This is a genomic window from Clostridium sp. HBUAS56017 (genome assembly GCF_007115085.1).
Classification (GTDB): Bacteria; Bacillota; Clostridia; order Clostridiales; family Clostridiaceae; genus Clostridium; species Clostridium cibarium.
On sequence record NZ_SULK01000001.1, the window covers coordinates 323,179 to 380,849 of the forward strand.

Annotated in this window: 51 protein-coding genes and 1 other RNA gene (1 of these 52 running past the window's edge); 5 read left to right on the forward strand and 47 right to left on the reverse strand. The window is 30.3% G+C overall.

The genetic code is table 11. The annotated features are described in order from the left end of the window. Positions 1-200 precede the first annotated feature (200 nt). From FAY47_RS01720 to FAY47_RS20585, 3 genes are all read right to left on the reverse strand, one after another. Positions 201-548, reverse strand: coding sequence for a hypothetical protein (locus tag FAY47_RS01720; RefSeq protein WP_143314668.1), 348 nt, complete (start codon positions 546-548; stop codon positions 201-203). Between the two features lie 130 nt (positions 549-678). After that, an RNA gene (gene rnpB / locus FAY47_RS01725) (RNase P RNA component class A) lies at positions 679-1,024 on the reverse strand. 49 nt (positions 1,025-1,073) lie between these two features. Beyond that, a complete protein-coding gene (locus tag FAY47_RS20585) occupies positions 1,074-1,337 on the reverse strand; it encodes a hypothetical protein (RefSeq protein ID WP_143314669.1) in 264 nt (87 codons plus the stop codon). A 119-nt stretch (positions 1,338-1,456) separates the two neighbouring features. Here FAY47_RS20585 and FAY47_RS01735 point away from each other — a divergent pair, with 119 nt between their 5' ends. Next, positions 1,457-2,797 (forward strand): DUF2334 domain-containing protein, encoded by a 1,341-nt coding sequence (locus FAY47_RS01735; RefSeq protein ID WP_143314670.1) that lies wholly within the window; start codon positions 1,457-1,459, stop codon positions 2,795-2,797. A 42-nt stretch (positions 2,798-2,839) separates the two neighbouring features. Here the strand turns inward: FAY47_RS01735 and FAY47_RS01740 are convergent, their stop codons facing one another. From FAY47_RS01740 to FAY47_RS01760, 5 genes are all read right to left on the reverse strand, one after another. Then, positions 2,840-3,634, reverse strand: coding sequence for a Nif3-like dinuclear metal center hexameric protein (locus tag FAY47_RS01740; RefSeq protein ID WP_143314671.1), 795 nt, complete (start codon positions 3,632-3,634; stop codon positions 2,840-2,842). Next, complete coding sequence (locus FAY47_RS01745) at positions 3,634-4,335, reverse strand: class I SAM-dependent methyltransferase (protein ID WP_143314672.1); 702 nt, start codon at positions 4,333-4,335, stop codon at positions 3,634-3,636. The genes FAY47_RS01740 and FAY47_RS01745 overlap by 1 nt, the downstream gene beginning before the upstream one ends. 60 nt (positions 4,336-4,395) lie before the next feature. Beyond that, positions 4,396-5,508 carry an RNA polymerase sigma factor RpoD gene (gene rpoD, locus FAY47_RS01750; protein WP_143314673.1) on the reverse strand — a complete coding sequence of 371 codons (1,113 nt, stop codon included), beginning with the start codon at positions 5,506-5,508 and terminating at the stop codon, positions 4,396-4,398. Between the two features lie 7 nt (positions 5,509-5,515). After that, positions 5,516-7,312, reverse strand: coding sequence for a DNA primase (gene dnaG / locus FAY47_RS01755; RefSeq protein WP_143314674.1), 1,797 nt, complete (start codon positions 7,310-7,312; stop codon positions 5,516-5,518). 142 nt (positions 7,313-7,454) lie between these two features. Further along, positions 7,455-8,483, reverse strand: coding sequence for a deoxyguanosinetriphosphate triphosphohydrolase (locus tag FAY47_RS01760; protein ID WP_143314675.1), 1,029 nt, complete (start codon positions 8,481-8,483; stop codon positions 7,455-7,457). A gap of 184 nt (positions 8,484-8,667) precedes the next feature. Here FAY47_RS01760 and FAY47_RS01765 point away from each other — a divergent pair, with 184 nt between their 5' ends. After that, positions 8,668-9,735 (forward strand): CotS family spore coat protein, encoded by a 1,068-nt coding sequence (locus FAY47_RS01765; protein WP_143314676.1) that lies wholly within the window; start codon positions 8,668-8,670, stop codon positions 9,733-9,735. 44 nt (positions 9,736-9,779) lie between these two features. On the opposite strand, the gene ppdK is transcribed toward FAY47_RS01765, so the two are convergent. From ppdK to gpr, 30 genes are all read right to left on the reverse strand, one after another. Next, a complete protein-coding gene (ppdK, locus tag FAY47_RS01770; protein ID WP_143314677.1) occupies positions 9,780-12,407 on the reverse strand; it encodes a pyruvate, phosphate dikinase in 2,628 nt (875 codons plus the stop codon). Positions 12,408-12,482: 75 nt separating this feature from the next. Next, positions 12,483-13,118: a helix-turn-helix transcriptional regulator gene (locus tag FAY47_RS01775; protein WP_143314678.1), complete on the reverse strand. Its 636-nt coding sequence runs from the start codon at positions 13,116-13,118 to the stop codon at positions 12,483-12,485. A 171-nt stretch (positions 13,119-13,289) separates the two neighbouring features. Next, complete coding sequence (locus FAY47_RS01780; RefSeq protein ID WP_143314679.1) at positions 13,290-13,916, reverse strand: DUF4342 domain-containing protein; 627 nt, start codon at positions 13,914-13,916, stop codon at positions 13,290-13,292. Positions 13,917-13,921: 5 nt separating this feature from the next. Then, positions 13,922-14,671, reverse strand: a complete 750-nt coding sequence (gene recO, locus FAY47_RS01785) for a DNA repair protein RecO (RefSeq protein WP_143314680.1) — start codon at positions 14,669-14,671, stop codon at positions 13,922-13,924. A 9-nt stretch (positions 14,672-14,680) separates the two neighbouring features. Continuing rightward, positions 14,681-15,571: a GTPase Era gene (gene era / locus FAY47_RS01790; protein ID WP_143314681.1), complete on the reverse strand. Its 891-nt coding sequence runs from the start codon at positions 15,569-15,571 to the stop codon at positions 14,681-14,683. A 9-nt stretch (positions 15,572-15,580) separates the two neighbouring features. Next, positions 15,581-15,982, reverse strand: coding sequence for a cytidine deaminase (locus FAY47_RS01795; protein WP_143314682.1), 402 nt, complete (start codon positions 15,980-15,982; stop codon positions 15,581-15,583). Positions 15,983-16,619: 637 nt separating this feature from the next. Further along, on the reverse strand, positions 16,620-17,774 hold the full coding sequence (locus tag FAY47_RS20140) for a CsxC family protein (RefSeq protein ID WP_185966685.1): 1,155 nt from the start codon (positions 17,772-17,774) through the stop codon (positions 16,620-16,622). A 333-nt stretch (positions 17,775-18,107) separates the two neighbouring features. Further along, positions 18,108-18,884, reverse strand: coding sequence for a CsxC family protein (locus tag FAY47_RS01805; protein ID WP_143314683.1), 777 nt, complete (start codon positions 18,882-18,884; stop codon positions 18,108-18,110). A gap of 425 nt (positions 18,885-19,309) precedes the next feature. Beyond that, positions 19,310-20,011, reverse strand: a complete 702-nt coding sequence (locus tag FAY47_RS01810) for a diacylglycerol kinase (protein ID WP_143314684.1) — start codon at positions 20,009-20,011, stop codon at positions 19,310-19,312. Positions 20,012-20,040: 29 nt separating this feature from the next. After that, a complete protein-coding gene (gene ybeY / locus FAY47_RS01815; protein ID WP_143314685.1) occupies positions 20,041-20,544 on the reverse strand; it encodes an rRNA maturation RNase YbeY in 504 nt (167 codons plus the stop codon). 32 nt (positions 20,545-20,576) lie between these two features. After that, a complete protein-coding gene (locus FAY47_RS01820) occupies positions 20,577-22,640 on the reverse strand; it encodes an HDIG domain-containing metalloprotein (RefSeq protein ID WP_143314686.1) in 2,064 nt (687 codons plus the stop codon). A 37-nt stretch (positions 22,641-22,677) separates the two neighbouring features. Further along, a complete protein-coding gene (gene yqfD / locus FAY47_RS01825) occupies positions 22,678-23,811 on the reverse strand; it encodes a sporulation protein YqfD (protein ID WP_347562777.1) in 1,134 nt (377 codons plus the stop codon). After that, entirely contained in the window at positions 23,808-24,095 is a 288-nt protein-coding gene (gene yqfC, locus FAY47_RS01830) for a sporulation protein YqfC (protein ID WP_143314687.1), read from the reverse strand. Before yqfC ends, yqfD begins: the two co-directional genes overlap by 4 nt. A gap of 87 nt (positions 24,096-24,182) precedes the next feature. Then, entirely contained in the window at positions 24,183-24,635 is a 453-nt protein-coding gene (locus FAY47_RS01835; protein ID WP_143314688.1) for a GatB/YqeY domain-containing protein, read from the reverse strand. A 31-nt stretch (positions 24,636-24,666) separates the two neighbouring features. Beyond that, the gene (gene rpsU, locus FAY47_RS01840) at positions 24,667-24,843 is read right to left on the reverse strand and encodes a 30S ribosomal protein S21 (RefSeq protein ID WP_008429643.1); all 177 of its coding nucleotides are present in this window, start codon (positions 24,841-24,843) and stop codon (positions 24,667-24,669) included. A gap of 125 nt (positions 24,844-24,968) precedes the next feature. Further along, positions 24,969-25,313, reverse strand: coding sequence for a histidine triad nucleotide-binding protein (locus FAY47_RS01845; protein ID WP_143314689.1), 345 nt, complete (start codon positions 25,311-25,313; stop codon positions 24,969-24,971). Between the two features lie 18 nt (positions 25,314-25,331). Next, positions 25,332-26,639 carry a tRNA (N(6)-L-threonylcarbamoyladenosine(37)-C(2))-methylthiotransferase MtaB gene (gene mtaB / locus FAY47_RS01850; RefSeq protein WP_143314690.1) on the reverse strand — a complete coding sequence of 436 codons (1,308 nt, stop codon included), beginning with the start codon at positions 26,637-26,639 and terminating at the stop codon, positions 25,332-25,334. Further along, positions 26,639-27,400, reverse strand: coding sequence for an RsmE family RNA methyltransferase (locus FAY47_RS01855; protein ID WP_143314691.1), 762 nt, complete (start codon positions 27,398-27,400; stop codon positions 26,639-26,641). The genes mtaB and FAY47_RS01855 overlap by 1 nt, the downstream gene beginning before the upstream one ends. 11 nt (positions 27,401-27,411) lie before the next feature. Further along, positions 27,412-28,353 (reverse strand): 50S ribosomal protein L11 methyltransferase, encoded by a 942-nt coding sequence (gene prmA, locus FAY47_RS01860; protein ID WP_143314770.1) that lies wholly within the window; start codon positions 28,351-28,353, stop codon positions 27,412-27,414. Positions 28,354-28,550: 197 nt separating this feature from the next. Beyond that, entirely contained in the window at positions 28,551-29,192 is a 642-nt protein-coding gene (locus FAY47_RS01865; RefSeq protein ID WP_143314692.1) for a pentapeptide repeat-containing protein, read from the reverse strand. Between the two features lie 139 nt (positions 29,193-29,331). Then, positions 29,332-30,456, reverse strand: a complete 1,125-nt coding sequence (gene dnaJ, locus FAY47_RS01870) for a molecular chaperone DnaJ (protein ID WP_143314693.1) — start codon at positions 30,454-30,456, stop codon at positions 29,332-29,334. A 126-nt stretch (positions 30,457-30,582) separates the two neighbouring features. Continuing rightward, positions 30,583-32,436 (reverse strand): molecular chaperone DnaK, encoded by a 1,854-nt coding sequence (dnaK, locus tag FAY47_RS01875; RefSeq protein ID WP_143314694.1) that lies wholly within the window; start codon positions 32,434-32,436, stop codon positions 30,583-30,585. Between the two features lie 65 nt (positions 32,437-32,501). Next, positions 32,502-33,131, reverse strand: a complete 630-nt coding sequence (grpE, locus tag FAY47_RS01880) for a nucleotide exchange factor GrpE (RefSeq protein ID WP_143314771.1) — start codon at positions 33,129-33,131, stop codon at positions 32,502-32,504. A 34-nt stretch (positions 33,132-33,165) separates the two neighbouring features. After that, a complete protein-coding gene (hrcA, locus tag FAY47_RS01885) occupies positions 33,166-34,197 on the reverse strand; it encodes a heat-inducible transcriptional repressor HrcA (RefSeq protein ID WP_143314695.1) in 1,032 nt (343 codons plus the stop codon). A 174-nt stretch (positions 34,198-34,371) separates the two neighbouring features. After that, complete coding sequence (gene hemW, locus FAY47_RS01890; protein ID WP_143314696.1) at positions 34,372-35,496, reverse strand: radical SAM family heme chaperone HemW; 1,125 nt, start codon at positions 35,494-35,496, stop codon at positions 34,372-34,374. A gap of 60 nt (positions 35,497-35,556) precedes the next feature. Then, the gene (locus tag FAY47_RS01895) at positions 35,557-35,997 is read right to left on the reverse strand and encodes a hypothetical protein (protein WP_143314697.1); all 441 of its coding nucleotides are present in this window, start codon (positions 35,995-35,997) and stop codon (positions 35,557-35,559) included. A gap of 112 nt (positions 35,998-36,109) precedes the next feature. Further along, positions 36,110-37,915: a translation elongation factor 4 gene (gene lepA, locus FAY47_RS01900; protein ID WP_143314698.1), complete on the reverse strand. Its 1,806-nt coding sequence runs from the start codon at positions 37,913-37,915 to the stop codon at positions 36,110-36,112. Between the two features lie 123 nt (positions 37,916-38,038). Beyond that, positions 38,039-38,398 (reverse strand): hypothetical protein, encoded by a 360-nt coding sequence (locus tag FAY47_RS01905; RefSeq protein ID WP_243129509.1) that lies wholly within the window; start codon positions 38,396-38,398, stop codon positions 38,039-38,041. Positions 38,399-38,612: 214 nt separating this feature from the next. Continuing rightward, positions 38,613-39,674 carry a stage II sporulation protein P gene (locus FAY47_RS01910; RefSeq protein WP_243129510.1) on the reverse strand — a complete coding sequence of 354 codons (1,062 nt, stop codon included), beginning with the start codon at positions 39,672-39,674 and terminating at the stop codon, positions 38,613-38,615. A gap of 81 nt (positions 39,675-39,755) precedes the next feature. Beyond that, entirely contained in the window at positions 39,756-40,730 is a 975-nt protein-coding gene (gpr, locus tag FAY47_RS01915) for a GPR endopeptidase (protein ID WP_143314699.1), read from the reverse strand. Between the two features lie 173 nt (positions 40,731-40,903). On the opposite strand from gpr, the gene rpsT reads away from it, so the two are divergent. Beyond that, positions 40,904-41,167: a 30S ribosomal protein S20 gene (rpsT, locus tag FAY47_RS01920; protein ID WP_143314700.1), complete on the forward strand. Its 264-nt coding sequence runs from the start codon at positions 40,904-40,906 to the stop codon at positions 41,165-41,167. 44 nt (positions 41,168-41,211) lie between these two features. Here rpsT and FAY47_RS01925 read toward each other — a convergent pair whose 3' ends face one another. The 7 genes from FAY47_RS01925 to spoVAC form a co-directional block, all read right to left on the reverse strand. Further along, on the reverse strand, positions 41,212-45,990 hold the full coding sequence (locus FAY47_RS01925; protein WP_185966686.1) for an alpha-amylase family glycosyl hydrolase: 4,779 nt from the start codon (positions 45,988-45,990) through the stop codon (positions 41,212-41,214). 181 nt (positions 45,991-46,171) lie between these two features. Next, positions 46,172-47,206, reverse strand: coding sequence for a DNA polymerase III subunit delta (gene holA / locus FAY47_RS01930; RefSeq protein ID WP_143314702.1), 1,035 nt, complete (start codon positions 47,204-47,206; stop codon positions 46,172-46,174). A gap of 28 nt (positions 47,207-47,234) precedes the next feature. Continuing rightward, entirely contained in the window at positions 47,235-48,938 is a 1,704-nt protein-coding gene (locus FAY47_RS01935; protein ID WP_143314703.1) for a ComEC/Rec2 family competence protein, read from the reverse strand. 22 nt (positions 48,939-48,960) lie between these two features. Then, a complete protein-coding gene (locus FAY47_RS01940) occupies positions 48,961-51,450 on the reverse strand; it encodes a cation-transporting P-type ATPase (RefSeq protein WP_143314704.1) in 2,490 nt (829 codons plus the stop codon). 125 nt (positions 51,451-51,575) lie between these two features. Continuing rightward, on the reverse strand, positions 51,576-51,932 hold the full coding sequence (gene spoVAE / locus FAY47_RS01945) for a stage V sporulation protein AE (protein ID WP_143314705.1): 357 nt from the start codon (positions 51,930-51,932) through the stop codon (positions 51,576-51,578). Positions 51,933-51,944: 12 nt separating this feature from the next. Then, complete coding sequence (gene spoVAD / locus FAY47_RS01950) at positions 51,945-52,967, reverse strand: stage V sporulation protein AD (RefSeq protein WP_143314706.1); 1,023 nt, start codon at positions 52,965-52,967, stop codon at positions 51,945-51,947. A gap of 11 nt (positions 52,968-52,978) precedes the next feature. Beyond that, positions 52,979-53,434, reverse strand: a complete 456-nt coding sequence (gene spoVAC, locus FAY47_RS01955; protein WP_143314707.1) for a stage V sporulation protein AC — start codon at positions 53,432-53,434, stop codon at positions 52,979-52,981. 176 nt (positions 53,435-53,610) lie between these two features. Between spoVAC and FAY47_RS01960 the strand changes: the two genes are divergently transcribed. Both FAY47_RS01960 and FAY47_RS01965 read left to right on the forward strand, forming a co-directional pair. Further along, positions 53,611-54,762 carry a 3D domain-containing protein gene (locus FAY47_RS01960; protein WP_243129511.1) on the forward strand — a complete coding sequence of 384 codons (1,152 nt, stop codon included), beginning with the start codon at positions 53,611-53,613 and terminating at the stop codon, positions 54,760-54,762. Positions 54,763-54,942: 180 nt separating this feature from the next. Continuing rightward, on the forward strand, positions 54,943-56,676 hold the full coding sequence (locus tag FAY47_RS01965) for a methyl-accepting chemotaxis protein (protein WP_143314708.1): 1,734 nt from the start codon (positions 54,943-54,945) through the stop codon (positions 56,674-56,676). 149 nt (positions 56,677-56,825) lie between these two features. Here FAY47_RS01965 and sigF read toward each other — a convergent pair whose 3' ends face one another. Together sigF and spoIIAB are read right to left on the reverse strand one after the other, a co-directional pair. After that, a complete protein-coding gene (sigF, locus tag FAY47_RS01970; protein WP_143314709.1) occupies positions 56,826-57,581 on the reverse strand; it encodes an RNA polymerase sporulation sigma factor SigF in 756 nt (251 codons plus the stop codon). A gap of 10 nt (positions 57,582-57,591) precedes the next feature. Beyond that, a protein-coding gene (spoIIAB, locus tag FAY47_RS01975; protein ID WP_143314710.1) for an anti-sigma F factor crosses the window boundary here: on the reverse strand, positions 57,592-57,671 show its end. 352 nt of this gene lie beyond the right edge of the window; 80 of the gene's 432 nt are visible here — the last part of the coding sequence; the start codon falls outside the window, past its right edge; the stop codon is at positions 57,592-57,594.

The following is a 57,671-nucleotide window of genomic DNA, read 5'->3' on the forward strand; positions in this document are numbered from 1 at the left end:
TTGTTTCAGGCTTAGTTGAATGGAGTTTTGACAAAATAAAATCTATGGTTGAAGGTTATGGCTTTTCTATGATTGAAAAACATCAAAGCAATGAGTGGATTACAGCTATATTTAACAGATAATAAAAGAAGTTTCACATTTAAGAAAACTCTTTAATTTTTAAGTAGCTTATGTTTCCATAAAAGAATGTCTTAAAATTTCTAAGACATTCTTTTCTTCTTTTTATTATTAACTTTTTTCCCACTACTTCTACTCTCAGCCTTTGCCCTTCTTTTTGCTATTTCCCTTTCACGTTCTTCTAACTTTCTTTTTTCTATCCTATCAGAAGTTTTTACAAGAGCAAGAGATGAAAAAAACCAAACAACTCCTAATATGACAGCAGCTACAGCTGAAGTTATAAAACTTTCTTTATTGGGAATGCCTTTATATGTTACATTGTAAGTATGTGAAGTTGAAAATACAAGAAAAGCAAATATAATACTAAAAACGACTCCATTTAATTTACTCACCCTAACGGCATTTATATACTTATCTATTAATTTAATCATATTCCATTCTCCCCTTTGAAAACTTATACATAATATTTATTATAGCATTTTATTCCAAATACAACAATTACTTATATACCATTTGGCAAATAAAAAAACACCAGGAATTAACCTAGTGTTCAAAACAAATTATACGAGATAAGCCGTAAGCGGGGTCCTGTATTAAGCAATCATCTATCTAGGTCTATCGTTACCAATAGACTCAAGCGACACACCCAGAGGCGGAGCGGGCAACTCCTTAAATGCCTCTCTATTCGGTCTTGCTCCAAGTGGGGTTTACATAGCCGTGAAGTCGCCATCACGCTGGTGAGCTCTTACCTCGCCTTTCCACCCTTACCTACATTAAGTAGGCGGTATATCTCTGTTGCACTATCCTTCAAGTCGCCTTGACTGGACGTTATCCAGCACCCTGCCCTGTGGAGCCCCGACTTTCCTCTCCTAGCTCAAAGGCTAGCAGCGATTGCCTGTCTTACTCGCAAGACTTATGATAACACATAACCAAATACATTACAACAACAAATTTTGTTAAGGTACAAATATAAATAATAGAACCAGCAAAACTATAACAATTAACCCATATAAACCCACCCCACATAGTAGCAATGTTGCCAACAAAGCAGCTAAAATTATACATTTAAATGGACTTATTATGGCAAAAATAGGCCATCTTAAGAATTTTTTAAATCCTTTATTAAATGAATTCTCACAATTATCTCTTAAATTACTAAAAGGATTTCTATACCTCTTACTAATATTAATCCCCCCATTTATATCGCTTATTAATTTCATACTACTATAATATTCATAGCTTTTATAAAATTGCTAATATTTGCCATATATTATTGCTTTATGTTTACTTTACATATATACTTAAAATAGTTATACAGCAGTAAACAGGGGGGATTTTCATGAAAAAAATTTTACTACTACTAACACTAATTTTAACCTTTTCATTATTTGGATGTAATTTATTTGGTAATAAATCGGAACCAACTTATCCTCAAGTGGATGATAGCGCAAAACTAGATTTCAGCAAACTACAAGATCTAGGTTTGCAAAAAGATGACATCAAGTTAAATATTAATGGAAAAACTATAGAATTATCCACTCCAATTTATTTAGATAAAAACAGATATTATTTTTGTCTAAATGATTTAGTCGACAAACTTTCTGGAAGCTTAGAAAGAGAAGAAAAAGAATTAAAAATTAATCTTCTTGATAAATCCTTTAATATAAACTTGTCACAAAACACCTTTTCATTAAATTCAAATAACTATAAACTAAAAAAAGAATTAATTTCTCAAGACAAATTCTATTACATTTGCTTTTCTGATATCTCAAATATATTAAATATGTATACAAGATGGGATATCCAAAGCAAAACTATATTCTGCAAAACTGATGGATATACTGAAGATAATATAATTCCATACAAAAGCAAAATAGACCAAGTTGGATTTTTAAGGTTAGAAGATATAGATTTAACAACTCTTCCTTATGACAAAGATTTTCTAGATAAAATAAGAATTATAGGAAACTATCTCTATAAGAAAAATATTCCGTATCATATAGCATGGATTCCGAGGTTCGTTTCTCCTCCTAACCATATTGATATCGACCCAATGACAAGAAATGACTTTCAAAATGCAGAAATGATATTTACTTTAGATTATTTTACAATGCATAATGGATTAATAGGATTGCATGGATATACTCATCAAGCAGGAAATGAAGAATCTGCCTTAGGTGTTGAATTTGGCCACAAACAACCTTCAACAGATAACTTTAGAGAGAAAATAAAAAAGGCAATAGATACTGCAAAGCATTTAGATATTCCAATAGATTTCTTTGAGACACCACACTATCAAATTACACCAGAACAAAACAAAATAGCTGAAGAGTACTTTAAAATTTTATATTATCCTTTTGAAGATAAAGGCCGTAACGGAATAGATCTTACTAAACCACAACTAAGTCCTTACAATAAATCTTCATATTATATATCAACACCACTTGATTATATTCATGATAATAAAATTGAAAATTCCATTAATGTTATAAAAAATGCAGATATAAAGAAAATGGGAAGCCTTTTCTTCCATCCTCGATTAGATTTTTCATATATAACTTTATCTAATGACAATGGAATTCCAAGCTATACTTACAAAGATGATTCAGTCTTGAAAAGAGTTATAACAGCTTTAGAAAACAAGGGATTTAAGATGTCCAAAGTAACAGATATAAAATAAAAATAAGCCATAAAGATAAAAAATATCTTTATGGCTTATTTTTTATAGAAAACTATATGGATCTTTACTAACTTTAGAAGATATAAATTTAACATCATTAAATTTACTTTTTAACTTTTTCATAACATCTAAAAAAACAATCCATTCTGTTGAAAAATGTCCCGGATCTAATATAGTAACACCAAGCTCTTTGTAATCTAAAGCAAAATGATAAGAAGTATCTCCTGTAACTATACAATCAGCTCCCAACGCTAGAGCTTTACCAAAGAAATCTTGCCCACTTCCATTTATTATAGCTATTCTTTTAATACTTTTATTTGCTATTACACCTCTCATATTTTCGATATTTAAGGATTCTTTAATCTTTTTAATAAAAACTTCTACTGAAAGCTCTTCATTTAATTCTATAAATCTTCCTATTCCTGAATCCTCATATCCCTTTATTGAACTCTTTTCAATTAACGTGCTATGGCTAAACCCTAACATCTTCACTATCTTTTCATTTATTCCACCTTTTGCAGAATCTAAATTTGTATGACTTGAATATAGTGAAATATCACTTTTAATCAACTCTATTACCTTCCATCCTTGTAGGTCTTCCCTCACAATTCTATTCGGTTTCTTAAAGAATAATGGATGGTGAGTAATGATTAAATCTATCTGATTTTCTTTAGCCTCATTAATGACTTCTTTTGTACAATCCAAAGCCAAAAGCACTTTTTTAACTAACTTTTCTTCTTCCCCAACCATAAGTCCTATATTATCATAACTTTCTTTTAAAAATGGAGGAGCTATAATTTCCATCTCTTTAATTATATCTCTAACTTTTGTAGTCATTATTCTGAAACCTCCAACTTAAATCTTTGAATATAATCTAATTTATCACTTATCTCATCTTTTCTCTTTTTAGCTGACTCACTATCATCTTTGATAAATCTTAGTATCTTTTCATACTTTTCTTTCTTACTCTCTAAATAAGAATTCATTAGTTTATGTTTCTCCCTTAATAAAATTGGAGAAATCTCATAAAAAATAGGGTTTAATTCTGTAAGCCCTACTGAATTAGATTTTTTAACCTTAAACAACTCATAATATATCCCTTCATCTAAGCACAAATCTTCTGCCAATATTTCATATCCATTAGTATACAAATATTCTCTAAGAACTTCTGGGTTTTGAGCTGGTTGAAGTATCATAAATTTATAAGATAATAGCTTGTTTTTATCTTTTTCAAGTATATCTCTAATTAAATTTCCACCCATTCCTGCAATAACCACAGAATCTACTTCTCCTTTTTTAACAGTCTCTAATCCTCCACCAAATCTAACCTCTACTTTATCTTCTACATTCTCTAAAACTACATTAAGCTTAGCTTTTTTTACCGGATCCTTATTTATATCTGATGCTATTGCCCTCTCACATAGACCCTTTTTAACTGCATAAATAGGAATATATCCATGATCAGTCCCAACATCTATAATACTATTGCACTTATCTATATAATCAGCTATAAACATAAGTCTCTTACTTAATTCCATAAACACATAACTCCCCTTAGTATTAAAAAACATCTGTCATAAAACAGATGTTTTTATATATTAATCTAAATAATCTTTAAGTTTTTTACTTCTTGATGGATGTCTAAGTTTTCTTAAAGCTTTAGCTTCAATCTGTCTTATTCTTTCCCTAGTAACATTAAACTCTTTACCTACTTCTTCTAGAGTTCTTGCTCTTCCATCATCAAGCCCAAATCTAAGCCTTAAAACTTTTTCTTCTCTTGGAGTTAATGTATCCAATACATTAATTAATTGTTCCTTAAGCATAGTAAAGGCCGCTGCTTCAGCTGGTGCTGGTGCTTCATCATCAGGAATAAAATCTCCTAAATGGCTGTCTTCTTCTTCCCCTATTGGAGTTTCTAATGATACAGGCTCTTGAGCAATTTTTTGTATTTCTCTAACCTTTTCAACTGGTAAATCCATAACCTTTGATATTTCTTCTGGGAAAGGATCTCTTCCTAACTCCTGTAGTAACTGTCTTTGCACTCTAATAAGCTTATTTATTGTTTCAACCATATGAACTGGAATTCTAATAGTTCTCGCTTGGTCAGCAATAGCCCTTGTTATCGCTTGCCTAATCCACCAAGTAGCATATGTTGAAAATTTAAACCCTTTTCTATAATCAAACTTCTCTACTGCTTTTATAAGTCCTAAATTTCCTTCTTGTATTAAATCTAGGAACAGCATTCCTCTACCCACATATCTCTTTGCTATACTTACCACAAGTCTAAGATTCGCTTCTGCCAACTTCTTCTTAGCCTTCAAATCTCCATCTTCAATTCTTTCAGCAAGTTCTATTTCTTCCTCAGATGTTAGTAGTGGAACCTTCCCTATTTCCTTTAAGTACATTCTTACAGGATCATCTATAGCAATTCCTTCTGGAACAGATAAATCTATTTCTTCTTCTTCTTCCTCTTCTGCTCCATTTAAATCTCCGATGACCTCTATTCCCATTGATTCTAGCACCTCGTAGATTTTTTCAATTTGTTCAGTACCTAGTTCTATGTTCTCTATTTCATCCATTATTTCTTTATATGTTAAAGTGCCGCTCTTTTTACCTTTTTCAATTAAACTTTTTACTACGGACATCTTTGCATTCTTATCTTTATTACCATTATCTTTACTTGATGCCTTTGTCTTTGTTTCTTCTGCCATTTAATTGTTACCTCCTTTCGCTATGACCATTAGAACACCTCCGTACCTTTAACTCCTCTGTTAACTTTTTAAGTTCAACAGCAAGTTTTATTGATTCTTCAATCATACCCTTTTGTTCCAATTTCTTTTGCTCTTTTTTAAGACTTTCAATCCTCTCTTGTAGCTTAAATGATTTCACTTTATTAATATAATCTTCTATTAATTTTTCTGTATCTTGAGCTTCTAAAACCTCAATTTCTTTAATTTTTACCCATTCTTTTGAAGATTCAATATCATCACAACTATTTTCGACATAGGATAAAAGATTTTCAACTTTTTCTTCTCTTCCTCTACATAAAAAAGAAAATATCTTTTTATGGGCTTCTAAATTAAAATCTTCTATAGATAGAGTTTTAATTATAACCTCATAATATTCATCCTTAAACATTAACTTAATCAAAGATTTCTCTGCTTTTATATAACCTGGCTCTACATATAATTTTGTTCCAATTTCTTCCTTTTTATTCATAAAAGGCTCTTCTTTTATGTTTTTAGCCATTCTTAACAAATCATACAAAGATTGTTCTTTTAATCCTGTATCCTCTGATATTTTTTTTATGTATACGTCTTTCTCAACCGGATTCAAGTCAGCTAAAATATCAGTAACTCTCTCCCCATAAATAATAAGTGATTGTTCATCCTTAAAATTAATTCCTTCTTCCGCCCTCTTTAGCCTATAATTTATTAAAGGAACAGCATTATCAATTAATTTTAAAAATGCAGCTTTACCATTGGATCTGATAAATTCATCTGGATCTTTTCCTTTAGGAATAATAAGAACTCTAACATCAAACCCAGCGTCTCTCAAAATTTCAAGTCCTCTAAGAGTTGCTGTTTGCCCTGCCACATCTGCGTCATAAGAAATAATAACCTTATCAGCATATCTTTTTAACAGTCTTGCTTGGTTTACCGTTAAAGCAGTTCCTAAGGATGCAACTACGTTTGTAATTCCATATTGATGAAGGGATATGCAATCCATATATCCTTCTACAATTACAAAATATCTATCTTCCATTTTACTTTTAATGGCAAGATTTAATCCATATAAATTAGTACCCTTCTGAAAAACTAAAGTTTCTGGTGAATTTAAATATTTAGGTTTTGAATCATCTAAAACTCTTCCGCCAAACCCAATTACTCTCCCTTTTATATCAAAGACGGGAAATATGACTCTATTCCTAAACCTATCATAAATTGTATTCTTTTTTTCATTTCTTATAACCAAACCAGCTTCAAGCATTAACTCATCCTTGATTCCAATTCGTTTTAAATGATAGATTAAATTACTCCAGCTATCCTTAGCGTATCCTAATCCAAATTTTCTTATTGTAGATTCCTGAATTCCTCTATTTAAAAAATATTCTTTTGCTTTTTTATTAGCCATTAAATTATTAAAGAAAAACCTACCTGTTTCAACATTTACTTTAAACAGGAAATCTTTTTTTCTTGAAATATTGCTAGGCTCTCCATTACCTAAATCTAGAGGAACATTAACCCTTTCAGCTAAGAGCTTTATTGCTTCAATAAAGTTTAAGTTTCTTTGTTTCATTACAAAAGTAATGACATTTCCAGCTTCTCCACAAGAAAAGCATTTATATATCTGCTTATCCTGCGATACAGAGAATGAAGGAGACTTATCATTATGAAACGGACAAAGTCCCATGTAATTTCTTCCTGTTCTCTTAAGCTTAACTGATTCAGAAACTATATCTACAATATCATTTTCTTGTTTAACTTTTTCAATAATATCTTCTGAAATACGCAAGGAGTATTCTCCCTCCTTACAAAAAAATTTTTCACCAATTTTATATTATTCGACATGCTAGTTTAAAATCCTTCTTCAAATTAAATGATTTTTATTTCTACTCTATTATTTTCTCACATTCAAGGGTAAATTATTCTATAATTTAATATATTACCAATTTTGGTACATATACTTTATTGAATAAATTCAAGCAATAATCATCACTCATTCCTGCTATGTAATCTGATACTCCACGTTCTCTACTTTCTACATTAGCAATATCAAAATAAAGTTTAGGCATCTGCTCTGGATATTTCATAAAATATTTTATTAATTGTTCTAAAACAAATTTTGCCTTCTTTCTTTCTTCTTTTAACTCATCACTTAAATAGACATTTTTGAACATAAAAGTTCTAAGTTCTCTCATTGCTTCCCCAATTTCTGAACTTAAACCAACTTCACGAATTCCATTATCTAAATTTTTTTTCGATGTTTTTATTAAATCCGATACTAAAGTATTTATTCTATCCGAATGAGAATGACCAAGCACATTACAAAGTTCCCTAGGTAAAATTTCTTCACTTAACAAACCAGCCCTTACAGAATCATCTATATCATGATTAATATATGCAATCTTATCACTATATTGAACTATTCTTCCCTCTAATGTTCTTGCACCTTTATTGTTACTACTAAGACCGCTGTGATTAAGTATTCCATCTATTACTTCTTCAGTAAGGTTAAGACCATTACCTTCCTTCTCTAATTTCGTTACAACTCTTACACTTTGTTCATTGTGTCTAAATCCTTGAGGCAAAAATTCATTTAAAACTTCTTCTCCATTATGTGCAAATGCAACATGCCCCAAATCATGCCCTAACGAAATAGCTTCTACAAGTGTTTCATTTAATCCAATTCCAACAGCTATAGTTCTTGCTACTTGGCTAACTTCTAACGTATGAGTTAATCTAGTTCTATAATGGTCTCCAAAGGTTTTTATATAAACTTGTGTTTTGTGTTTAAGCCTTCTGAAGGATTTTGAGTGAATTATTCTATCTCTATCAATCATATAACAGGTTCTAAAATTATCCACTTCTTCATCTATCTCTCTACCATTAGTCTGAGATGAAAAAGCAGCCTCTTTTATTAATGTCAACCTCTCAGAGCTTTCAATTTTTTCCCTTACGTTCATATATCATCACCTCTTTTTTATTATTCTATACTTATCTCCTAAATCCTTTATTTATTGCATGTAAATATTATTTGCATAAACATTAATTTTATATCTAAAAATATTAAAATTTTGAAAATCTCTATAGTATATTTAAGGAATTAAATTAATATCATAGTAATGAGTAATCTTTAAGGAGAATCAAATGAGTAGTATAGTGTGTAACCCAGACAAATCAGTCTTCTATGAAGAAAATATTTTAAAAAACATTTTACCATACTTTAATATCTTCGAAGCAAATGTTTCTATGGTAAAATTCAAAGATACTGATAAGCAAAGAGCAGTCTATAGAATAGATTTCAACTCCCATTCATACTGTCTAAAAAAAGTTTACTTTCCAGAGGAAGAACTTTTATACGTTTATTCTTCATTAGAATGGCTTTATAGAAATGACTTGAATGTTCCTAAACTTCTGCCCTCTTCTAATAATGGTAGATTTGCAGAGTATAATGATATGCTTTTCATACTTACTCCTTGGATTGAGGGTATAAAATGTAATTTTGATAAATTCAACGATGTAATTTCTTCTTCAATAGAACTAGCAAAACTACATAAATGTTCCCAGAACTTTACCCCTATTTACGGTAGCATAATCCGAACTGGATTTGATAATATATATATTTCAAATTCAAAACACTTTGAACAACTTCTACAAATCTCAAATTTGGCTTTTAAAATCCAAGACTCATTTTCGAAAAAATTTATTGATGATTTTGATGTTAACTTAGAATTATGTAAGATATCATTAGAACTCTCTTCAAATATAAATTCAAAAGATTTATCCATATCTTTATGTCACGGTGATTATGTAAATAAAAATATCATTTTTTCATCTGATAAAAAATTATGGATAATAGATTTTGACAAATGCAGATTAGACTATTGTGCTCATGATCTTTCTTACTTTATGAGAAGACTTTTAAAAAGAGAAAATACTAACTGGAACATCGACATAGCTATGTCAATTCTTAAAGCATATAACACTTATAAACCATTAACTAAGTCGGATCTAAAGTATATAATATCTTATATTGCATTTCCACAAAAGTATTGGAAAATATCTAGAGATTATTATAAAAACATAAATAAATGTAGCAAAACATCTTTCCAAACCTTAATTAATAAAGCAAGTGCTAGAAATGAAAATCAACTTAATTTTATTAATTATATTACTAATAGATTGTCTAAAAACAATTGGACTCTAGGAAATTAAATAAAAATTCCTGCAATATATGATTTATTGCAGGAATTTTTTATTTATCTCTTATTTTTTACTTGTGCTTGAGCTGCTGCAAGTCTTGCTAAAGGAACTCTAAATGGTGAGCATGATACATAATCGAGTCCAACATTATGACAGAATTCAACTGATGATGGATCCCCTCCATGTTCTCCACATATTCCTAAATGAATATTAGGTCTAGTTGCTCTTCCTTTTTCAGCTGCTAATTTAACTAACTCTCCAACACCTGTTTGATCTAACTTAGCAAATGGATCTTGTTCATAAATTTTCTTTTCATAATATGCTCCTAAGAATTTAGCCGCATCATCTCTTGAGAAGCCAAAAGTCATTTGAGTTAAGTCATTTGTTCCAAATGAGAAGAACTCAGCTTCCTTAGCAATTTCATCTGCTGTAAGTGCTGCTCTTGGTATTTCAATCATAGTACCAACATGATATTCTAAATTAACACCTTTTTCTTTCATTACTTCTTCAGCAGTTTTAACTACAACATCCTTAACATATTTTAATTCCTTAATCTCGCCTACTAATGGAATCATTATTTCAGGAATTACATTATATCCTTTTGAATTTCTAACTTCTATGGCAGCTTCTATTACAGCTCTGGTTTGCATTTCAGCTATCTCTGGATAAGATACAGCCAATCTACATCCTCTATGACCCATCATAGGATTAAATTCATGCAATCCTTCAACTGTAGCCTTTAAATCAGCAAATTCCAATCCCATCTCCTTAGCTAAAGCTTCTATATCTTCATCACTATGAGGTACAAACTCATGTAGAGGTGGATCTAAAAATCTAATTGTTGCTGGTTTTCCTTCTAAAGCTTCATAAATTTCTATAAAGTCTTGTCTTTGCATTGGAAGTATTTTATCTAACGCTTTTCTTCTTTCCTCTTCATTCTTGGAAACTATCATTTCCCTAACAGCCATTATTCTATCTTCAGCAAAGAACATATGCTCTGTTCTACATAATCCTATACCTTCAGCTCCAAATTCAACTGCTTGCTTTGTATCTCTTGGAGTATCTGCATTTGTTCTAACTTTTAACTTTCTAATTTCATCTGCCCACCCCATAAATGTAGCAAAGTGCCCTGATATTTCAGGTGAAACTGTTTTAACTTTTTCTACATACACGTTACCAGTTGAACCATCAATTGAAATATAATCATTTTCTCCGTAAGTCTTACCCCCTACAGTTAATGTTCTTTTAACCTCATCTACCTTAAGGTCTCCGCAACCTGCAACACAGCAAGTTCCCATTCCTCTAGCAACAACAGCAGCATGTGAAGTCATCCCACCTCTTACAGTTAAGATACCTTCTGCGGCTATCATCCCCTCAATGTCTTCAGGTGAAGTTTCAAGCCTTACTAAAACTACCTGTTCACCTTTTTCAGCTCTTTCTTTAGACTCCTCTGCTGTGAATGCTATTTTACCACAAGCAGCTCCTGGTGATGCAGGAAGTCCTTTTGCTGCTGGTACTGCTTTTTTAAGTTCTTCTTGATCAAAAGCAGGATGCAATAATGAGTCTAATTGCTTAGGTTCAACCTTTAGTATTGCTTCTTCCTTAGAAAGCATTTTTTCATCAACTAAATCTACAGCTATTTTTAAAGCAGCCTGAGCTGTTCTTTTACCATTTCTAGTTTGAAGGAAATATAGCTTACCTTCTTCTATAGTTATTTCCATGTCTTGCATATCTTTATAATGAGTCTCTAATGTATTTATAATATCAGTTAATTGTTTATATATAACTGGATCTTGCTCTTCTAATTGTGAAATTGGTTGTGGAGTTCTAATACCTGCAACAACATCTTCTCCTTGTGCATTCATTAAATATTCTCCATATATTTTCTTTTCTCCAGTTGCTGGATTTCTTGAGAATATAACTCCTGTTCCTGATGTTTCACCCTTATTACCAAATACCATCTGTTGTACATTTACAGCTGTTCCCCATTCTCCTGGTATATCATTAAGTCTTCTATACACTATTGCTCTTGGATTATCCCATGATCTAAATACAGCTGTAATAGATTCAACTAATTGAACCTTTGGATCTTGTGGGAATTCTTCTCCCTTTTCATTCTTATAAATCTTCTTAAACTCACCTACTAGCACCTTTAAATCTTCTGCTGTAAGTTCAGTATCAAATTCTACCCCTTTATTTTCCTTCATCGCATCTATTCTATTTTCAAACAACCTCTTTTCAATGCCCATAACAACATCTGAAAACATTTGAATGAATCTTCTGTATGAGTCATATGCAAATCTTGGGTTGTTTGTAAGTTTAGCCATAGCTTCCACAGCTTCATCATTTAGCCCTAGATTTAAAATTGTATCCATCATACCTGGCATTGATACTCTTGCTCCTGATCTTACTGATACAAGTAAAGGGTTTGTAGTACTACCAAATTCCTTTCCTGATAACTTTTCAAGTTCTTTAACACTTGTTGTTATTTGTTCCATAACATCAGATGATATCTTTTTACCATCTTCATAATACTTATTACATGCTTCTGTAGTAACAGTAAATCCTGTTGGAACTGGAATTCCTAGGTTAGTCATTTCTGCTAAATTTGCTCCCTTACCTCCTAGTAAATTTCTCATGCTTGCATTTCCTTCACTAAAAAGGTAAACGTACTTTCTCTCCATCTCAATACTCCTCCGTTCAATACAAATTAGATATATACTAACAGAACTATTGCGCTCCGGTAGTTGCACCTTATGTTACTCGCTCTTACCCATTTTCACGAATAACCTTGTGATATTGGTTTTTGAAACCTTCCCTATAATTTTATATTGATCCTTTTCCCCATCTAACTTCAGGGTTTCAACTATTGGTATACTGTCAATCTCATGTTCTATAATTTTTTTTGCCATCTCATATGCACTATCTTCTGAATTTCCACATATTATATTAGGCATTCTTGTCATAATTATTCCTACTGGAACTTTATGAATATCAGTACCACCAATTGAAATTTTCAAAAAATCTTTTCTAGATACAGCTCCTACTAAAAAACCATTATTCTCAACAAAAACAGTCCCGACATCATTTAAAAACAAGTATACGATTGCATCATAAACCATAGTGTTTTCGCTGATAATAGATGGTTTTGACATTATTTCAGATACCTTTATATCATTGATATAATCAAAAAGCATGCTGCTTTTAGGCTTGTCAGAATAAACATATCCTACTTTGGGCCTTGCATCTAATATTCCTATCATAGTAAGAATAGCTAAATCTGCTCTTAGCGCAGCTCTAGTAACCCCCAATTTTTCAGCTAAAGCTTCACTTGTGACAGGCTGTCCTTCCTTAACTAACTTTATTATCTCTTCTTGCCTATCTGACAATTTCATACAATCCCTCTTTTCAGAGAAAATTTGGGAATATAAAAACTAAATTGTTTTAATTTCTCACTACAGTATAATTATACCACTTTATACCTTTTTGACTATACCTAATTTTCAGAAAAATCAAACAAATTATTTCAATATTCCTAAATTAACTCACATTTATAACATTTTATCCTATTTTTCTTTATTTTCGTTATCTTTGTCATCTTCAAAATTAACTGTATAACTATAGACAGTTTCGTTTCCGTAATATTCCTTTTCCTCGTTTGAATTTTTCTTTGCAGAAACATCTTCCTTTACTTCATTGAACTTATTTTTAATAGCATCTGCAAATTCATTTGCCTTTTCCTTCACTTCATCTGCAGCTTTAGTTACATATTTATTTACTACTTCCACAGATCCATCAACTTTTGTAATTTCTATAGTGATTTTTGTAGCAACTGCAGCTATTACCCCGAAAGCTAATATAGATGGCATAATTATAGCTATTACACTTACAGCAATTCCTGCATTTACAGGAACATCTGCTAAAACATTGTCGTCTTTTTTGATTTTTATTCTAGCTACATTACCTTTTCTGATAAGTTCCTTTAACCATACTTTAAATTCTTCTATACTTTGTCCGTTATCATCTTCCATTTCTTCTGAAAAACTACCATCAGCTTTATTTTCATTTTCGATGTATATTATTGCATCTAATACATCGCCCTCACTAAACTCTAACGCTTCTTTAGCCTTAGCATAGCTAACTCCAGTTCTTTCTTTTACCTTATCAACATTTTCCAACGTAATTTTTTCCATATAAATCACTCCTTTAAATAATTTAACATTTCTAAACTTTTTGGTTTCTTGGAATAATTAGAAGAAATTATAAGAGTTGTTACCTTTTCAATTTCTTTTTTTATATCATTTGAAAGATTCAATTTATAAATCTTATCTGAAGGAGTATTCAATAGAAATCTTAAGGCATTATAGGCTCCCTTTGATATAAATAGTCCATGTTCTTTATTACACGCATCACATACTCCACCATAATAGGATAAACTAATATAATTAGTTGAAGAAATTTTCTTTTTACATATTGTACAATAATCTAAAGTTAATCCATAGCCAGTAGCTTTTAACAGTTTTAATTCAAAACATCTTATAAGCATTTCATAATCTATGGCATCTGTATTTAATAAATATAATATGGTTATAAACTCTTTAAAAAGCCATCCACTACTTTCTCCTTCTAACAATGCTATATCAATTAACTCACAAATATATGAAGAATATGTAAGTTTATCAAGATTGTCTAATAACCCTTGAAAAGAATTGATTATTTTACCTTCTTGCAAGTTATACAAACTTTTACCCTTAAAAACCAAATATTCTCCATAGCATAAAGGAAGAGTAGCTGCTAAATGCTTGCTCTTACTTTTTTTTGCTCCTTTTGCTATGATAGTTATTTTTCCCAAAGTATCGGTATACATCCAAACTAATTTGTCATTTTCCTTATAATCTTGTGTTTTTATAATAACACCTTTACATTTAAATAGTGACAGTAAAACCACCCCTATCTACTACTTATTTTTCTTATATCCAAGCTCTTTTAGAAGATTTTGATTATCTCTCCACTCTTTTCGAACTTTAACCCATATTTTAATATTTACTTTTGAATCTAAAAACCTCTCTAATTCATATCTTGCAGATTCACCAATTTTCCTTAAGCTTTGGCCATCTTTACCTATAATTATACCTTTATGCGAATCTTTTTCACAAATTAAATCTACTTCAATATGGTATGTTCCGTTTTCTTTTTGTTTCATTTGAATTACATCAACCGCTATTCCATGAGGAACCTCATCTCTTAAAGTCCTTAATGCCTTTTCTCTTACAAGTTCAGCAACAACAAATTTTTCTTGAACATCTGTAATCATATCTTCTGGGTAATATTGAGGCCCCTCTGGTAAATTCTCAACCATTAACTCTACTAGCTTATCAACATTTTTTCCCCTTAAAGCAGATATAGGAATTATTTCTTTAAAGTTAAATTCTTGTGAAAACTTAGCTAAAGACATAGCTACTTTTTCTTTTGTTGTTTCATCCACCTTATTTAACACTAAAAATACCGGCGCTTTTGAATTTTTTAAAGTCTCTAGTATAAATTTATCTCCTCTTCCTAATTCCTCATCTGGGTTAGTAATAAATATTACTAAATCAACTTCCTTCATTGATTCCTTTGCAGAATTCACCATATACTCTCCTAATTTATGTTTAGGCTTATGTATTCCTGGTGTATCTACAAAAACAATTTGATAATCTTTTGTAGTTAAAATTGTTTGAATATTATTTCTAGTAGTCTGTGGTTTATTAGAAACAATAGATAACTTTTCCCCCATTATATGATTCATTAAGGTTGATTTACCTACATTTGGTCTTCCTACTATAGTAACAAATCCTGATTTAAACATTATTCCTCCTTATTTATCCAAGTCTTCTTTTGTAAAAGTGCCTGGCATTATCTCCTCTAAAGTCTTTTCTAAAATTTCATTTTCATTTTTTATTATATATATTTTTGTATCCTTACTTTCTGCAAACTCTGAAATAACTTGCCTACATATTCCACATGGGTAAGTAAATGCATTTGGATCTCCTATTAGTGCAATAGCTTTTATAAGCCTATTTCCATGGGATATACCATTAAAAATAGCTGTTCTTTCTGCACAGTTAGTAGCACCAAATGATGCATTCTCTATATTACACCCTGTATATATTTTATCATCCTCAAACAAAACTGCTGCACCTACTTTAAAATTTGAGTAAGGACAATATGCATTTTCTCTAGCTTCTATAGCTTTTAATATCAATTCTTTATTAATCATAATAATTCCTCCAGCACTAATTGGATATATATTTATTAGCATACTCCCCATTAGATTAGCATATACTCATCATTTCTCGTTTATTCTAACATTTTTAAAGGACAATTTGTTAGATTTTATAAAAAAATATTAATATGAATAATCCAATATGATATATACCCGCAACAAATAAACATTTAAACTTCGTTTTTAAAAAGTTCTAAAAGCCTATGTAGTTTATATATTCATTAAAACCACACATACTCATAAATCATTGAATGTAACTTTTTCTCTCTAAACGAATCACTTCTCACGAAGCCTCTAAATATGCTATTCAATCTACATTATAGTTTTAATTATATTTTTCTTTCTCTAAATTTACAATGATAAATATGTAATTTCATATATAATACTCAATATTAAAACCGTCTTTTATTTCCACTATACTCCAAATTGAATTTACCAATGTAACTTTTCAAAAAAACTAATGAAACTAACTAATGTAATATATACTTAAATATAATTGCATTCTTATTACTCCACTCTACAAGCAATTAAAAATAAATTCCATAAAATACAATGAACAAAACTCCTATCCCTGTACAACCTAATTATAAAAATCAAACTAAAACTTGTTCATCATATTAAAGATAAAATTCTACTCTATTACTGTAACCCTTACCTGCTGGTTTTGTAATACTTTTAGTGTTAAATTCACCATTATTTTTTCTGTAATTTGAGTGAACATTCTTTCCATCGAAGTTTCCTGGCTTAAAATTGGATTTTTATGAATATCAACTTCAGTGAAAGTTGCATTTACTAATTCAACATAAGGCTTTTCATTAAATACCTCGGTAAATAAGAAACTCTGTTCACAAGGATCACGTCCAAACACTGGTTCTGCACAAACGTCACATACTTGAGGTTTATCTGTAAAAAACTCCAATTCACTTGTAGTTATGTTTTTGATAAAAATTGGTGGCCTAAGAAAAGTAATTCTAGTAGTGAAATTAAAAGGCACTTCAACTATACAATGTCTTGTATTTTCACAAGTATTTGCTGTTTCCGCTGTAGTACAAGTTTGAGCTTCATATTCTATATTTTTTCTTATAAACCCTGCTATAAATAATATTCCTGAATTAGGAGCTGCAATACTTGAGGAAAATGGAATAAGGCGAGATTGAGTTAAAAATAAATTCTTTTTAATTCGCTTAATCTCCATAACAGCTTGATGTAATGTGATAGTAGCTTCAACAGGAATGGTTATATTTGCTTCCGCCAATATAACCGGAAGCTTAACATATACACTTCCAGTTGAAATATTGGTTTCTTTAGATGGACCTTCTTTTACAGCATTATTATTGTCTTTCCCTGAGAACTCTTTATCATTCTCTTCTAAAAATTCTTCTTTACATGAATCTCCAATACTAATACGATTATTATTTTCTAAATTATCATATTGGAATGAAACATCTTTTTTATATTCCAAGTTACTTTCTTTGCTATAAACTTCCAAAGAATCATAATTATTATTTTTTACGTTATTGTCATTTATATTATTATATTCTATGCTACCAGCTTTTAAAGAATTAAAAAATTCACTTTTGGAAGTGTCAGTTTTATTACTATTTTTTTTATGATGTTCTTCATTATATTTTTTCTTATATGAATAATACTCATTCAGCCTTTTAAGATACTCTTCACGACATTTTTTCTTATATAAATAATATATAATCTGCCTTTTAAGATATTCTTCATACTGTTTTCTTTTACGTTGATTATACTTTTGTCTTGAATAGTACATTCTTCCCATAACATATCTCCTCCACTTAAGAATTTAATAAATTTAAGTATATAAATTTCAATAAATTTGATTCAAATAGTTCAAGATATTTTTTTACAATCTATAAGTATGGTTTTATTACTCAACAATCAATATATTGATTTAATGTTTATTCAGTTGTAAAATTATTTTTAAATTTTTGTACTACTATAAAATTCAGTTACAATATAGATTTAAATCAATATGCAATAGGAATTGATCAATATCTATCTTTCCATAAAAACAGACCTAATACCTCTCTTAGTAAGTCTTAGGTCTGTTTAATTCTTCGAAAATATTTTTAGATTTAAATTTTTTAGAATTCTATTCTATTGCTGTAATTCTTACCTGTTGGTTTTGTAATACTTTTAGTGTTAAATTTAATATTACTTTTTCTGTAAGTTTAGTAAACTTTTGTTCTGTAGGAGTTTTGCAGTTTAAAACTGGATTTGTGTGAATATCAACTTCAGTAATATCTGCTCTTACTAATTCAGTAAAAGGTTTTTCATTAAAAACTTCTCTAAACAAAGAACTCTGATCACAAGGATTACGTCCAATCACTGGATCTGAACAAACATCACAACTTTCAAGTTCATCTGTAAAAAATTCTAATTCTCTTGGAATAGTATTTTCAATAAAAATTGGTTGTCTAAGGAAAGTAATTCTAGTAGTAAAATTAAAAGGCACTTCAACTGTGCAGTGTCTTATATCTCCACAAACATTTGAACTTCCAACTGTAGTACAAGTTTGAGTTGCAAACTCAATATTCTTTCTTATAAAACCTGCTATAAATAATATTCCTGTACCAGGTCTATTATCTTGAGAAAATGGAATAATACGAGATTGAGTTAAAAATACATTCTTTTTAATTCGTTTAATTTCTAAAGCTACTTGGTCTAATGTGATTGTAGCCTCAACAGGAATGGTTATATTTGTCTCTGCCAATACAACTGGAATCTTAACGAATGTAGGTCCAGGTGTAATAACAGTAGGAGTTACAGAAATTTGTTCAGTTAGCGATTCTACTTGAGATTTAACCTTTGCACAAGAAGGATCTTTTACATATCCATAATCATTTGTATTTTCTTTATTATCGCTCATTATAATGTTCCTTTCATTTTCATCTAAATTGAATTCTATAATATATACTATTCAATTTTCCCCTTTTTTGTACAAAAACGGACAAAAATATTTTCCCTATATAATAAGTGTGCTTACAATTATCACGCTACATCTATTTACCTTATAACGCAAAAACTCCCCAACAACACTATATTAGTGTTGTTGGGGATATACTTGGTAGAGTCGATATACACCGACCCCTCCATTTAACTATCTAATTTCAGTAAATTTCTCATTTAATTAGGGTACAGTTCAGTTCTATAAAAAGAGCTCTTCATTTAATTAAAATTGTAAATCCATAAAAAATTCCACTATATAAGGTTATACAAGAATTTGCAAACAAGTAAAGCTCTTGAAATAATTTGTTATTATGCATATGCAAAATTTATTATTTATAATATAACTTAAATTTTAAATACAGTAAATATCAATAGTGTCAATATCATTCCAAATACCGCTCCAACTACCACTTCTGCTAAAGAATGCACCTCAGAATCAACCCTACTTTGTGCCGTTATAATTGCCATTAAAAAACTTAACATAATACATATGGGCTCTTCTGTAATAAGTGATATTGCTGTTGCTATTGAAAACGAAAGAGCACTGTGTCCACTTGGCATTCCACCTTTAAGAGGTGTTCCTTCACCAAATATAGCCTTTGCAATTATTGTTACTATACATACTATTACTAATACTATAAATATAGTATAGGGATGAGAATTTTTAACTTTATGTACTACTACATAAGAAAAATCAGATAACTTATCCCAAAAAATAACGTAACCTACCACCATAGCGTTTATAGCTGTAATAAGGACTCCACCAGCAGCTGCATTCTTAGCTATTTTAGCTAGAGGATGATAATAATTGGTAGTCATATCAATCGCCGCCTCTATGGCTGTATTAATAAGTTCTGCAGATATTACAAGAGTTATCGTTACTGCTAGAACTAAGAATTCCACCTTAGAAACATCAAAGCAAAAACATGCTATTAAAACGACTAATGCAGCACACAAATGAATTTTCATGTTCCTTTGAGTTCTAACAGTATCTATAACCCCATCAATAGCATGATTAAAACTATCAACTAACTTCTTTAACTTCATCCCAATCACCCTCTTACTCTATACGAGTATTATATTCTCTTAATATTTAATTTATCTAAAATTTCTTCCTCTCTTCTTCTCATAATCTTCTTTTCCTCTTCATCCATATGATCATATCCTAGTAAATGCAGTACTGAATGCACTACCAAATATGATGCTTCTCTTTGAAAAGAATGATTATACTCTTTACCTTGCTCCTCAGCCTTTTCCAAAGAAAGGACTATATCTCCAAGAACCAGCTGATCTCCATCCATAAATGTTTCATCAAAAACTTTATCTTTATAACATTCTTTATACACCTTTCTCTCAGGATAATCTAACATAGGAAAAGAAAGAACATCTGTTACTCTATCTATTCCTCTATTCTCCTTGTTAATTTCTTTAATCTCTTCATTATCTACAAAAACTAAAGAAACCTCACAAGGGATTGTTACCTCCTCTTCCTCTAATGCAAAAGCTATAGTATCTTCTAACCCTCTAATTATATCATCATTAACATCTATTTTTTCTTGTCTATTATCAACGTATATCATATTATACTCCTTTTAATACATATAAAAATTTATCATTTCTTTAAATCTTTAATTTTTTCAGTAGGATATTCTATCCTCTGATGATAGATTCCGCTTAGTGATTTCAAGAAACTTTTTCTTATTTTATCCAAATCCCTTAAAGTCAAATCGCAATTGTCTAATTGACCTGTATATAGCTTATCTTTAATTATATTATTAACCATTTCTTCAATTTTCCCTTTTGTAGGATCACTTATAGATCTTACTGCCGCTTCTGTTGAGTCAGCAAGCATTATAAGACCTGCTTCTTTGCTACTTGGTATTGGACCTTTATATCTAAAATCTTCTTCTCTAACATCTTCTGGATGCTCAGAATTATTTTTTACAGTTAAATAAAAATATTTTACCAAAGTAGTTCCATGATGTTCTATTAGTATATCCTGTATAACTTTAGGTAATTTATACTCCTTAGCAAGTTCTAAACCATCCTTAATATGTGACACAATAATAAGAGTACTTAAGCTTGCATTTATCTTTTTATGAGGATTGTCCTTATTCATTTGATTTTCTTTAAAGAAATAAGGTCTTAAAATCTTTCCTACATCATGATAGTAGGCTCCTATCCTTGTTACAACTGGATCCGCATCGACTTCTTCTGCCGCCATTTCAGCTAAATTAGCAACCATAACACTATGATGATAAGTTCCTGGTGCCTCCATTAATAATCTCCTTAAAAGTGGACTATTAGGGTTACTAAGCTCTAATAACTTTAATGTGGTTACTATATCAAAAGCTCCTTCTAAAAACGGTAGCAATCCAATAGATAATATACCTGATATAAATACCCCCATAACAGCCAGTAATGTGTTTATAAGTATATCTGCCATATTGCTTGATAATATCACACTTACTGTAAAACTTGATATTCCGCTTAAAACTAAAATTATAACAGATGCATATAATATATCATTTCTTTGTTGCATTTTTCTAAGAACCGTAGCTCCAAGTAGAGCATTCAAAACTGCCAAAATCATTATAGCTGGATTAAATTCAACTATAGCTCCTATAATCACAGCATTTAAAGTGCTCACAAATATAGAGATTCTATAATTTACAAGCAAAGTAATTAACATAGGTGCCCAAGCAAGAGGAATCAAATATGGTGATCCAATACTTACCACTCTCGCAATCACTAATGATAATACGTTAAGCAGATTGATTAAACCTAGCATCTTAACATTGGAATATATCTCTTTATGATTCTTATATATATATCTATATTCTATATAAAGAATTACTCCTAAAAATGCTGCTAACACAAAATACAATAAGAAAAATCCTTTTCCAGAATTCTCACTTAAAAGACCTAACTCTGTTAAAATCTGAATTTGACTTGCAGTTACAGGTTCTCCTTCTTTTACAATAGTTTGATTCTTCTTTATAAGTACTTTATCAGTATTCTTTTGAACTTCTTTTTTCTTTTCTTCAGTCTTCTCTTCGTCATAAAAAAAGTTAGGTTGTATTTGTGCTGTCACAATTTTCTTTAATAAAGTAATCATATTGGAATCTAGTTTTAACTCATCTATCTTTTGTGATGCTTGCTGTCTTGCTTCCACTAATCTATCTTTATTATCATCTTCAATATTTTTTTCATAAACTCCATCTACTATTGAAGATATATCATCCTTAATCTCCAATAGCTGATCTTTAGTGAGTTGTATAAGAATCTTACACTCTCCATCATTTAATTTGATTGGTTCGTATTTTTCTAATGAAGAAATCTTCTCTCCTTCTTGACTTGATGTTGAATTAACACTGATAACTTTCTCTATTAATCCCTCTAAATTTGTTTCAGCTTGTTTTTTAACCTCACCTTTCAAAGTAAATTGCTTATCTACGCTTTCAAGAGCTTGTTTTAATTTTGCATCTGACGCAGTTTCATCTACAGTCTCTCTAGGAGCTTTTATATCAATCCTAGCGATTTCACCTTCACTTAAATCATACTTTTTAGGTGCCACTGAAGTCACTAATAATACATATGTCACCATAAAAGTAATTACAAACAAAAATGTTCTCTTTGTATTATATTTAATATCTAAATTTTTTTGCTTTTTCATAACGATGTATCTCACCTTCTTATCTATAGACCTTTTATCAATTAGGTGTCACAGCTATATTCTGTTCAACTAAAAACATAACTTTTATTCTAACTTTTCCATCTTCAATATCCTGCACATTAATTTCTTTATTGGTTATTTGGGCATCATTAGTTAATGACTTTAATAGCGATTCTTCCAGCTGATTTGCTGCTTTCTTAACAATTTCATCTTTGTTTTCATTAACTTCTTTTTCTTCACGCTGAAAATACATAACCTCATTGATAACTCCTCTATTAGTTTCTATTTTATCATAATACTTAAATTTATTTATAGCTTTTTTTAAGTAAATTTTCCTACCACAAATATTTAAATATACATCGTTATCTATATGCCCCGTCCTTTCTAACTTCTTTCCGCTTATCTGAAGCTCCATCTCTTTCTCATAAAAAGTATTTGCTATTACAGTTCCCTTTGCAGGAACTTGGTATTCATCCCCTTCCCTTCCTTGAATTCCACTTATCAAAACATCTCCTTCTCTCACTATATCACCAGAAACCACCTTTGCTGTTCCTGAATTTACATATACCCTTTTAATTTCACCATCCATACCTGCTACACAATCTCCTATATGAGCATTAGTTAATTTTGGTGGTGTTACCTTTTCCTCAATTACTATCTTTAAAGTAGACCCTTCTATTCTAGCTCTTATCCAAAGTATATTACTGTTTATATCCTCCAACTTTTTTTCCAGAGCATAAACATTAATATCTCCTTTACTTATTCCAGGTTTTACACCAAGTTCAGTAAGCTCTTTTCTAATTTCGTATGGTGCTATATTTTCCTTTGTAGATATATCTACAGCCCAAATTTGATTTGATAATAAATATAGACCTCCTATAAAAACGACCCCACCTATTATTAATGAAATTTGCTTTTTCATTCTTGATACTACAAATATAAAACCTTCACGGTGAATAATCTTTACTTTTCCTCTACATTTTTTTACCACTTTCTCTACTTCACTATAATTTTCATAATCTATTTCTAATCTAATAGTAGTGATATCTATTCTGTTAGCCTTTTCAATTATTACGTTTTCTTTCCATAAAAGGTTTAAAAATTTTTCAGGTATAGGAACACTAACATCTAAAACAAGTTTTCCAGTTTTAAGTTTGTCAAACATTATCATATAGAATAACCTTCATAAATAATTGCTTTAAATTCACCACTTATTGTTATAGTGTCTCCCCCTATGTATAATATTTCAAAATTACCTCCTTGTACTTTTATAATTCCAACGCTAGTATTTATTTTCATTTCTTTTTTTTCAAAAGCTACTATACCCTTATAATTTTCAATAACAATTTCCCTATCACTTGTCACAATAATTCTAGGTGTATCCATAATTAATTCCCTTGGAATTTTCAACTTATCAATGATAGTTTCTTTATTTCTATTTTTTTTGCTCTCCACTTTTATCTCCCCTAATTATTTCTATCATTGTAATTTATGTTTTAAAGCAAAAAAAAATAACAAAAAGAACTCCTAAGAGTTCTTTTGCTATTTATTAGTTAAATATTCTTTAACGAATTGACTTACAAGTTTGCCGTCAGCTTTACCTAATGTTTTAGGTCTAACTAAAGCCATAACTTTTCCCATGTCTTTAATGCTACTAGCGCCCGCTTCTATAGCTGATTCTTCTACTATTTGTTTAATTTCTACTTCACTTAACTGCTGAGGAAGGTATTCTAGCAAGATTTCAATTTCAGCTTTATTCTGGTCTACTAAATCTTGTCTATTTCCCTTTTCGAATTCAAGCATAGCTTCTCTTCTCTGCTTGACTTCCTTAGCTAATATTTCAATAGCTTCTGCATCTTCAACTTTTCTATTATCAGTTTTTTCAACTAACAATATCGATGATTTAGCAGTACTTATAACATTAGCTTTAAATTTATCTTTAGATTTCAATGCAGCTTTCCAATCTTCTTGAAGTCTCTCTTTTATTGTTGGCATATATCATACCTTCTTTCAAAAAGAAATTGTTCTACTTGAACTTTCTCTTTCTAGCAGCTTCTGATTTCTTTTTTTTCTTTACGCTTGGCTTTTCGTAATGTTCTCTCTTCCTAACTTCTGAAAGAACTCCAGCTCTAGCACATTTTCTCTTAAATCTTCTTAACGCACTTTCAAGTGTTTCGTTTTCTCCAACTTTTATCTCTGACATTAATTATCCCTCCCTCCGCTAGCTAAAATCTCTAATTCAACTCAGCTACGGGCTTAATAACACACGGTATATTATACAATAGTTTTTCGATTGCTGTCAATAACTCTTATCAATTTATAGAAATTTTAACCTGGTGGCCAAGCTAAACTTCTTCCTCCAAGTACATGAAAATGCATATGATGTACTGTTTGGCCTCCATCTTTTCCTGTGTTATTTACAATTCTATAACCATTTTTATCAATTCCTAATTCACTAACTAGTTTATTAATAGTTTTGAAAATATGTGAAACAATTTCTGCATTATCTTCATTTAATGAATTTACACTTTCTATATGCTCTTTTGGTATCACCAAGAAATGCACTGGTGCTCCTGGATTTATATCATAAAAAGCATATACATTATCATCTTCATATATCTTCTTACTAGGAATTTCGCCTTTGATTATTTTGCAAAAAATACAATCTTCCATAAATTCACCCCCTTTAACTTATTTTAAATACGTAGCTACTCCATAATCTTCTTTTGCTTCTTCTATTCTGCAATTAACTATTTGCCCCTTCATATTTTCAGGCATATCATGAACTTCAACCTTTATATAATTTCTAGTATAACCTTCATAAACACCTTTTTTATCCCTTACTTCTTGTTCTATTAAGACATCTAAATCTTCTCCAATATAGTTTTCTATAAAGGCTTTTTCATTTTTATTATTTAAATCAATTAAAGCTTTACTTCTTTCTTCTTTGATATTGCCATCTACTTGATTAGGCATATCTGATGCCTTAGTTCCCTTTCTTGGGCTATATTTAAATACATGAGTCTTAGTAAGTTTAAGCCTACTTAAAAAATCGTAAGTTTCTTTAAATTCTTCTTCAGTTTCTCCTGGAAATCCTACTATTACATCAGTAGTAATAGAAACATCCTTAATATTTTCTCTTAAAACATTAACTATATTTTCATATTCTTCTGCACTATATCTTCTATTCATTCTCTTTAAAGTAGCATTGCATCCACTTTGAAGTGACAAATGAAATTGAGGACATAGCTTTTTCATATTCTTTATCTTTTCCACAACTTCAGGTGTAAAGAAAGCTGGTTCTATTGAACCTATTCTAACCCTTTCGATACCATCAAGTCTTTCTATTTTCTCTAAAAGATCTACTAAAGTTATAGTTCCTTCTAAATCTACTCCATAGGAAGCTGTATGAATTCCTGATAAAATTATTTCTTTAAAGCCATGTTCACTTAGCTTATTAATCTCTTCTATTACCTTCTCAGGGTTCTTTGAACATACAGATCCTCTTGCATATGGTATCAAGCAAAATGTACAGAACCTATTACATCCATCCTGTATCTTTAAGAACGCCCTAGTTTTATCTTGATATTCTTCTATATTAAGTTCTTCAAACTTATTATTTTTTAAAACACCTTCTACATGAACTTGAACTTCTTTTTCATCTCTTGCCTTATTAACATAGTATACCACATCTCCCTTATTTCTGGTACCCAATACAACATCTACACCTTCAATTTTTGATACTTCGCCTGGAGCCATTTGTGAATAACAACCTACAACAGCTATAACAGCATTTTCATTTTGCCTTCTAGCTCTGCTTATTATTTGTCTAGATTTTTTATCTCCCATATTTGTTACAGTACAAGTATTTATAACATATACATCAGATACTTCTGAAAAATCTGTCACTTCATAGCCATCTCTAATAAACTTTTCAGCCATAGCTTCTGATTCATATTGGTTTACTCTACATCCTAGTGTAGCAAATGCAACTTTCATTAAACTTTTCCTCCTAAATCCCCTAACTCATATTGTACTAAAGCTGTAGCTGTAAAACCTGCTGTTTCAGTTCTTAATATTCTACTGCCAAGTGTTATTATATAAGCTCCTTGATCTTTTAGTTCATTTATTTCTTCTTCCTGAAATCCACCTTCTGGTCCTATCATTATCCCCACTTTTCTTATAAACTTTAACTTATCCTTTTCTTTGAGATCTGCTATAAGGGCCTTAATTCCAAAATTCTCCGCATTTTCATATGGTACTAAAAACAAATCCATACTACTTAACTTTTTCAACGCTTCTTGGAATGTAATTGGGTCAGATACCTTAGGTATTATACTTCTTTTACTTTGCTTCGCAGCTTCTAATGCTATTCTATTTAATCTATCAAGTTTTTTAAACTCACCTTTTAATTTAACATCAACTCTATCAGTTATAGTTGGAATAAACTCTGTTATTCCAAGTTCAGTTCCCTTTTGAACTATTAAATCCATCTTTTGAGCCTTTGGCAAGCCTTGAAACAAATAGACTTCAATAGAGCTTTCATTGTTAGTTTCAATTTTTTCTAGTATATTAACAATAACTTCTGTCTTTGAAACCTCTGAAATTTCGCCTAAATATTCTGTACCATTACAGTTATTCAAAATTATTTTTTCACCTTCTGATAACCTTAAAACTTTGTAAATATGCTTAACATCATCACCAGTTATTCTGCCCTGATCCAAACTAACATTTTCTGGTGGTGTGAAAAACTTATGCATAATATTCCTCCTTATTTAAGTTTAGCTATAATACAATTCCATTCTCCGTCTTTATTAACTGCCAAAACTTCAAATCCGCATTCTTCTAACTTTTTAGTTACCATATCAACTCTATCGTGAATTATTCCTGATGATATAAAGTATCCACCTTCTTTAAGAACTCTACTAACATCTTCAGTTAATATGCATACAATTTCAGCTAATATGTTTGCAACTACTATATTGGCCTTGTCATCTATTACTTCAATTAGATTTCCATGTAATATTTCTATATTATTCAGGTTATTATACCCTACATTTTCTATAGCTGATTCTACTGCAACTGGATCTAAATCTACTCCAATAGCTTTTTTAGCGCCTAGTTTTGCTGCTGTTATAGCTAGTATTCCTGATCCACATCCTACATCTATTACTGTACTATCCTTTTCTACATACTTTTCTAAAGCCTGAATACACATCTTTGTGGTTTCATGGTCTCCTGTACCAAAAGCCATACCTGGATCAAGTTCAACTATAAGATCTCCTTTTTTTTCTTCATATTCTTCCCAAATAGGCTTAACTATAATTTTTTTACCTATTTTTGTTGGCTTATAATATTTTTTCCAAGTATTAGCCCAATCTTCTTCAAACATTTCTTCTGATTCAACTAATCCTTTTCCAATATCTATACCTAACTCTTTTATTTCTTCAACTTTTTCTTTTATATAAGCTAATATTTCTTCTATACTGTCTTCTTCTGAGAAATATCCTTTAACTACAGCTACTTCCCCTTTATGCTCTAAAACATTTATATCAGCAAAATCCCAAGTTAAAGGACCTTGTTCTCTACCTAATATATCTTCTGGATCTTCAATTGCTACTCCCTTACAGTTAAGACTATAAAATATACCTGAGATAGGTTCTAAAGCCTCACTCTTAGTAATAACTCTAATTTCTATCCATTTACCTTCCAAAAAAATCACATTCCTCTCTTCACTTTATCGACTAATATATAATTTTACACTTTTAAAAAGTATTGTGTCAATACAAACCCGCATTCTTACAGCATATTCTGAAGAATATAAGAATATTTCCATATATATGGCGAAGAATATTTCCATATAATAATAAATATTCTTCATCATATTTATTCTTTATTTTTCCTGGATCTCTATTTAACTACAACTCCTAAAAGTCCTACAATCTCCATAGCTTGAGATGGTGATATTATTGCTCCCTTAAGTTCTTTGCCAGTTAAATTTAAAGCTGATATTTCAGAATCTCTAAAATCAATTCCATTAAGATCCGTATTCATAAAATCAGCTTCATTTAATTTGCACTCTTTAAATTCCAAATTCTTAAATTTACTTTCTAGAAAAGTTGCGCCCTCTAAATTACAATTAACAAAACCTACATCCTTCATCTTACAATAAGCCATATCCCCATATCTCAAAACAGATTCATTAAACAAAACATTTTGCATATTGCTTTCTCCGAAATTGCTTCCAGTAAGTTTACAATTGTCAAATTCTACTCTATGAATACTTCCATCTGAAAAATCAATATTAGATAAATCACAATTTTCAAATTTAACATCTAATAAATCTATATTTCTAAAAACACAATTACTAAAAACTACATTTTTAAAATATGTTCCTCTAATCTCTATCCGTTCTTCCACATCTTCCACTAGATCTCCACTGACAAAACTATCTGTTAACTCTCTTTCATTGATCAAAACTTCATTAATACTTTCACTAAAATCAACTAATTCCTTGCTTAAATTAGGTTTATCTATTTTTGCTTTAACCATTTTTTATTCTCCTCATAAATACATTTCTTCTTAACCTACATAATAGCATAATTTAATAAAAAAATTACTTTCAACTTAATTATTACAAATTACGAAAAAAACTATCCTAAAGATACTCATCCCTAGGATAGTTTTTATTTTATTTACGGAAAAAGCCTTTTTTGTGCTTTTCTTCTTTAACAACTTCTTCTCCTGAAGCTTCCATAAATGCTCTTAAAGCTTCTTTTTGTTTTTCATTAAGATTCTTCGGAATATCAACTATAACTTTTACATATTGATCTCCTCGTCCACTAGAATTAACTCTTGGAACCCCCTTACCCTTTAATCTAAATAAAGTTCCTGATTGAGTACCTTCTGGAATAGTATATTTTACATCTCCATCTACAGTTGGTACTTTTATTTCAGTACCTAAAGCAGCATTTCCCATAGAAATATGAGCGTCAACGTAAACATCATTACCCTTTCTAGTAAACTTCTTAGAAGGAGCAACTCTTAATCTAACATATAAGTCTCCTGGTGAGCCACCATTTTCTCCATGTTCACCTTGCCCTCTAAGAGGCATTACATTACCTGTATCAACTCCTGCTGGAATATTAACAGTAATCTTTCTATTCTTTCTAACCTTCCCTTTACCTCTACAATCATGACAAGGTTTTTCTACAATCTTACCTGTACCACCACATCTATCACATGTTGTAGTGCTTACAAAATTTCCGAGAGGAGTCTGTCTTTGTACTCTAACTTGACCTGAACCTCCACAATGCGAACATGTAGTAGGGCTAGTTCCAGGTTCAGCACCACTTCCGTGACAAGTTTCACACGACTCACTTCTTGTAACAGATATTTCCTTTTTGACACCAAATATTGCTTCTTCAAAAGTTAAATTTAAACTATATTCAAGGTCATTTCCTCTTCTTGGCCCATTTCTTCTTTGTGAACCACCGCCACCACCAAAGAAAGTGTCAAAAATATCACCAAAACCGCCCATATCTGAGAAATCAAAGCCGCCAAAGCCACCCCCTGAGCCAAATCCACCGCCATTAAAATCAGCTGTTCCAAACTGATCATAACGTGCTTTTTTTTCAGGATCTGAAAGCACTTGATAAGCCTCATTAATTTCCTTAAACTTAGCTTCAGCTTCCTGATTCCCTTGATTCTTATCAGGATGGTACTTTATAGCTTGCTTTCTAAAGGCTCTTTTTATTTCATCATCACTAGCACCTTTTTGTAGCCCCAGGACTTCGTAATAGTCTTTATTTGCCATCTACTTATTCCACCACCTAGTATCTATATTGCTATTTTCTATTAAGATTTTTACTTAACAAAAGGGAAGACGACTTATTTTCTGCCTTCCCTCTTGTATTATATAAGATCAGCCTATTTCTGACAACTACTTATCTTCGTCAACCTTGAAATCTGCATCTACTACATTTTCATCTTTTGGAGCTGCTCCTTGGTTTGCTCCTCCCATGTTGTTTGGATCAAATCCTTCAGCTCCTGGTTGTGCCCCTGCATCAGCATATAATTTTGAAGAAATTGCATAGAATTCTTGAGTTAATTCTTCAACAGCCTTCTTAATAGCTTCTAAATCTTCTCCATCTTTAACCTTTTTAACTTCTTCAAGTTTAGCTTCTACCTTAGCCTTATCTTCAGCACTTACCTTGTCTCCAAGTTCACCTAAAGTCTTTTCTGTTTGGTATATAACTTGCTCTGCATTGTTATGAACTTCTATTTTTTCTTTTCTCTTCTTATCTTCTTCAGCAAACTTTTCAGCTTCCTTAACAGCATTTTCTACTTCACTGTCACTTAAATTAGTTGAAGCAGTTATTGTTATATTAGCTTCCTTACCAGTTCCTTTATCCATAGCTGATACTTTAACAATACCATTAGCATCTATATCAAATGTAACTTCGATTTGAGGAATTCCTCTTGGTGCTGGTGCTATTCCTGATAATGTGAATTGCCCTAATGTCTTGTTATCAGCAGCCATTTGTCTTTCACCTTGAACTACATGAATTTCAACTGAAGTTTGACCATCAGCAGCTGTTGAGAATACTTGGCTCTTCTTAGCTGGTATAGTTGTATTTCTTTCTATTAAAGGTGTAGCAACCCCACCTAAAGTTTCAATACCTAGTGTTAAAGGAGTAACATCTAATAATAATACATCCTTAACTTCTCCAGTTAATACACCTGCTTGAATAGCTGCACCTATAGCAACACATTCATCTGGATTAACTCCTTTTGAAGGATCTTTTCCTGTAAAGCTCTTAACAGCATCTTGAACAGCTGGAATTCTTGTTGATCCACCAACTAATATTACTTTATCTACTTGCCCAATTGAAAGTCCAGCATCAGATAATGCTTTCTTCATTGGTTCTACAGATCTTTGAACTAAGTCATGAGTTAATTCATTAAATTTAGCTCTAGTTAAGTTCATATCTATGTGCTTTGGACCAGTAGCATCTGCTGTAATAAATGGTAAGTTAATATTTGTTTGAGTTGATGAAGATAATTCTATCTTAGCTTTTTCAGCTGCTTCTTTTAATCTTTGAAGAGCCATCTTATCATTTCTTAAATCTATTCCATTTTCAGCCTTAAATGTTTCAGCTATATAATCCATGATCTTGTTATCAAAATCATCTCCACCTAGCTTAGTATCTCCATTTGTTGATAATACTTCGAACACACCATCACCAAGTTCAAGTATAGATACATCGAAAGTACCACCACCTAGATCATAAACTAAGATTTTCTCACTATGATCAGTCTTATCTAATCCATATGCAAGTGATGCTGCAGTTGGTTCGTTTATAATTCTTAATACTTCAAGTCCTGCTATCTTACCAGCATCCTTTGTTGCTTGTCTTTCAGCATCATTAAAGTAAGCTGGAACTGTAATTACTGCTTGAGTAACTGTTTCCCCTAAGTAAGCTTCTGCATCAGCCTTAATCTTTTGAAGAATCATTGCTGATATTTCTTGTGGTGAATAGTCCTTACCATCAATATTTGTTTTATGGTTAGTACCCATTTCTCTCTTTATTGATATTATTGTTTTATCTGGATTTGTTATCGCTTGTCTTTTTGCAACTTGCCCAACTAGCCTTTCTCCATTAGCTTGGAAAGAAACAACTGAAGGAGTAGTTCTAGCCCCTTCTGAGTTTGCTATAACAACTGGTTCTCCACCTTCCATAACTGCTACACATGAATTTGTTGTACCTAAGTCAATTCCTATAATTTTTCCCATAATTTATTTTCCTCCTTAAAAATAGATTTCTCTATTCTTTATTCTTTTATATATATTAATTTTAATTAATTAGCAACTTTAACCACTGAATGTCTAATTACTTTATCTCCTCTTTTATATCCTTTCATAAAAACTTCTGCTATAGAGTTCTTATCAAAGTTTTCATCTTCTATATGCATTACTGCTTGATGTAAATTTGGATCAAATTCTCCTGAAGCATCAATTTCTTCTACTCCTAGTTTTTCAAAAGATCCTTCTAATCCTTTAATAGTCATTTCTATACCTTTTTTAAGGTCTTCAACACTACCATCAGCTTGAACAGCTCTTTCTAAGTTATCTATAACTGGAAGTACTTCTTTAATTACATCAGCACATGCATCTGTATAAATACCTTCCTTTTCTTTAGCTGTTCTTTTTCTATAATTTTCATACTCTGCTGTAACTCTTAGAAGTCTATCCTTTAAAGTCTCAACTTCGTTAGTTAGCTTTTGAATTTCATCTTTATTTTTTCTAAGCATATCTAATTCGTCCTCTTTATCTTCCTTTGAATCATTTTGAACTTCCTGTTCAGTTAATATCTCTTCTGGATTTACTTCTAAAGTTTCATCATTTTCATTACTCTCTTTAGTAACTTCATCAACCTCTTGGTTAACCTCTTCATTTTCTTCTAGAACTTCTTTTTTTATATCTTCCATCATCAAAGCTACACCTCACCTCTTTATAATTTTGTTATTCTAATCCCTGACCTTTTAATGCATCATTTAGCTCCTTCATAACCTGTGCCATTATAGCTATTACTCTTGAATAATTAATTCTTCTAGGACCTATTAGTCCAATAGTTCCAATGGGCTTATCTCCTAATGAGTATTCAGCTGAAATTACACTGCAATTTTTAGCTTCTGGTATATAATTTTCATCACCAATCTTTATTGTTAGGTCACCTTTTGGGGCAATAAGCTCAACTACATAATCCTTATTATATAAAAGATTTAATATTTCCTTTGCATTATCAATATCGTTATACTCAGGGTAGTTAAATATATTGGTAGTTCCTTGCATAAATATTTCAGAAGAATTATCTTCTTTTAAAGTTTCATACAAAACTGGAACTATTGCGTTAAACAAATCATCATATCCTTTTAAGTCACATTTTAAATTATTAATAACTTCAAGGTTTATTTCTTGAATCGTCAAATTTGAAAGACGGGTATTAATCACCCTATTTATTTCTTGCAATTCTTCAACGGAAGGCATTTTATTAACTCTTATCCTATGATTTTTAATAACCCCATTATCTATAACTATAACTGAAATCAAATTATGATCATCTACCATAAGTAACTGAACTGACTTAATATAACTTCTCATTACCGATGGTGTTTGAACTACACAAGTTAAGTTAGTTAACTCTGAAAGCAAAGTACTTGCTTGTTTAACTATCTTATCAACTTCTAGCATCGCATTATCTATAATATATTTTTTTATTTGCAATTCTTCTTCTGCAGATAACATTGATTTCTTCATCAAATTATCCACATATAATCTATAGCCCTTACTAGAAGGTATTCTTCCTGCTGAAGTATGAGGTTGTTCTAAATATCCCATATCTTCTAGGTCTGACATTTCATTTCTTATGGTTGCAGATCCAACTCCTAAATCATACTTTTTTGCTATTGTTCTAGACCCTACAGGCTCTGCAGTACTAATATAGTCATTAATTATAGCTTCAAGAATTCTTATCTTCCTTCCATCAATAGCCATACCCTCACCTCTTTTTTGTTAGCACTCACTATACTTGAGTGCTAATGACTATGTAATTAATATATTATTTCTTTTTTTCTTTGTCAATTATGAATAAATTTAGCTATGTTTAATAAACTCAAATATTCATTAACTATCCTTAATTATCTAATAAATACTTTATTTTTCTTCCATTTACAATATCATATCACTCATAACTTGATTAGATAATTCAATTCCCCTCTGGCTTAAATATATTTTTCCCTCATTTCTAATTAATAAACCAGCCTTAATATTCTTATCTATTAACCTTTTATATATAGAATCTATATTCACTCCAAATCTAATGATAAATTCCTGTTCATCAATTCCCTTATTCATCCTAAGCCCCATAAACATAAATTCTTCTATATTATCTTCTCTAGAATTTTCGTATACCTCTTCTGATATGGATATATTTCTATTAACTCTATCTATATATTCAGAAATATCATCAACATTTTTTATTCTCTTATTTTCAACAAATGAACTTGCTGATGCTCCAACTCCTATGTATTCTTCACACTGCCAATAAACTTTATTATGAGCGCACTCTTTTTCACCTTTTGCAAAATTAGATATTTCATATTGATGATATCCCCTTGATATTAATAATTCTTTTCCCATTCTATACATGTCTCTCTCCTCTTCTTCTGAGGGAAGAGAAAGTTTTCCTTCACTATACAACCTATCAAAAGCTGTACCTTCTTCTATAATCAAACTATAACTTGAAATATGTTCAGGATTTAACTTAGTTATCTCATCTAAACTATTTAACCAATCACTTAAATTTTGATTTGGTAATCCAAACATCATATCTATGTTTATATTATTAAATCCAATTTCCCTAGCCAATGAATAATTTTTTATAAATTCTTCATAACTATGAATTCTCCCTATCTTTTTTAACAGTTCATTTTTTGTCGTCTGTAATCCAAAGCTTAATCTATTTATTCCACCTTTCATAATTATCTCAAGCTTTTTCCTATTTACAGTTCCAGGATTGCATTCCATAGACTTTTCTGCTTTATCTTTAAACTCTAATGCACTTATAGTTTCCATAAGTTTTTTCAAAGATTCTTCTTCTAGGTATGATGGTGTTCCTCCTCCAATAAACAAACTTTTTATAATATATTTATTGCACCTTTTTGTAATCTCCTTGCATAGTGCCTCTACATATTCATCCATAGCACCTTCTTTACATGCATAGGACGGAAAGTCACAATAGAAACATTTTTGCTTACAAAAGGGAACATGTATATATAAAGATATTTCCTTCATAAACTCCTCCTTCTGCTAATAAAAAAAGAGGAGATTAAAATCCCCTCTCAAATCTATACTTTAAGCTAATAATAGCTCAGCTTCTTCTTTTAGTAATTTTATCTTACTTTCTGCTTCCACAACTGAAAAATTATATACGTCTTTAAAATTGAAGAAATAATTTGCAAAGGCAATCTTTTTATCTCTTCTAATATCAAGTGATATAGCTATTTCATCTAAGAAATCAATTTCTTTATCTCCATAATCACCATCTACTAATGCTAATCCAACAAGTTCAAAGTATACTATTAACTTTGTTCTATTATTTGCAACTTTTAATTCATCAACTATCTCTTCAAAACTCATAGAATTCACTACTTCTTTATCTATGTTAAGTTCTTTTATATAATCATCTATTAATTCTTTTTCTTCTTTTGCGAAAACTTGGTCCACATTTGCAAATTGATTTACTAAATTAATGAAAGCTGTAGCTTGATTTTTATTTAACTCATTTAAAAACATAAAATCCCCCCGCATATTACTATTATTTTCTATAATTCCTAAAATAATTATAACTTATTTTATATATAATATTTCTTAAATAAATCTTAAAAAACTATTTTAGAAATTAATATTAATCAACTTTTAAAACTGCCATAAAAGCTTCTTGTGGAACTTCTACTGATCCAACTTGTCTCATTCTCTTTTTACCTTCTTTTTGCTTTTCTAAAAGTTTTTTCTTTCTAGAAATATCTCCTCCATAGCACTTTGCAAGTACGTCTTTCCTCATAGCTTTAACAGTCTCTCTCGCAATAATTTTTGATCCTACCGCAGCTTGTATTGGTACTTCGAATAATTGTCTTGGTATGATCTCTTTAAGTTTTTCAGCTATTCCTCTTCCTTTATGATAAGCTCTTTCACTTGGTACTATCATAGAAAGGGCATCTACTACATCTCCATTTAATAATATATCAAGTTTAACTAATTCTGTTCTTACATAACCTTTAAACTCATAATCTAATGATGCATATCCCCTAGTTCTCGACTTTAAAGTATCAAAGAAATCGTAAACTATTTCGTTTAATGGTATATCATAATTTATAACTGCTCTTGTTTCCTCCATATATTGCATATCAATATATGTCCCTCTTCTTTCTTGACATAACTCCATTACAGCACCTACATATTCAGTTGGAGCTATTATGGAAGCTTTAACTATAGGTTCTTCCATATAGTCAATTTCCGTTGCTGGCGGAAGGTTTGTAGGATTTGTGATATCAAACTTTTCTCCATCTGTCTTTATAACTTTGTATATAACTGATGGAGCAGTTGTAATTATATCCAAATTAAATTCTCTTTCTATTCTTTCTTGAATTATCTCCATATGCAACAATCCAAGGAATCCGCATCTAAACCCAAATCCTAACGCAACAGATGTTTCCGGCTCAAAGTTTAAAGCTGCATCATTAATCTGTAGCTTTTCAAGAGCTTCTTTAAGTTCATCATATTTAGCTCCATCTACAGGGTATATTCCTGAGTAAACCATAGGGACAGCTGGCTTATATCCTGGAAGAGCTTTCTTTGTAGGTCTATCTGCTTCTGTTATAGTGTCTCCAACTCTAGCATCTCTTACATTCTTAATTGAACCTGTTATATATCCAACATCTCCTGCACTTAGCTCTGGAATTGGCATTAACTTTGGAGTAAATACTCCAACCTCCACTACCTCATAAACTTTATTAGTAGCCATTAGTTTTATCCTTGTTCCTGGCTTAACCTTTCCATCCTTTATTCTTACATAACATACAACACCTTTGTAGCTATCATAATAAGAATCAAAAATTAAAGCCTTTAATGGTGCATCTTCATCTCCTTCTGGAGGAGGAAGCCTATTAACTATTTCTTCTAATACATCTGGAATATTTAAACCTGTTTTTGCTGATATCATAGGTGCACTTTCAGCTTCTATTCCTATAACATCTTCTATTTCCCTCTTAACTTCATCTGCTCTTTGAGATGGTAAATCTATCTTATTTATAACTGGAGCTATTTCCAAATCATTATCCAATGCTAAATAACAATTTGCTAAAGTTTGCGCTTGAATACCTTGAGTAGCATCCACTACTAAAAGTGCGCCTTCACAAGCTGCCAAACTTCTTGATACTTCATATGTAAAATCTACATGCCCTGGAGTGTCTATAAGATTTAAGATATATTCTTCTCCATCTTCTCTTTTATAAACAAGTCTAGCTGCTTGTGACTTTATTGTTATTCCTCTCTCTCTTTCAAGTTCCATATTATCTAAAACTTGAGCTTCCATTTCTCTTTGAGTTAGGGTTCCTGTTGCCTCTAATAATCTATCTGCTAATGTAGACTTACCATGATCTATATGTGCAACTATTGAAAAGTTTCTTATGTACTGCTTCCTATTACTACTCATATATTAAAGCTGCCTTTACTTAAGGACAGCTACTTCACCCCCATTATATTAAATCAGCTAAATTATATCACAAACCACTGACCCACTGTCAATAAAAAACCATACTTATTAGAAATACAGTTTTTATATTATAACTTTCTCAATCTTATCTCTCACTGAGCAAAAAAAATCTCCTATGTTTTCCACAGCTTTTTCTGCTCCTTCAATTAAGCTAGATTCTTTTTTTATTTTAAAATCTTTTCCCCCTACTCTTACTAAAACTTCCTTCAAATCATCTTTATATATCTTAATTAAAGCATTATCTTTTATAAAATTAGAAAATTCTTCTCCAAATGCTTCAGATATTTTTTCATAGTTCTCATTAGTATTATCTAGCGGGGATAAAGCTTTTGTATTAATTATGTTGACCCTAGTAAGTCCTGCAAGAATTAAAATAGCCATTAATAAATTAAATATTATTCTAAATTTTGTTCTTTTTTTCAAAATTGAACACCCTCCAAGATACTTTTATCCTATAACTACAGCCATAAAAACCTCTCTTCATTAAAGGTAAAATAACAAACTGCAGCTTCTGGACTAATTCCCTCTATATGGGAAATTAAAAACTAAGTTTAAGTAGAGTTAAAACTCTCTACCTAAAAAAGTTTCACTTTATATCTTAAAGGATGCTCACTTTATAGTCTTTTATACATATTTATTATCTATTTATATGCTCCGCAATTAACCTTGCTATATATTTTGCAGAGCCTTTAGCTTCAGCTGAAGTATTTACGTTAGCTCCACACTCAATTAATATTGAACTATCACTTAAACTTTCATTGAAAGCATTAATCCCATGATTATATGAATATATTTGTCTTATAAGTCCTGGGAAAAGCGCATTTGCCTTATTCAGGAATTCCTCTGCCAAGGCATTATTCTTTCCATACCTTGTGCTGTTTTTAGCAGTTACAAACATAAGCCTCGCTACATTCTCACCATTTATATTTGCTGTAACAGCCCCCTTATTATCTAAGGAGTCTCTATGAAGGTCTATTATCATTTTAAAATCCCCATACTTTTTTAAATATCTACTAACTGTTTCGTTAGACCTATCATAACTATTATTATAAGATACACTATGGTTTGTTTTATCATGTATAACCGAAACCCCATAATCTTCTTCTAATATTCTGCTAATCTCACTACCAACTCCAACAACACTGTAATTTTCATCTAAGGTATCCCCCCCAGCTTCAGCGTAATTCTCTGTCGTATGAGTATGATATATAAGCACTTCTGGTTTTGAATGATCTATATTCTTTTTTAGTTTAGGATCATAAGCTAGTGAGTTTTTGGTGTTCACATTATTTCCACTACTGGTATCATCTTGCTTTGCAATAGAACTATCATTAATCTTAAATGGACTAATATCAACTGATGCAATTTTTGAATTAGCTTGAAAACCCTGCTTATAAAAACTTACTTCATTATTTATAATTGCAAAGCTACTGATATTTTTAAGTCCTAAAGCTTCTAAGCATACTCTTTTTATCGATAAGCTATTCTCAGCATAAGCTCCTTCATTGTATATTTGATTTTCTACAACAGGCATGCCAAAATTCAATAATTGAACATAGGCAAATCCCCCTCTTTCTTTATTACTACTTAGAACTTTAATTACCCTATAGGAAAATATCATAAGAATAACCAATAATATTATTACCCCTAAATTTACTTTTTGTTTAACAGTTTTTCTTCCTAATGTTCGTCTGTACACCTAAAATCCCCCTTTCTTATCCCATAATAAGATTTACTATATATTTATATGAGGATTTTACATAATTATTATAAGAAGATATCAATTTAAGAACTTATTAATATCTTCAACTGTCATATTAGGCTGAACTGCAATATTTATTCCATTTGATATTATTTTAGATAAGGAATCTATCATTAAATCTACTTCTTTAGGAGTAACAACTAAGTCCCCAACATAAGGATCTAATACTTCCTTTATGAGTACGCTTTTCTCATGCTTATCAACTTTTTTTAGCATATTATAAAAATCTTTTCCTTCTTCTGATTGACCAATTAAATCGTCGAGAACTAAATCTATAGTATCGTTAGCTATAGTTGCTGCATCAACAACTGTAGGAACTCCAATAGCAATTACCTTCACTCCAAGTGTTTCCTCATTTATTCTCATTCTATGGTTACCTACTCCCGCACCTGGTGATATGCCAGTATCACTTATTTGAATAGTTTTATTCACTCTATCTATCCTTCTAGATGCTAATGCATCAATACAAATCACTAAATCTGGCTTAATTTTATCAACTACGCTTTTAATTATTTCTCCCGTCTCTATTCCTGTAACCCCTAAAACTCCTGGAGCTATGGCAGCTACGGGTACAACGTTATCATCTATAGCATCTGGCATTACTGATTTTAAATGTCTTGTTACCATTATTCCTTCTGTTACTTTAGGCCCCAAAGCATCTGGAGTCACATTTCTATTTCCTAGCCCAACTATTAAAGCTAACTTATTTTCATCTATGTTTGCAAGTTTCTTTAGAGTTTTTCCTAACACTTTAGAAACCTGATCCATAAGTTCGCCATCATATGCAGTATATTCAGGAATATCTAAAGTTATATAATTCCCAATAGGTTTTCCCATTTTAACAGCTCCATCTTCTGTCATAACTCTAACCTTTGTTATTTTAGTTTCATCTTCTTCATATTCCTCAACAACAACACCATCAGCCTCTCTATTATTTTCTTTTTTATAAATTTCACACGCTTCAACTGCTAAGTCTGTTCTTACATTAATCATTTGTACACCTCACCTATTAAATACTCTTACACTTATTTTTCCGATTTACATAAATTTAATACTTGAATCTAATAAATTTCAATGCTATAATATGGTGTGTTGAATACGACTCGTATGCAGATTTCCCCAAAACTGCGAGAGGCCCTATAAAATTTAGAGGGGGTGAATTAAGAATGGCAAATATCAAATCAGCAAAGAAGAGAATATTAGTTGCAGAAAAGAAGACTGCTAGAAATAGAATGGTTAAGTCTGCTTTAAAAACTGCTATAAAGAAGTTTGAAGCTGCAGTATCAGCTAACAGTGCTGATGAAGCTAAAGAATTATTCGTTAAAGCTTCTAAGTCTTTAGATATGGCTGCTCAAAAGGGAGTAGTTCATAAAAACATGGCTGCTAGAAAGAAATCAAGATTAGCTGCAAAGTTAAACGCTATGGCGTAGTTGTAATAAAACCGACCTTGTTAAAGGTCGGTTCTTTACTTTTACTATGCTTTTTTCTTTTTGATAAGACACTTCATTCCTACAAATGATATAAATAACATACACATCAACAGCATAACTTCGTTGCCAGAAACTTTATCACCAGTTTTAACACCACTTGTAATATTAGTATTTCCACTATTATCTTTATCTGTTGTATTATTAGCCCCATCTTTTACAACATTTCTATTATCATTACTAGTTACTTCCTTATCTAAGATGACATAATCACTAAAATGATTTGTAGTGAAGGTAAATATACTATCCTTAACTTCACCTTTACCAACTTGTACAAAGCTTCCATTACCCTCTACATAGTAGCAATATAATTCTTTTCCCTCATAATTCTTATCTACAGAAACTTCTAAAATCATATCGGTGCCTAAAACTCCATCCTTTAAATTAGTTTTTATATTAAATTTATCTATTATATTTTGATTTTTTATATCATTAACTAGTCTGTCACTAACTGTAATTTGAAAATCAGTTAAACCTTGACTCTTTAAAGTTTCATTAAGTTTACCAACATCTTTAACTGTTATTTTAATGTTTCCTCTTTGAATTACTATCTTAAGATTTTTTCCTGAATTTACTATATACTCTAAAAGGTTTGTACTTATTCCCTCATTCATATTTGAAATTACTACTTCGCTTCCATTCTCTGACTTACTTATCTTTTCTTCTATTTGCTTATCAGTATCTGGCACTTTTCTGTTTTGAACTATTGAATTAGAACTATAAGCATCCTTTAAATCATCTTTATTAAAATTAATTTCTTTTACTTTATCAGCTAAAATAACTCCTCCAAAGGCTGGAATCTTAACTGTTACCTTTCCATCTTTTACAACATAGCTTTCTCCAGTATTTAGAATATTAGTAAGCTTAGTTCCATCTTTAATTGTTGGTACTGTAAGAGTGGTCATTATTTCATTTTCTTTTCTATTGGCTGCGACTAATACCTTTGAGTCTTCATCATTTCTTACATAGGCCATTACATCATTTTGAAATTCAGTTTGAACTTCTGATACATTTACTTCTCCAGTCCTTAGTGATGAATAGGCACTTCTTATCGCTGCAAGTTTTCCATACCATTCAACCAATTCTTTATCACCTTTTCCCCAAGTAAATCCTCTTCTATTATCTGGATCATCGCATCCAACCATTCCAATTTCATCGCCGTAATATATTGTTGGTGCCCCTATATATGTCATCTGTAAAAATGGTATTAATCTCATTTTTGCCTTAGCTAAGTCTGTGGCAGGGTTGGCAAATCCTCTTGTAGATTTTTGATATCCATCTAAAGCTGAAAGCACTCTTTGAGTATCATGAGATCCCATTAAATTCATCATAGCCTCTAAAGCTTCTCTTGGGTATTGTTCTCTCATCTTTTCAAGCTCATTCATAGAATCCTTTGCAGTTACCGCTGTCTTATTATCATCTTGACTTCCCTTGACAAAATTAAGAACAGCACCTCTAAATCTATAATTCATTACAGAGTCATACATATCTCCTAAAATATAATTCGATGCATCTGTCCATATTTCTCCTATTATAGCATTATCCCCTTCTCCTTTTACCGTCTTTCTAAAAGCTCTCCAAGTCTCATCAGATACTTCATTTGCAACATCTATTCTCCAACCGTTTGATCCTTCTCTAAGCCATTGTCTTGCTACTGAATTATCTCCATCAATTATTTCATTGGCCCAGGTCTTCACATTATACTCTGATCCATTTAATGCTTGTATTACTGGCATTGATTCAAAACCAGACCATCCTTCATATCCATAAGTATATTTACCAGTTTCATTCCCTTGTGAATCTTTTTCCATAACTTTAACATTACTTATTATAAACCAATCTTTATAATGTAAATCTGTAATTCCAATAGAATTATAGTAATCAGTTATTTTCTTTTCTGCATCGTTTAAGCTTAATCCATTGTTATTAACTTCATCATAAACATGTGACCAATATTGATATGCTCCAAGTGGTCTTCCTTTAGCAACATATTTACCATATCTATCAAAATAAACCGAATCATCAGATACATGATTAAAAACCCCATCGAGTATAATATGCATATTATTTTCTTTAGCAGCCTTTGCAAGATTCACGAAATCCTCCATCTCTCCAAGCTGATGATCAATTTTATTATAATCTGTTGTATCATACCTATGACTTGAAATTGATTGGGCTACTGGATTCAAATAAAGTATTGTAACTCCAACAGCTTTTAAATACTTAATTTTGTCTTCTATACCTTTTATATCACCACCATATAAGTCATTTGACCAAGTATTTATATCACCTTTATTAGCATTGCTTGGATACCCTTCCTTATTCATTAATTGTGGATCCTTAGGTAATGAATACCAATCACTTGCAAACTCATATGGAGTAGTTCCTCTAGCGTACTTTTGTATATAGTCATTATCTTTATCTCCATTAAAGAATCTATCTGGATATATCTGATATATAACTCCATTCTTTAACCAATCAGGAGTTTTAAAGTCCTTCGTACATACATTAAACTCATAATTTTTAACTTCACCTAAATTTCCTACTTTCCCCTCTGCAAAATAACCATCATCATCTCCATAAGCTTTTACATCAGAACCATTAGAAACTACAAAATAATATGAAAAAGTTCCTATCGTTTGTGGAGTATAGATACTTGTCCATTTATCACTATTATCTTCATAGCCTCCATTTTTATTCATATCAACTACATTAATTCCACTTGGAGTACTTAAAATCATCTTAACTTCTTTTGCCATATCTTTTTTAACTTTTAATGAAAATGTTATTGGTGTTTCAACTGAAACAGCTCCATATGGCTTTTTATATTCATCTAATCTAGAATTATAATATATTCCACCATTATCTATTTTTTCATTAGATGCATCATTAAAACATATTTGAGTTTTTGGATCATATGAAAAAGTTACAGTTCTATCTTGATCTAAAACTAGCTTATCAAACTTAACTTTTCTTTCCCCATCACCTTTGACTGTTAAATTTAAATTATCATAAGTTCCTTTTTTCAATTCAACCTTTCCTGAGTAAACACCATTTAATTTTTCATCAGTTAATTTTTGTAGTGTTTTCTCTCCATCATTTAGAGTTATATCTAAAACTCTATACTCTAAATCAGTTACCACTTTATGTGAATCATCATTATAAAAAAATGTTACATCCATAGTTTTAGGCACTACTATACTTATATTAGCCCCTCTAGCTATCCCATTTGCTCCATAATTTTCAGGATCCCATTTCAAGTTTATTGCAACCTTATATTCATATCTTCCAGCCTTTACACTTTTAAAAGTTTTCATGTAATTACCATTTCCTACATAGTCAAGTAAAAGTGCCTTGTCAGCTGGATTCCAAGTTCCATCTGTTCCTTGAATCCCAGTAGCTAATGAACCTGGAATTGTTACTTGTCTTCCATCATACTTTGGAAAGTTAAAAATTGAATTGCCTTCTTTTGTTTCCTTATTACATGGATCTAAAACTTCTTGTCCATCAACTATAAACTTATACTGAATTTCTTTTGCATCATCCCCTACTCTTATTGTAGTTGACCATACTCCATCATCAGCCTTCGTTAATGATGTTCCATTTTTACTCCAATCATTAACATTGCTACTTAAATAAACTTGCTTAGCATTTGGATTTTTATAATTAAAAGTAATTGTGCCATTACTATTTAATAATGGACTTTTCATTTCTACTGTTTTTGACTTTAATCCTAATTTTAATGCAACTTCATTTGGATTATTTATTGAATCTATTATTGTTCCTTCCTTTAAATCAGCGATAAACACAACATTTTGTTCTTTATCTAAACTTAATGAAACATTGCTTCCCTTTGGTATTCCTCCATCCTTAAAGCTGTAATTAACTATTCCTTTATATTCATAATTGCCAGCCTTCAATATAGATGTATAAATAAACTCACTTGAGCCTAACTGATACATATCAAAATTTCTATTAGATTCATCCCAATCACCGTTTCCACTTCTTACAGTACCAATGAGTGATATATTTTTGGAAATCTCAGGTTTATCTATAGAATTTCCGGTAACGTTTCCAGTATAGTCTGAAAAAAATGTAACACTTTCTGTCCCTTCTGGTATTATTACTTTTTCATTATTAACTCCTTCTCCATTATTCCAAGCCCCATTGTAAGCAACCTTATATTCCATGGTTCCTGCTTTAACAACTTTAAATGTCTTTTTGTAAATTCCACCACCCACATAATCAAGCTTAAAATTATCATCTGAAGGATCCCATGACTTTCCACCAAAACATTTATCAACTTCTCCTGTTAATATTGCTTTTGATTTAAACTGTTCTGGGTTATTTACAGAATCATAAATCTTTTTGTTTTTATAATCAAACCTGAAAGTAACCTCTTTATCTTCCTTTAAGTTTAGAGCAATATTACCATTTCCAACATCTTTCCCATAACTTTCTTCTAAAGTTCCATTCATAGCAATTTTATATTCATATTTTTCACTTGCCTTTAATTTAAATGTAGCTTCATAAACTCCATTTTTATATTCCCTAAGCTTTCCTAAATAATTTTTCGGGTTCCAATCATCCCCAAGATTATTATCCTTCATAAGATTTCCTACTAGTACAGCTACTGAATTTGCTTTTATTATTTCATTACTCTCAGATTCAGCACTAACCTTATTTAAGGATACATTATTGAACAGAGTAAAGAAAAACATTATCAAAGTAACCCAAGTTGTTTTTTTGAAAATTTTTTCATTCATCACTTTACCTCCCATAAAATTATTTAAATATATTTTCATAAGATATTATAGCACACAACGTTTACATTATACATATATGTAAATTTGTGTAATCTTACAAAAATATTTTTCCGTATTTTATATAAACTTTATATAAAAATAAGCCATCTAAATTTTATATTCTAGATGGCTTTTATCTTAATCACTTTTTTATCATCAATGTATTAAGTAGAAGCAATTCAAGTTCCATAGTTTTATCTACTCCTGATGATTTAAGTCTTGCTTCAGTATCCACAGAAAGCTTAACTAATTCCTCTAGTTGTCTTCTTGAAAACTTCGAACTCAAATTCATTAACTTTTCACAAACAAAGGATGGCACCTTTAACTCTGCTACAAAATCATTAACTCTTTTTCCTTTTTCCATTCCTAATTTAATGTTATATAACTTCTTAAACTGAGATTCTATAGATGTTATTATAAGCATATGCTGATCTGCTTTAAACAATAATTCATCCATTATATCTATTGCTTTTTCTATTTTCCTTTGTGAAATAAGATCAACTAAATCAAATATATCCTCTTCACTTTTGGAAGGTATGAGCTTTTCTATATCTTCCTTTTTTATGCTCCTTCCATTAGTATAATCAATTAATTTATCTACCTCTCTTCTTATAATATTAAAGTTATTCTGTACCCTTTCACAGAAAAACCTTAACTCAAACTTTCCTATTTCTTTCTCTTTTTCCCTAAATACATCTTCAACCTTTTTTACAAATCTATCTCTCTTTAATTTATCAAAATGAACTATCTCCGTAATCTTATCTAAAGCCATTAGTTTTTTGTTCTTTTTAGGATTTTCCCTTTTATCATTAAATACATAATACAATATAATTACTGTGAACTCTGGAACATCTCTCAAATATTCTTTTAATTCATTATAAATTTTAGTTGCTGAACTATCAGATTTGTCCCTTAAGAAGTTAGCTCTATAAACTAAAACAACTTTCTTCTCTCCCATGAAAGGCATGGTTTCACAAGCATTCATAATATCATCCATAGTGGTAGTTAACCCATCTAACCTTGTATAATTTAAATCTTCAAAGCCATCCTTTACGATTGGTTTAACTAAAAAATCTATACCCTCTTTTATTAATTCTTCATCTCCACCACAAAATATATACGAATTTTTTATAGTCTTATTTTTAATCTCATTTTCAAATGTATCGTAAGTAATCAAGTTAATCCGCCTTTCATCAAAACACTATCTAATATAATAAAATCTTATCATCTATTACAAATAAACCATTTGATTTTTTCTCTACGAAATTAATTATATCACAAGTTCCATTTATTTTTTGCCTATTATTCATCCGTAATAGGTATTCCTTTCCCCCTACTTTTAGCAAATAATTTTTCCCTTCTGCTTTTATTATCAAACCATTTTTAGTAGTAATATTTTTAGTTTCTCTAAAAGCTTCCTTCGCCAATGTTACTTTTTTAAGCTTTCCCATATCTATATTTCTTATATTTGAAACTATTTTTCTATCTCCCCTATATGATATTAATAGCCCTCCCTCTTTTAAATAGTCAATGCGCATTATAGGACTATATACATATATAAAAGCAGTTATTGCAGCTGCTACTGGTAAAATTTTAAGTTTTTTTATTCCTTTAAAATAAAAGTATACGCTAATAAACATAGAACAATAGATCAGTACAGCTCCTTCATTTACTATATAAGCACTACTACTTAAATCATATAAATAGTCAGTGCAAAAATCCAATATATTTATAACTTTTAATAATACAAAAGAAATGAAATCAAATATAGGATTTATTGAGAGACCTAATAATAAAAAGTTTCCTAGAATTATTAAAATATTAAAAATAGGTTCTAAAACTAAATTACCTAAAATAAAAACAAAAGAACATTCTTTAAACGAAGCCATTATAATAGGCATGGTAAATACTTGAGCCGACAAAGATGTCGCTACAGTTTTTCTTATGTATGTTGGTAATTTATACAATATGTTATTAATTTTTTTTGAATATAAAACCATGCCAAGAGTTGCTAAAAAAGATAATTGAAATCCTAATTGAAATGGTGCATAGGGACTCAGTAAGGTTATCCCCCCTGCACTTAAAGCAAGCGCACTTAAGGGATTATAATTTTTCTTTGCACTTGGAGCTAATGAGACTAAACTTATCATAAATAAAGCTCTTAGTGAAGAAAATGGTGCTCCTGTAAAAAGTACATATATAAAAGTAATCCCCAATGATATCCCTTTTCCTAAAAAAGCTCTCAGAAAGGAAAATATCAAAGCTACATGTAGTCCCGAAACACTGATTGCATGGATTACCCCTAAATTCTTCATATCCTCCTTATCTTCTTCATCTAAATAATCAGAAAATCCAAAAGCTAATGAAGACACTAATGCAGCTTTCCTTCTTCCCAAGTTATTATTAAGTTTCTCATAAATTTCTTCTCTTATGTCGTATAACCTGCTTACTAAACTCTTTTCTAAAACTCTCCCCTTTTTAACAGTTATGCTACCTAATATTCCTTTATCCTTATCTATTCCCTTTGTAAGCTCTCCTTCTACATAAATATTATCCCCTTGTTTGTATTTTGAACCTTCCCCCTGAAGATAAAATCTCTTTCCTTTGTAGGTTGCTATTTTACTATACGACTTTACTTCGACTATCTGAACTTTTCCACTAAAACTATTAGAAAAATTAATTTTATAATATGCAACATTATCTACTAAGGACAGAAGAAAAAATGCAACTACAATAATAGTAAACATCATATTTGACTTAAAAAAAGTAAAAACAAAAAATAAGCTAGCAGAGATTACTGCTAGCCATAAATATTTATCATATAAACCATAAATTACTGACCCAAGTATAAATGATAACACTATATATACTATAGGGCTATTAACCTTTTCTATATCTTTAAATTTCATGGATGAATCACCTCATCCTAAATCATTGACACCTTTTCAGTATTAATTCATAAATCAAATTAATTAATATAATTACACCAATTTTCACCATAGCAAAAATTGATAAAGTTAATCCATATAAAAATATTAGTCCACCAACTGACATAAGCCATATTAATATACTAACTATAAATAATACTAATTGAGCTGACACCCTCTTAAGAGGAATTGAAACATTTATAAAAGTATTGATAAGTAAAAATGCTCCAAGAGTAGCCACTAATACTATTTCAAAACTGCTATTTGCATCATATATAGCTGCTAAAGCAAGTACACTATAAACAATGCTCCTCAAAATAAACTTATTATCATCATCTCTTGGCGAATGAATTAAAGTTAAAAACAAAGGTATAGCTAGAATTACATTTATTATTATTATTGGAATATAACTTACTTGTATATTGTTGTTTATTAAAGGAAGAGTATTTATTATTACTATTTCCGAAAACAACATGGTTATAATCGCTGCTTGAACCTTAGCTAGTCCATCATTAAATTTCCTTGCAATATCAAATATACTTAAAAAGCCTTTTAAGTAATTATTTTTAATAAATAAATCTGCAGCATTTTTTATAATTTTAGGAGCATCTCCTTTACCTATACCTAAATTAGATAAACTTATGGTTGGCAATTCTCCTAAACTTTCACCGCTAGCTGCTACTTTATATTTATCTTTTATAAATAATCCAATTATCCTAGCCTTAAGTTCTGGCGTAACTCTAGAAAAAACCCTAGTTCTTGATACCGTATCGATTAATTCTTCATTTCCTAAAGAATAAATCTCTATTCCACTAATAACCTTGTTATTTGATGAAACAAGCTTTGCCTTTTTCCCTAATGAAGTTGCTACTATTTTATTATCATCAGTAATCATTATAGGTATTATTCCCCTATTTTTTATTTCTGATATTTCCTCTTCTATGTCATCATTTAAAGGATTATCTAATGCAACTAGTCCTACAAAAACCAAATTATTTTCTATATTTTCTTCTCTAGATGGAGTATAGCTAAAACTTCTATATGCTATACCTTGTGTAATTAATCCCTCTAAAGAAAAATTATAATCAATTGCTTTTATTCTTTCTACATCTTCAGGAGTAATCTCTTTTTCTAAACCATCTATCATTATGTAACTACATCTATCCAATATGGCATCTACATTTCCACGACAATTTGCTCTTGAACCTTGTTTCACTTTATTTATCGTAGTTATTACTCTTTTATCAGTATCCATAGGGATTTCAAATACCCTTCTATGATTTGCCTCTAACATAGATTTATATGCCATCTTTTCATTTGCAAACTTTAAATAAGCTACTTCCTTTAATTCTCCTTCTCCTAAATCTTGATCAGCATCATATGTAGAATTATTACAGAGAACTATAGTTTCAATTAATCTCTTAATAGTAACTTCTCTATTATATATAATCTCTTTGCTTTCAAAAATTTTATTATTAACATATAACTTATCTACTATCATTTCCTCTTTTGTAACTGATCCTATCTTGTCCATAAAAAGAATTTCTATTTCATTTATTATATCTAATGTAGACATATTAACCAAATCTATGCCCTTTTTATGTAAATCTTTCTTTAAAATAATTCCATATAAAAAAGCTATGCTTATTAAAGGCATTACCTGTATTGCAAATAATGATAAACATAACCCATAAAGGTTTTGTTGAAAATAATAACTTCCTATTGATGTCCCAATTGCCACTAATGAAAGTATAATCATTATTTTTCCTACTTTTTTCTCTACTCGTTTACCTAAAGTATGCTTATTTTTACTTGCATCCATTATCATAGTAAACATCTTTCCAAGTTCTGTTAAATTTCCAGTTGCTACTACAATTCCTGTTCCTTCACCTTCAGCTATTGAAGATCCCTTAAATAGCATATTTTTCATTTCAGCTATAGAATAAATTGCCTCATCTATTTTACTGTCAAATTTCTCCTTCAAGAAATTTTCACCTGTAATATTCTTTTCATCAACCTTAATTTCATTTGCCGTAATTATTCTAATATCCGCTGGCACTAATGAACCCTTGGAAAAGTAAACTATATCACCTTTTACTAATTCTTCTGATTTTACTTCCTTTGGTATTCCGTTACGCAACACTTTAGTAGTTGTATTATTTAAATTTTGTAAAAATTTCATCTTGTTCGTTTTATTTTTAGTATAAATAATTTTTATTATTAAACTTATTAATATAATAGCGGTGGATATGCTACCCATAACATATTCACTATAATAAAATAAAACTCCTATTATTGCTACACTTAAAAAAATATATATACTGAAAAAGTTTTTTAAAGATGCTATGAATCCATTTTTATACGGAACAAAAACTCTGTTATCCCCTGAATTTTTTCTTTCTTTCTCACATTCTTCTTCACTTAATCCCTTATATATATCACTCTTAAGCATTTCAACAATAGCCTTCCAAGAATTATTGCTATAAATATTCAAAATGCTTCCTCCATTTCTGTGATAATTACTCCATATTATTATAATATATTTTCTACCATCCTAACATATTTTTATTATAAAAAACAAATTAAACTGAAAAAAACTAAAATATATAATACATAACATCATCTTTTTGTTTTAGGATTAAATATAGCAGCCATAATATATCCAAAAAAAATAGATGCTGTAATTCCTGCAGCAGCACCTTTTATTCCACCACTAAAGGCACCTATAAGACCTGTTAACTGAACTTCCTTTATAACAGACTTAGCTAGGCTATTTCCAAAGCCCGGCAGAGGTATAGTTGCCCCTGCTCCTGCAAATTCTATTATTTTATCATAAATTCCAAATGCTCCAAGAATAGCTCCTATAGTTACAAAAACAACTAATATTCTTCCCGGTGTTAATTTTGTAGTATCCATTAGTATTTGTCCTATAACACATATTAATCCTCCAACAAAGAAAGCTTTTAAAAAATCCAAAAAATCATCTCCTTAATCAAATTCTATAGATACTGCATGAGCTATTCCAGGTATACTCTCCCCTTGAAGTGATGATGTAGTACTCATTAGAGCTCCTGTAGAAACTAACAACACCTTTTTTACTTCCTTAGTCATCAACTTTTTATAAAGATATCCTGATGCAACTACAGCTGAACATCCACAGCCACTTCCACCTGATTCCGTATTCTGTACTACATCGTTAAATATCATATCTCCACAATCTATATGATTATCCTTTATATCATAACCATACTCAAGTAATAATTCATTTGCTATTTTCTTTCCAACTCTTCCCAAATCACCTGTTGCTATTAAATCATAATCCTTAGGTTCTCTTCCTGTATCTTTAAAATGCTTATAAATTGTATGTGCAGCTGCAGGAGCCATAGCTGCTCCCATATTACTTGGATCAGTAATACCATAATCCTTAACAACACCAGTTGTAATATATCTTACTTTAGGAAATTCTCCTTTTCTCCCTAATACCATAGCACCAGCACCTGTCACAGTCCATTGAGCTGTTTTACTCCTTTGAGCTCCATAATTTAAAGGAAATCTAAATTGCCTTTCTGCTGAACTAAAATGCGATGAAGTTGCTGCTACCACATAATCAGCAAATCCTCCATCTACTAGTAAAGCTCCTAGGCTTAAGGATTCAGACATAGTTGAGCAAGCACCATATAGTCCGAAAAAAGGTATCTTAAACTTTCTTGCTGCAAAGGTTGATGATATTATTTGATTTAATAAATCTCCCGAAAATAAATAATTAATATCCTTTTCGGTTAGACCTGCCTTTTTTATAGATTCCCCTATAGCTTTATACATCATCTCGCTTTCTGCTTTTTCATAGCTCTCTTCTCCACAGGTATCATCTTTTAAAACTTCATCGAAATAATGTTTTAGAGGTCCTTCTCCTTCCTTTGGTCCAACAATAGAAAATGTGGATATTATTCTAGGAGGTTCCTTTAACTCTATAGTTTGTTGTCCTCTTCTCTTATTAAATTCATCTCCCACTTACTTCACTCCTATCCATACAAACTAACTACATAATATATTATTCCTATAATAACTGACGATCCGATACCATAAACTAGTACAGGTCCTGCAATAGTAAACATCTTAGCTGCTACTCCAAAGACAAATCCTTCCTTCTTAAATTCTATAGCTGGAGCAACTACTGCATTAGCAAAACCTGTTATAGGAACAACAGTACCTGCTCCTGCATATTGAGCTAACCTAGCATATAAACCAAGTCCTGTTAATAATCCACCTAAAAATATCATTATAATAGAAGTTATATTAGAAATATCTCCACTTGATAAATCATATCTACTTAAAAAATTCATTATCAATTGTCCTAGATCACAAATTAAACCACCAACAAAAAAAGCTCTAAAGCAATTTCTTAAAATTTTAGGCTTTGGTTCTATTTCTTTAGTTAAAGTTTGAAATTTATTCTCTACTTCTTTCTCTCTAACCATTAAAATTACTCTCCTTAAAATACTACATAAATAGTATCTGTAAAATAAAGATTCTCATTCTCTAAATTATGTTGAGCTAAACCAAGCTTTGTCCTTTTCCAAGTATTATGCTATTATTACAATTAGAGAATAATTTTATTCTTTAAATTTTAATACATTTCAATAAAGGTGGTCATATGAAAAAAATAACTTCGATTATATTAGCATTTATGCTTTTAATAATTAACATACCATTTACAGCTAAAGCTACATCATTCACTGCTAATGATGCTAACAATGCTCAATTAAATGTAGTTTCTGACAAGTTAAAACAATTAGATACTGATCTTGCAAAAACACAAAAAGAAGTAGCTGAATTAAAAGAAACTGTATCTAATAATGAAAATTCTATAAAAACAACTCAAAAAGAAATTGACAATACCCAAGAGAAAATAAATTCTTTAAATGAAGATATAAAAAAGAATGAAGAAATACTTGATGAAAGATTACGAGAAATGTATAAAAGCGGTAGCTATTCTGAATTTAACTATTTATCTTTTATTTTCAAGTCAAAAAGCTTAACTGATTTCTTTAATAAAGTTAACTCTTGTAGAATAATTATTAATCAAGATAAAAAGTTAATAGAAGGAATTCGTGAGAAAGTTAATGAACAAAATAAGGCTATGGATTCTATTACTAAACAAAAAGAAAATCTTGTAGCTCTAACTGAAGAAAATAAAAAGAAATTAGAGGAAGTTAAATCAAAAGAAGATTCTCTTTCAGAAACTAAGGCCAAGCTTGCGCAAGAAAAGGCTAATTTAAAGGACGCAATTCGTAAGAATGAAGCGCAATTTATTGCAAAATATATTGAAATTATTAATTCTGATTCTTCTGATTATAGTGCCTTGAGCTATGCTGCTATCTTTTTAAAAGGATTCCTAGATCAAGTTTCTACTCCTTCTGTAAAGGATGAAGCAAAAGCTTCCATTGCTAAAGCTGAAGAAAAAATGAAGAAATTAACACCAAGTCCAAACAGTAATTCTGGCTTTAGTGGTAGTCCAAGCTCCTATAAGCAGAGTTATACTATGGAAGCTACAGCTTACACTGCTAATACATCAACTGCAACAGGAACGATTCCTGTTAGAAATCCAAATGGATTAAGTACTGTAGCTGTTGACCCAAGTATCATTCCTTTAGGCAGTACGGTTTATGTTTCTGGATATGGCTATGCTATAGCTGCTGATACTGGTGGAGACATTCATGGAATGAGAATAGATTTATTTATGAATAGCGAAGCAGACTGTATTGCCTTTGGGCGAAAAGATGTTACTGTTCTTTTAATTAATTAATAAAAAGATGCTGTACTATATTTTAGTCAGCATCTTTTTTTAGTTAAAAAATTGCATTTCTCAATTTCATTACATAACTTTTGTAAAATCATACAATCATTTTCTATAGTATTTTCATAGGAATCTTTTACCAAAAAGTTTATAATTTATATATCATTAATTTTAAAGGAGGATATATTAATGAAAAGTTTAAAACAAAAATTTACTATATTCTTTACTATTATTTTTGCAGTAATTATATGCACTCTATGTTTAGCATCTTATTATAGAAGCAGCGCTCACATGAAAACGCTTTCTGATAGTCAAGTTGAAGAAAGGCTTTCAAATAACTATAACGCTTTTTTATCTTATATAAAACTTGTATATGGTAGATTGAAACTTACAGATGGTATCTTAGTAGATGATAAGGATGTAGATATTAAAGGCACCAATACTGTAGTAGATATGGTATCAAACGATTTTAATGATATCGCTTCTATATATTTAAAAAGTGGTAACGACTTTGTAAGGATTTCAACAAGCATTCGTCATGACACTGGAAAAAGAGCTATAGATACAGTCCTCGATACTTCTTCTGAAGCATATAAAAGACTATCTGCTGGTAAAGAATATACCGGTGAAACAAATGTACTTGGTTACAACTATAAAACAGAATATAGATGCATAACTGATTCTTCTGGAAATGTTATTGGAGCCTATGAAATTGGTATTTCTACAAACTCAGCATCAAAAATAGTTAATGATAGCTTAAATAATTTAAAAATACTTTTTATTGTACTATCTATAGCATCTTTAATAATCACAGAAATTGCTATTGTTTTAATTAGCAAAAAACTTACTAAAAATTTAAAATCCATAGTTAACTTCTCTAAAAACATACAAAACCTTGATGTTTCCAAAAATGTACCTAGTAATATTTTAAGCTTAAAAGATGAAATCGGAGACATAGGTAAAGCCCTTAATATAATAGTTGAAAATTTAAGAAGTTTTATGTCAACTGCTAATAATCTAGCTTCTAATGTTACTAATCATTCAAAAGAATTAATTGATAATATAGAACAAGTTAATTTTACAGCAAATGAAATTTCAAATGTTGTAGTTCAAATAGCTGACAGTGCAAGTAAACAAGCAAAAAATACAGAAGATGGTGTTAATAAAGTTTCTAATCTTAGTGCGTGCATAGATAAGAATAATTCTAATATGGCTGCCTTAAACAACATAATGAAAAAAGTCGAAACTTATAAAACTGAAGGTATGGATATGTTATCTCTTCTTAAAAACGAAAATACCCAGAGTAACAATTCTATTTATAATATTCATGAAATAATAATCGATACTAATAATAAAGCAGCTGAGATTAAACAAGCTAGTCAAATGATTAAGGATATATCAGAGCAAACTAACCTTCTTGCTTTAAATGCTGCCATTGAAGCTGCAAGAGCTGGAGAAGATGGAAAAGGATTTGCTGTAGTTGCCGAAGAAATTAGAAACTTAGCCGAAGAATCGAATAAATTTACAAAAGAAATTGATGAAACTATAACAAACTTAATTTATAGAACTGAAAATGCAGTTGAAACTATGAATAAAATTACTGAAATTATAAACAATGAACATGCTTGCCTTAACAAAACTTCCGATAAATTTACTGGTATTTCTGAGAGCATAGAAAAGTCAAGTAGTTCTTTGGAAAACCTAAATAACACAAGTAAATTTATGAAAAACCAAAGTGATGATATTAATGAAATAATTCAAAACCTTTCTTCTATTGCAGAAGGAAATGCTGCTTCTACTGAAGAAATGGCAGCTTCTGTTGAAGAACAAACTTCTTCTTTATCTGAATTTTCTAATTCAGTAAATGAAATGGCTCATTTAGCTGAAAACTTGAAGAAGAATATAAATAAGTTTAAATATTAAAAAGCTAAAAATCTTGCATTAGTAAAAAAACTCCACCACTAATAATTTAATGGTTGGAGTTTTTTTATTATAATTCTTTAAATACTTAATTTTCATTAAATATTAAACATATATAAATTCACCATATGTCTATGCTCCTAAGTTAGATACTATTCCTGTAACTTCTCCCTCATTACAAGTAAAACTTTTTTCTCAATCCTAGAAACCTGAACTTGACTTATTCCCAGCATCTTAGCTACTTGTACCTGAGTTTTATCCTTAAAATATCTAAGAACAATAATCTGCCTAGCCTTTTCATCTAAACTTCTTAAAGCTTCCTTTAAAGCAATTTTATCTACCATTTCGCTATCATCAGTTCCATCTTGACTAAGCTTATCTATTAAAAGCACAGGCGCTCCATCCTCTTGATGAATTGTATCATAAAGATATTGCAAACTGGATGATGATTCTACAGCAAAGACTATGTCTTCCTTATCTATTCCCGAATAATTTGATAGTTCATCTATAGTTGGATCTCTATCTAATTTTTTAGTTAACTCTTCCTTATCAAAATGAATCTTTCTAGCCAAGCTTTTTACATTTCTACTTACCTTAATCATTCCATCATCCCTAAGAAATCTCTTAATTTCACCCATAATCATAGGAACAGCATAAGTAGAAAATTTTACATTAAAAGCTGAATCAAAATTCTTTATAGCTTTAACAAGGCCTATACAACCTATTTGAAATATATCTTCATAATCATATCCTCTATTTAAGAATTTCTTACTTAATGAGGATACAAGAGGAAGGTTCATTTCTATCAATCTATTCATAGCTACCTCATTACCATCTTTTGCTAGAGGAAGTAACTCTGTGTTATCTTCATAATTAAATTCCTCTCTTTTAAAATTCCCTTTCTCCATACCTTTCCACCTAACTTACTGTACTAAATTTCTTCTTTAATACTACCCTTGTACCTTCTCCCTTTTTGCTTTCAACTATCATACTATCCA

Bases quoted from the DNA above. Each gene is read 5' to 3' on its own strand.
- FAY47_RS01720 (WP_143314668.1), bottom strand. From the start codon at position 548: ATGATTAAATTAATAGATAAGTATATAAATGCCGTTAGGGTGAGTAAA.
- FAY47_RS20585 (WP_143314669.1), bottom strand. From the start codon at position 1,337: ATGAAATTAATAAGCGATATAAATGGGGGGATTAATATTAGTAAGAGG.
- FAY47_RS01735 (WP_143314670.1), top strand. From the start codon at position 1,457: ATGAAAAAAATTTTACTACTACTAACACTAATTTTAACCTTTTCATTA.
- FAY47_RS01740 (WP_143314671.1), bottom strand. From the start codon at position 3,634: ATGACTACAAAAGTTAGAGATATAATTAAAGAGATGGAAATTATAGCT.
- FAY47_RS01745 (WP_143314672.1), bottom strand. From the start codon at position 4,335: ATGGAATTAAGTAAGAGACTTATGTTTATAGCTGATTATATAGATAAG.
- rpoD (WP_143314673.1), bottom strand. From the start codon at position 5,508: ATGGCAGAAGAAACAAAGACAAAGGCATCAAGTAAAGATAATGGTAAT.
- FAY47_RS01760 (WP_143314675.1), bottom strand. From the start codon at position 8,483: ATGAACGTAAGGGAAAAAATTGAAAGCTCTGAGAGGTTGACATTAATA.
- FAY47_RS01765 (WP_143314676.1), top strand. From the start codon at position 8,668: ATGAGTAGTATAGTGTGTAACCCAGACAAATCAGTCTTCTATGAAGAA.
- ppdK (WP_143314677.1), bottom strand. From the start codon at position 12,407: ATGGAGAGAAAGTACGTTTACCTTTTTAGTGAAGGAAATGCAAGCATG.
- FAY47_RS01775 (WP_143314678.1), bottom strand. From the start codon at position 13,118: ATGAAATTGTCAGATAGGCAAGAAGAGATAATAAAGTTAGTTAAGGAA.
- FAY47_RS01780 (WP_143314679.1), bottom strand. From the start codon at position 13,916: ATGGAAAAAATTACGTTGGAAAATGTTGATAAGGTAAAAGAAAGAACT.
- era (WP_143314681.1), bottom strand. From the start codon at position 15,571: ATGTTTAAATCAGGATTTGTTACTATAGTAGGAAGACCAAATGTAGGT.
- FAY47_RS01795 (WP_143314682.1), bottom strand. From the start codon at position 15,982: ATGATTAATAAAGAATTGATATTAAAAGCTATAGAAGCTAGAGAAAAT.
- FAY47_RS20140 (WP_185966685.1), bottom strand. From the start codon at position 17,774: ATGGGAAGAATGTACTATTCAAGACAAAAGTATAATCAACGTAAAAGA.
- FAY47_RS01805 (WP_143314683.1), bottom strand. From the start codon at position 18,884: ATGAGCGATAATAAAGAAAATACAAATGATTATGGATATGTAAAAGAT.
- FAY47_RS01810 (WP_143314684.1), bottom strand. From the start codon at position 20,011: ATGAAGTTAAAGAAGTTAGTTGATAGTTTTAATCATGCTATTGATGGG.
- ybeY (WP_143314685.1), bottom strand. From the start codon at position 20,544: ATGATATACGTTGATAATAGACAAGAAAAAATAGATGTTAATGATGAT.
- FAY47_RS01820 (WP_143314686.1), bottom strand. From the start codon at position 22,640: ATGAAAAAGCAAAAAAATTTAGATATTAAATATAATACAAAGAGAACA.
- yqfD (WP_347562777.1), bottom strand. From the start codon at position 23,811: ATGATAATGTTTGACAAACTTAAAACTGGAAAACTTGTTTTAGATGTT.
- FAY47_RS01835 (WP_143314688.1), bottom strand. From the start codon at position 24,635: ATGCCAACAATAAAAGAGAGACTTCAAGAAGATTGGAAAGCTGCATTG.
- rpsU (WP_008429643.1), bottom strand. From the start codon at position 24,843: ATGTCAGAGATAAAAGTTGGAGAAAACGAAACACTTGAAAGTGCGTTA.
- FAY47_RS01845 (WP_143314689.1), bottom strand. From the start codon at position 25,313: ATGGAAGATTGTATTTTTTGCAAAATAATCAAAGGCGAAATTCCTAGT.
- mtaB (WP_143314690.1), bottom strand. From the start codon at position 26,639: ATGAAAGTTGCATTTGCTACACTAGGATGTAGAGTAAACCAATATGAA.
- FAY47_RS01855 (WP_143314691.1), bottom strand. From the start codon at position 27,400: ATGCATAAGTTTTTCACACCACCAGAAAATGTTAGTTTGGATCAGGGC.
- FAY47_RS01865 (WP_143314692.1), bottom strand. From the start codon at position 29,192: ATGGTTAAAGCAAAAATAGATAAACCTAATTTAAGCAAGGAATTAGTT.
- dnaJ (WP_143314693.1), bottom strand. From the start codon at position 30,456: ATGGCAAATAAAGACTATTACGAAGTCCTGGGGCTACAAAAAGGTGCT.
- dnaK (WP_143314694.1), bottom strand. From the start codon at position 32,436: ATGGGAAAAATTATAGGAATTGACTTAGGTACAACAAATTCATGTGTA.
- grpE (WP_143314771.1), bottom strand. From the start codon at position 33,131: ATGGAAGATATAAAAAAAGAAGTTCTAGAAGAAAATGAAGAGGTTAAC.
- hrcA (WP_143314695.1), bottom strand. From the start codon at position 34,197: ATGGCTATTGATGGAAGGAAGATAAGAATTCTTGAAGCTATAATTAAT.
- hemW (WP_143314696.1), bottom strand. From the start codon at position 35,496: ATGAAGGAAATATCTTTATATATACATGTTCCCTTTTGTAAGCAAAAA.
- FAY47_RS01895 (WP_143314697.1), bottom strand. From the start codon at position 35,997: ATGTTTTTAAATGAGTTAAATAAAAATCAAGCTACAGCTTTCATTAAT.
- lepA (WP_143314698.1), bottom strand. From the start codon at position 37,915: ATGAGTAGTAATAGGAAGCAGTACATAAGAAACTTTTCAATAGTTGCA.
- gpr (WP_143314699.1), bottom strand. From the start codon at position 40,730: ATGATTAATGTAAGAACAGACTTAGCAGTTGAAGCGTGTGAAATTTAT.
- rpsT (WP_143314700.1), top strand. From the start codon at position 40,904: ATGGCAAATATCAAATCAGCAAAGAAGAGAATATTAGTTGCAGAAAAG.
- FAY47_RS01925 (WP_185966686.1), bottom strand. From the start codon at position 45,990: ATGAATGAAAAAATTTTCAAAAAAACAACTTGGGTTACTTTGATAATG.
- FAY47_RS01935 (WP_143314703.1), bottom strand. From the start codon at position 48,938: ATGAAATTTAAAGATATAGAAAAGGTTAATAGCCCTATAGTATATATA.
- spoVAC (WP_143314707.1), bottom strand. From the start codon at position 53,434: ATGGTTAGAGAGAAAGAAGTAGAGAATAAATTTCAAACTTTAACTAAA.
- FAY47_RS01960 (WP_243129511.1), top strand. From the start codon at position 53,611: ATGAAAAAAATAACTTCGATTATATTAGCATTTATGCTTTTAATAATT.
- FAY47_RS01965 (WP_143314708.1), top strand. From the start codon at position 54,943: ATGAAAAGTTTAAAACAAAAATTTACTATATTCTTTACTATTATTTTT.
- sigF (WP_143314709.1), bottom strand. From the start codon at position 57,581: ATGGAGAAAGGGAATTTTAAAAGAGAGGAATTTAATTATGAAGATAAC.